Source organism: Reinekea thalattae (assembly GCF_008041945.1).
Taxonomy (GTDB): Bacteria; Pseudomonadota; Gammaproteobacteria; order Pseudomonadales; family Natronospirillaceae; genus Reinekea; species Reinekea thalattae.
In genome coordinates, this window is the sequence record NZ_VKAD01000001.1 from 1038086 (window position 1) to 1095756 (window position 57671).

At 44.9% G+C, this 57671-nt stretch carries 59 protein-coding genes, 1 tRNA gene and 1 riboswitch (1 of these 61 cut by a window edge); of the genes, 22 read left to right on the plus strand and 38 right to left on the minus strand.

Features of this window, described 5'->3' with window-relative positions:
• The 9 genes from FME95_RS04700 to FME95_RS04740 all read right to left on the minus strand — a co-directional run.
• Positions 1 to 321: the 5' portion of a hypothetical protein gene (locus FME95_RS04700; RefSeq protein ID WP_147713259.1), read on the minus strand. The gene continues 66 nt to the left of window position 1, outside the view; only the first 321 of its 387 coding nucleotides appear in the window; its start codon is at positions 319 to 321; its stop codon lies beyond the left edge, outside the window.
• Positions 318 to 1067, minus strand: a complete 750-nt coding sequence (locus FME95_RS04705) for a 2-phosphosulfolactate phosphatase (RefSeq protein ID WP_147713260.1) — start codon at positions 1065 to 1067, stop codon at positions 318 to 320. Before FME95_RS04705 ends, FME95_RS04700 begins: the two co-directional genes overlap by 4 nt.
• Before the next feature lie 78 nt (positions 1068 to 1145).
• Positions 1146 to 1655: a GNAT family N-acetyltransferase gene (locus tag FME95_RS04710; protein WP_147713261.1), complete on the minus strand. Its 510-nt coding sequence runs from the start codon at positions 1653 to 1655 to the stop codon at positions 1146 to 1148.
• A gap of 82 nt (positions 1656 to 1737) precedes the next feature.
• A complete protein-coding gene (locus FME95_RS04715; protein WP_147713262.1) occupies positions 1738 to 2541 on the minus strand; it encodes a DUF5677 domain-containing protein in 804 nt (267 codons plus the stop codon).
• Positions 2542 to 2619: 78 nt separating this feature from the next.
• The gene (locus tag FME95_RS04720; RefSeq protein ID WP_147713263.1) at positions 2620 to 3339 is read right to left on the minus strand and encodes a hypothetical protein; all 720 of its coding nucleotides are present in this window, start codon (positions 3337 to 3339) and stop codon (positions 2620 to 2622) included.
• Between the two features lie 140 nt (positions 3340 to 3479).
• Positions 3480 to 3902 (minus strand): hypothetical protein, encoded by a 423-nt coding sequence (locus tag FME95_RS04725; RefSeq protein ID WP_147713264.1) that lies wholly within the window; start codon positions 3900 to 3902, stop codon positions 3480 to 3482.
• A gap of 295 nt (positions 3903 to 4197) precedes the next feature.
• A tRNA-Val gene (locus FME95_RS04730) sits at positions 4198 to 4274 on the minus strand.
• 170 nt (positions 4275 to 4444) lie between these two features.
• The gene (locus FME95_RS04735; protein ID WP_147713265.1) at positions 4445 to 4756 is read right to left on the minus strand and encodes an AzlD domain-containing protein; all 312 of its coding nucleotides are present in this window, start codon (positions 4754 to 4756) and stop codon (positions 4445 to 4447) included.
• A complete protein-coding gene (locus FME95_RS04740; RefSeq protein ID WP_187265442.1) occupies positions 4753 to 5538 on the minus strand; it encodes an AzlC family ABC transporter permease in 786 nt (261 codons plus the stop codon). Before FME95_RS04740 ends, FME95_RS04735 begins: the two co-directional genes overlap by 4 nt.
• Positions 5539 to 5713: 175 nt before the next feature.
• Here FME95_RS04740 and FME95_RS04745 point away from each other — a divergent pair, with 175 nt between their 5' ends.
• Both FME95_RS04745 and FME95_RS04750 read left to right on the plus strand, forming a co-directional pair.
• Positions 5714 to 6973: an SO_0444 family Cu/Zn efflux transporter gene (locus FME95_RS04745; RefSeq protein WP_147713266.1), complete on the plus strand. Its 1260-nt coding sequence runs from the start codon at positions 5714 to 5716 to the stop codon at positions 6971 to 6973.
• A gap of 210 nt (positions 6974 to 7183) precedes the next feature.
• Positions 7184 to 8050, plus strand: a complete 867-nt coding sequence (locus FME95_RS04750) for a sterol desaturase family protein (RefSeq protein WP_147713267.1) — start codon at positions 7184 to 7186, stop codon at positions 8048 to 8050.
• Between the two features lie 255 nt (positions 8051 to 8305).
• Here FME95_RS04750 and acuI read toward each other — a convergent pair whose 3' ends face one another.
• On the minus strand, positions 8306 to 9283 hold the full coding sequence (gene acuI / locus FME95_RS04755; protein WP_147713268.1) for an acrylyl-CoA reductase (NADPH): 978 nt from the start codon (positions 9281 to 9283) through the stop codon (positions 8306 to 8308).
• 339 nt (positions 9284 to 9622) lie between these two features.
• Between acuI and rimO the strand changes: the two genes are divergently transcribed.
• Positions 9623 to 10990 carry a 30S ribosomal protein S12 methylthiotransferase RimO gene (gene rimO / locus FME95_RS04760; RefSeq protein WP_147713269.1) on the plus strand — a complete coding sequence of 456 codons (1368 nt, stop codon included), beginning with the start codon at positions 9623 to 9625 and terminating at the stop codon, positions 10988 to 10990.
• 87 nt (positions 10991 to 11077) lie between these two features.
• Here the strand turns inward: rimO and FME95_RS13620 are convergent, their stop codons facing one another.
• Complete coding sequence (locus tag FME95_RS13620) at positions 11078 to 13321, minus strand: methyl-accepting chemotaxis protein (protein ID WP_187265443.1); 2244 nt, start codon at positions 13319 to 13321, stop codon at positions 11078 to 11080.
• A 223-nt stretch (positions 13322 to 13544) separates the two neighbouring features.
• The gene (locus FME95_RS04770; protein ID WP_147713270.1) at positions 13545 to 14033 is read right to left on the minus strand and encodes an Lrp/AsnC family transcriptional regulator; all 489 of its coding nucleotides are present in this window, start codon (positions 14031 to 14033) and stop codon (positions 13545 to 13547) included.
• A 134-nt stretch (positions 14034 to 14167) separates the two neighbouring features.
• Between FME95_RS04770 and FME95_RS04775 the strand changes: the two genes are divergently transcribed.
• The 4 genes from FME95_RS04775 (at position 14168) to FME95_RS04790 (ending at position 18096) form a co-directional block, all read left to right on the plus strand.
• On the plus strand, positions 14168 to 15112 hold the full coding sequence (locus tag FME95_RS04775) for a DMT family transporter (RefSeq protein ID WP_147713271.1): 945 nt from the start codon (positions 14168 to 14170) through the stop codon (positions 15110 to 15112).
• A 185-nt stretch (positions 15113 to 15297) separates the two neighbouring features.
• Positions 15298 to 16314 (plus strand): 1-aminocyclopropane-1-carboxylate deaminase, encoded by a 1017-nt coding sequence (locus tag FME95_RS04780; RefSeq protein WP_147713272.1) that lies wholly within the window; start codon positions 15298 to 15300, stop codon positions 16312 to 16314.
• 124 nt (positions 16315 to 16438) lie between these two features.
• Positions 16439 to 16891, plus strand: a complete 453-nt coding sequence (locus FME95_RS04785) for an Lrp/AsnC family transcriptional regulator (protein ID WP_147713273.1) — start codon at positions 16439 to 16441, stop codon at positions 16889 to 16891.
• A gap of 23 nt (positions 16892 to 16914) precedes the next feature.
• Positions 16915 to 18096, plus strand: a complete 1182-nt coding sequence (locus tag FME95_RS04790; protein WP_222709905.1) for an MFS transporter — start codon at positions 16915 to 16917, stop codon at positions 18094 to 18096.
• Between the two features lie 40 nt (positions 18097 to 18136).
• Here FME95_RS04790 and pepN read toward each other — a convergent pair whose 3' ends face one another.
• From pepN to FME95_RS04815, 5 genes are all read right to left on the minus strand, one after another.
• The gene (gene pepN, locus FME95_RS04795) at positions 18137 to 20758 is read right to left on the minus strand and encodes an aminopeptidase N (RefSeq protein WP_147713274.1); all 2622 of its coding nucleotides are present in this window, start codon (positions 20756 to 20758) and stop codon (positions 18137 to 18139) included.
• A gap of 36 nt (positions 20759 to 20794) precedes the next feature.
• Entirely contained in the window at positions 20795 to 21730 is a 936-nt protein-coding gene (locus tag FME95_RS04800; RefSeq protein ID WP_342783514.1) for a DUF2797 domain-containing protein, read from the minus strand.
• On the minus strand, positions 21727 to 21993 hold the full coding sequence (locus tag FME95_RS04805; protein ID WP_147713275.1) for a DUF1315 family protein: 267 nt from the start codon (positions 21991 to 21993) through the stop codon (positions 21727 to 21729). Before FME95_RS04805 ends, FME95_RS04800 begins: the two co-directional genes overlap by 4 nt.
• Positions 21990 to 22910, minus strand: coding sequence for an NAD(+) kinase (locus FME95_RS04810; RefSeq protein ID WP_147713276.1), 921 nt, complete (start codon positions 22908 to 22910; stop codon positions 21990 to 21992). Before FME95_RS04810 ends, FME95_RS04805 begins: the two co-directional genes overlap by 4 nt.
• A gap of 91 nt (positions 22911 to 23001) precedes the next feature.
• On the minus strand, positions 23002 to 23496 hold the full coding sequence (locus FME95_RS04815) for an acyloxyacyl hydrolase (protein ID WP_187265444.1): 495 nt from the start codon (positions 23494 to 23496) through the stop codon (positions 23002 to 23004).
• A gap of 373 nt (positions 23497 to 23869) precedes the next feature.
• Here FME95_RS04815 and FME95_RS04820 point away from each other — a divergent pair, with 373 nt between their 5' ends.
• The 4 genes from FME95_RS04820 to FME95_RS04835 all read left to right on the plus strand — a co-directional run bounded on the left by FME95_RS04820 (position 23870) and on the right by FME95_RS04835 (position 28254).
• The gene (locus tag FME95_RS04820; RefSeq protein WP_147713278.1) at positions 23870 to 24763 is read left to right on the plus strand and encodes a D-hexose-6-phosphate mutarotase; all 894 of its coding nucleotides are present in this window, start codon (positions 23870 to 23872) and stop codon (positions 24761 to 24763) included.
• Positions 24763 to 25347, plus strand: a complete 585-nt coding sequence (locus tag FME95_RS04825; RefSeq protein WP_147713279.1) for a DNA-J related domain-containing protein — start codon at positions 24763 to 24765, stop codon at positions 25345 to 25347. Before FME95_RS04820 ends, FME95_RS04825 begins: the two co-directional genes overlap by 1 nt.
• 425 nt (positions 25348 to 25772) lie before the next feature.
• Positions 25773 to 27608: an NAD nucleotidase gene (nadN, locus tag FME95_RS04830; RefSeq protein ID WP_147713280.1), complete on the plus strand. Its 1836-nt coding sequence runs from the start codon at positions 25773 to 25775 to the stop codon at positions 27606 to 27608.
• A 220-nt stretch (positions 27609 to 27828) separates the two neighbouring features.
• A complete protein-coding gene (locus tag FME95_RS04835) occupies positions 27829 to 28254 on the plus strand; it encodes a YHS domain-containing (seleno)protein (RefSeq protein ID WP_147713281.1) in 426 nt (141 codons plus the stop codon).
• Positions 28255 to 28433: 179 nt separating this feature from the next.
• On the opposite strand, the gene FME95_RS04840 is transcribed toward FME95_RS04835, so the two are convergent.
• Positions 28434 to 29609 (minus strand): right-handed parallel beta-helix repeat-containing protein, encoded by a 1176-nt coding sequence (locus tag FME95_RS04840; protein ID WP_147713282.1) that lies wholly within the window; start codon positions 29607 to 29609, stop codon positions 28434 to 28436.
• Positions 29610 to 29914: 305 nt separating this feature from the next.
• Between FME95_RS04840 and FME95_RS04845 the strand changes: the two genes are divergently transcribed.
• From FME95_RS04845 to FME95_RS04870, 6 genes are all read left to right on the plus strand, one after another.
• Positions 29915 to 30991, plus strand: coding sequence for an MBL fold metallo-hydrolase (locus FME95_RS04845; RefSeq protein WP_147713283.1), 1077 nt, complete (start codon positions 29915 to 29917; stop codon positions 30989 to 30991).
• 262 nt (positions 30992 to 31253) lie between these two features.
• Entirely contained in the window at positions 31254 to 31664 is a 411-nt protein-coding gene (locus tag FME95_RS04850; RefSeq protein ID WP_147713284.1) for a hypothetical protein, read from the plus strand.
• Positions 31665 to 31781: 117 nt separating this feature from the next.
• Positions 31782 to 32363 carry a HupE/UreJ family protein gene (locus tag FME95_RS04855; RefSeq protein WP_147713285.1) on the plus strand — a complete coding sequence of 194 codons (582 nt, stop codon included), beginning with the start codon at positions 31782 to 31784 and terminating at the stop codon, positions 32361 to 32363.
• Positions 32364 to 32752: 389 nt separating this feature from the next.
• Positions 32753 to 33586, plus strand: a complete 834-nt coding sequence (locus FME95_RS04860) for a hypothetical protein (protein ID WP_222709906.1) — start codon at positions 32753 to 32755, stop codon at positions 33584 to 33586.
• A 162-nt stretch (positions 33587 to 33748) separates the two neighbouring features.
• A complete protein-coding gene (locus FME95_RS04865; protein ID WP_147713287.1) occupies positions 33749 to 34129 on the plus strand; it encodes a VOC family protein in 381 nt (126 codons plus the stop codon).
• A 132-nt stretch (positions 34130 to 34261) separates the two neighbouring features.
• Entirely contained in the window at positions 34262 to 34657 is a 396-nt protein-coding gene (locus FME95_RS04870) for a phosphate-starvation-inducible protein PsiE (RefSeq protein WP_147713288.1), read from the plus strand.
• Positions 34658 to 34824: 167 nt separating this feature from the next.
• On the opposite strand, the gene FME95_RS04875 is transcribed toward FME95_RS04870, so the two are convergent.
• Both FME95_RS04875 and FME95_RS04880 read right to left on the minus strand, forming a co-directional pair.
• The gene (locus tag FME95_RS04875) at positions 34825 to 35373 is read right to left on the minus strand and encodes a ricin-type beta-trefoil lectin domain protein (RefSeq protein WP_147713289.1); all 549 of its coding nucleotides are present in this window, start codon (positions 35371 to 35373) and stop codon (positions 34825 to 34827) included.
• A gap of 238 nt (positions 35374 to 35611) precedes the next feature.
• Positions 35612 to 36823: an Lcl C-terminal domain-containing protein gene (locus tag FME95_RS04880; RefSeq protein WP_147713290.1), complete on the minus strand. Its 1212-nt coding sequence runs from the start codon at positions 36821 to 36823 to the stop codon at positions 35612 to 35614.
• 305 nt (positions 36824 to 37128) lie between these two features.
• On the opposite strand from FME95_RS04880, the gene FME95_RS04885 reads away from it, so the two are divergent.
• Together FME95_RS04885 and FME95_RS04890 are read left to right on the plus strand one after the other, a co-directional pair.
• Positions 37129 to 37821: a DUF805 domain-containing protein gene (locus FME95_RS04885; protein ID WP_147713291.1), complete on the plus strand. Its 693-nt coding sequence runs from the start codon at positions 37129 to 37131 to the stop codon at positions 37819 to 37821.
• 168 nt (positions 37822 to 37989) lie between these two features.
• Positions 37990 to 39177, plus strand: coding sequence for an AraC family transcriptional regulator (locus FME95_RS04890; protein WP_147713292.1), 1188 nt, complete (start codon positions 37990 to 37992; stop codon positions 39175 to 39177).
• Positions 39178 to 39226: 49 nt separating this feature from the next.
• Here FME95_RS04890 and FME95_RS04895 read toward each other — a convergent pair whose 3' ends face one another.
• Complete coding sequence (locus FME95_RS04895; RefSeq protein ID WP_147713293.1) at positions 39227 to 39556, minus strand: hypothetical protein; 330 nt, start codon at positions 39554 to 39556, stop codon at positions 39227 to 39229.
• Between the two features lie 298 nt (positions 39557 to 39854).
• Positions 39855 to 40751: an acyltransferase gene (locus FME95_RS04900; RefSeq protein ID WP_246109320.1), complete on the minus strand. Its 897-nt coding sequence runs from the start codon at positions 40749 to 40751 to the stop codon at positions 39855 to 39857.
• Between the two features lie 144 nt (positions 40752 to 40895).
• On the opposite strand from FME95_RS04900, the gene FME95_RS04905 reads away from it, so the two are divergent.
• Both FME95_RS04905 and FME95_RS04910 read left to right on the plus strand, forming a co-directional pair.
• A complete protein-coding gene (locus FME95_RS04905) occupies positions 40896 to 41612 on the plus strand; it encodes a sulfite exporter TauE/SafE family protein (protein ID WP_147713294.1) in 717 nt (238 codons plus the stop codon).
• 75 nt (positions 41613 to 41687) lie between these two features.
• On the plus strand, positions 41688 to 42446 hold the full coding sequence (locus FME95_RS04910; RefSeq protein WP_187265446.1) for a DUF1499 domain-containing protein: 759 nt from the start codon (positions 41688 to 41690) through the stop codon (positions 42444 to 42446).
• Between the two features lie 60 nt (positions 42447 to 42506).
• On the opposite strand, the gene moaE is transcribed toward FME95_RS04910, so the two are convergent.
• The 7 genes from moaE to FME95_RS04945 all read right to left on the minus strand — a co-directional run bounded on the left by moaE (position 42507) and on the right by FME95_RS04945 (position 48287).
• Positions 42507 to 42962 (minus strand): molybdopterin synthase catalytic subunit MoaE, encoded by a 456-nt coding sequence (gene moaE / locus FME95_RS04915; RefSeq protein WP_147713296.1) that lies wholly within the window; start codon positions 42960 to 42962, stop codon positions 42507 to 42509.
• A gap of 3 nt (positions 42963 to 42965) precedes the next feature.
• Positions 42966 to 43217 carry a MoaD/ThiS family protein gene (locus FME95_RS04920; protein ID WP_187265447.1) on the minus strand — a complete coding sequence of 84 codons (252 nt, stop codon included), beginning with the start codon at positions 43215 to 43217 and terminating at the stop codon, positions 42966 to 42968.
• On the minus strand, positions 43214 to 43693 hold the full coding sequence (gene moaC / locus FME95_RS04925; protein WP_147713298.1) for a cyclic pyranopterin monophosphate synthase MoaC: 480 nt from the start codon (positions 43691 to 43693) through the stop codon (positions 43214 to 43216). Before moaC ends, FME95_RS04920 begins: the two co-directional genes overlap by 4 nt.
• Entirely contained in the window at positions 43690 to 44232 is a 543-nt protein-coding gene (gene moaB, locus FME95_RS04930) for a molybdenum cofactor biosynthesis protein B (protein ID WP_147713299.1), read from the minus strand. Before moaB ends, moaC begins: the two co-directional genes overlap by 4 nt.
• Positions 44222 to 44764, minus strand: a complete 543-nt coding sequence (locus FME95_RS04935; RefSeq protein ID WP_147713300.1) for a molybdenum cofactor guanylyltransferase — start codon at positions 44762 to 44764, stop codon at positions 44222 to 44224. The genes moaB and FME95_RS04935 overlap by 11 nt, the downstream gene beginning before the upstream one ends.
• On the minus strand, positions 44765 to 45733 hold the full coding sequence (moaA, locus tag FME95_RS04940) for a GTP 3',8-cyclase MoaA (protein ID WP_147713301.1): 969 nt from the start codon (positions 45731 to 45733) through the stop codon (positions 44765 to 44767).
• Positions 45722 to 45878: riboswitch (molybdenum cofactor riboswitch) on the minus strand. (Overlaps the previous gene by 12 nt.)
• A 234-nt stretch (positions 45879 to 46112) precedes the next feature.
• Positions 46113 to 48287 (minus strand): TonB-dependent siderophore receptor, encoded by a 2175-nt coding sequence (locus FME95_RS04945; protein WP_147713302.1) that lies wholly within the window; start codon positions 48285 to 48287, stop codon positions 46113 to 46115.
• 208 nt (positions 48288 to 48495) lie between these two features.
• On the opposite strand from FME95_RS04945, the gene FME95_RS04950 reads away from it, so the two are divergent.
• Positions 48496 to 49452, plus strand: coding sequence for a helix-turn-helix domain-containing protein (locus FME95_RS04950; RefSeq protein ID WP_187265448.1), 957 nt, complete (start codon positions 48496 to 48498; stop codon positions 49450 to 49452).
• 111 nt (positions 49453 to 49563) lie between these two features.
• Here the strand turns inward: FME95_RS04950 and ung are convergent, their stop codons facing one another.
• The 9 genes from ung to rpsF form a co-directional block, all read right to left on the minus strand.
• Positions 49564 to 50313: a uracil-DNA glycosylase gene (ung, locus tag FME95_RS04955; protein WP_147713304.1), complete on the minus strand. Its 750-nt coding sequence runs from the start codon at positions 50311 to 50313 to the stop codon at positions 49564 to 49566.
• 18 nt (positions 50314 to 50331) lie between these two features.
• On the minus strand, positions 50332 to 50862 hold the full coding sequence (locus FME95_RS04960) for an adenine phosphoribosyltransferase (RefSeq protein ID WP_147713305.1): 531 nt from the start codon (positions 50860 to 50862) through the stop codon (positions 50332 to 50334).
• A 138-nt stretch (positions 50863 to 51000) separates the two neighbouring features.
• Entirely contained in the window at positions 51001 to 52482 is a 1482-nt protein-coding gene (gene mqo / locus FME95_RS04965) for a malate dehydrogenase (quinone) (RefSeq protein ID WP_147713306.1), read from the minus strand.
• A gap of 192 nt (positions 52483 to 52674) precedes the next feature.
• Positions 52675 to 53751 carry an alanine racemase gene (gene alr / locus FME95_RS04970; RefSeq protein WP_147713307.1) on the minus strand — a complete coding sequence of 359 codons (1077 nt, stop codon included), beginning with the start codon at positions 53749 to 53751 and terminating at the stop codon, positions 52675 to 52677.
• Between the two features lie 126 nt (positions 53752 to 53877).
• Positions 53878 to 55281 carry a replicative DNA helicase gene (dnaB, locus tag FME95_RS04975; protein WP_147713308.1) on the minus strand — a complete coding sequence of 468 codons (1404 nt, stop codon included), beginning with the start codon at positions 55279 to 55281 and terminating at the stop codon, positions 53878 to 53880.
• 249 nt (positions 55282 to 55530) lie between these two features.
• Entirely contained in the window at positions 55531 to 55980 is a 450-nt protein-coding gene (gene rplI, locus FME95_RS04980) for a 50S ribosomal protein L9 (protein WP_147713309.1), read from the minus strand.
• A 10-nt stretch (positions 55981 to 55990) separates the two neighbouring features.
• Positions 55991 to 56845 (minus strand): hypothetical protein, encoded by an 855-nt coding sequence (locus FME95_RS04985; protein ID WP_147713310.1) that lies wholly within the window; start codon positions 56843 to 56845, stop codon positions 55991 to 55993.
• Positions 56846 to 56890: 45 nt separating this feature from the next.
• On the minus strand, positions 56891 to 57118 hold the full coding sequence (gene rpsR, locus FME95_RS04990; protein ID WP_147713311.1) for a 30S ribosomal protein S18: 228 nt from the start codon (positions 57116 to 57118) through the stop codon (positions 56891 to 56893).
• A gap of 14 nt (positions 57119 to 57132) precedes the next feature.
• Positions 57133 to 57558 carry a 30S ribosomal protein S6 gene (rpsF, locus tag FME95_RS04995; RefSeq protein WP_147713312.1) on the minus strand — a complete coding sequence of 142 codons (426 nt, stop codon included), beginning with the start codon at positions 57556 to 57558 and terminating at the stop codon, positions 57133 to 57135.
• Between the last annotated feature and the right edge of the window lie 113 nt (positions 57559 to 57671).

Below are 57671 nucleotides of genomic sequence, written 5' to 3' on the forward strand. Positions count from 1 at the left end.
CATCGCTTCACTACTAATCCCTACTGGATTCTGACCAACTCTCTCGTAAACAGCTTCGTAACTATTTCCATTCACCTGAAAGTTTATTTTGTTCTTGTCGCAGCTCCAGATACCAAAATATTCAAGCAGTTCTGCTTCGTTTGCATTGCCAGGTTTCCAGCGCTCATGGTGAAAGATGAGGGAGCTATCTGAATTTAGAAATAGAGTGTATGTGTATTCACTTCCGCGCTCATAACTAAATATAGATTCTTCAATTACACAATTCCCAAACGAATAGGTGGGAATAATTGCCAATAGAAGTGATAGTAGTACTTTACTCATAATTGATGCATAACGTCTTTAGCTTTTTCCTCTTCACCAAAAGGAATCGTAACTTGGACATTTACTTTTTCAAGATTCAAGTTCCCTGTCTCATCACGAACAGATCGCAATGCAAAGCTGAACCTATTAACATCTAAACATAAATCAAAATCTGATGATGGGCACCACGGTTTATCAGGGTCGAAAAATCTTTGTGAGTAAGGAGATTTACGTAAAGTTTCAACGATAGTGGTCTCATCGAACGGCTGGTTTTTTAACAACATCTTAAAGTATTCAGCACACAGGTCATCTTCATCAGATTGGCTTTTAGCCTCAAGCCCCATTTTAACCAGCGTTACCTTATCAGGGCTTCTATCTTTAATGTATTTAGCCGTAGCTTTTGCGTTTACAAATGCTCCGGTGAGAACTTCATCCGCATTTACTGCATTAACTATTCCTTGGGTACCTGCGTGCGTGGTATGGACAACTTTCTTACCTAATAGATTCGCAGCCATAATTTCTGTGGGAGAGTTTCCATAGTCAAAGTCAGGTAACATCTTACCTTTCCTTTCACCAATCAGAATCCCATCATCAATATTTTTCACCAAATCATATGCGTCATCGACATCACCTACAGGGTATATTTTAGAAACACCCTTACTAAAGCAATAACAGGCTACAGAAAAAGCCCGAAAGACATCAATAACAACCGCTATACCTTCAGCACCCCTAGCCCCATCTACAAAATTTACTATTTCTATTTTCATGCTTTCTCTCAGGGTAATTTGAGTATCTAACGCTTGCAGCAGTTATGCGTGATTTTTCGCGTCGGCTGTCCGGATTCGTTACGCATAGGGTGATTCCAAAGAAAAGTTTTCTAGCCCTTCACAGTTGTATAGGTCTACATTTTCAGCTGGCATCATACCTACTTTGCGCAATACAGCTTTGGAGCCTTCATTTTCAACCATTGAAACTCCGTAAAGTACCTTATTCTCGGTATTTTGGAAAAACCAATTGATAAGGGCTTCTGTTGCTTCAGTTATGTAGCCTTTGCCTTCATGTTCACTGACAATACCAAATCGTACGTCTATAAAACTAGGGTTTGGAGCAAACTCAGCACCAACGAAACCCAACTTAATTTCTGGATTCTGTTTTAAAACAATAATAAATGTACCGAAGTTATACTTTTCCCAATGCGAAATTCTTTTTTGGAGATAGTCCAGTTGCTGCTTTGTTGAGTAAGGAGCTTCATTCGGCAAATATTTAGTTTGCTTGGGGCTAGATAGGATGTTCGAAATTACATCTAAGTCAGCCTTTGCTGGTTTTAACAAAAGCAAACGTTCAGTTTTAACCATTTAGTATTTCCAATGTGTAACGCCGCAATAAAGGGCGGCCAACACTCCGGCGTGTTTATACCGGCGATCTTTCATTGCCTTGTTAGGTGATTTCGCACAAACCTTTCGAGTATAAGCTTATTATTTCTTCAGACTCTTCTTTGGCGAATTCTAAGCACCATATTTCACCTATTGTTCTCACCATGTCCGCAATAAATGAAGCCACATATGAAAGAACTAGGCCTGCAAGTGCCTCATGCAACTCTTTTCCGTGAATTCTAGAATGGACTATGGCGCTTATCGCCGACGGTGTAGAGTGAGTATTAGTAGATAGAATTTTGTAAATACCATTGAACGTATCTAAATCCAGCCCTCTACAATCGGATATTTCGGTTTGATTCATATCTGAGCACTTACGACCTTTGAAAATCTGCCTTTGAACCTCAGGCAAAAGGGATTTAAATTTTGCGTTTTCCTTAATTATACTTTTCAGCCTATCGCATTCTTCTTGGAGCAAATCTATACCTTTTTCTTCGGCACCTATAAACTTCGCGATCTGTATTGTAGATTTCTCATCATGAAAATCATAAAGATAGAGTCGAAAGTCTGACACTTCTGTATCAATGCTCTCTATACAGTAATACCAATGCAGGTTAGCAGCTTCAATAAGACTTCTAGAAATCGAGCAGAAAGATGGAAAATCGAATAGTTCTCCTGAATCGGTAAACCTTGAACCAGGAAGCACTCTCAATAGCGATATGCATTCCGGAACAACTTTAGCCAAATAGTGCGTTGATATTTTTTTCCTTCTGTCTTCTGTTTGAATACCATCAAATTGCTGAGACAAGTCGTATGCAATCTCAGTTATAGAATCGAAATCATCTATTAATTCTTGAAGGTTACTCATAATTTAGATGACACCTAACGCCAAGCTAAGGGGCGAAGTGCGCAGCACTTTGTCCCGCTTGAGCGCCTTGTTAAGTGTTTATGGTTCATAAAGAGAGCCATCCGAAACCAAGTTCTCGTAAAACTGGCGATATATTAAAATCTCTTTTTGATATTGCTCGGCTATATTACTTGGCTCCTCCAGTAGCCATAGGCAATATTCGTAGCAGAACCTCATTTTCTTATCTTGTTCTTGTATTAATGACTGTGAGAAATGAGACCACTCATTTCGTGGAAAATTTTGTTTGGCCAGATCAACCTTATCTTTGTGCAGATGAGTATACCATTGAACCCCATCAACGAGATCCTCGAAGAGACGGCATAAACGCAGGACTTCTAGAGCCAGATATTTGGACTTTATTTGACGCTCTTTCAGGTAAGCTCTGTTTATTGAATAGAATGGCTCTTCTTCCCAGTCCATCTGGTTGACTCTGCTGATTGTTTTCCATCTCTTTTCGATCATGCTCTGAAGGAGCTTTAGATGATTCAAATAGTTGGCTATTTGCTCATTGAGCGAGGATTCTCGTCTTGCTTCCTTCAGTTGATGTGTAAGGGAGAAAAATGCAATGGCAGCAGCAATTGCTGCCAAGATGGGGCTAAGCATGTTATTAAAGTAACCGGAAAAACCATGCCATGAAGATGATTCAAAGGAAAATTTACCCCCGCCAATAACACCTATTCCGATTGCGTATGAACCTACAACAATTGCAATCAGTATCACGCTAGCAAGAATTATTATTTTAGGGCTTAGTCTTTCCATAGAATTTCATACTCAAATCGAAGTGGACACTTAACGCTAAGCTCACCTGCACATATTACGGAGAGCATTTTTTTGTAAAATGGAGCTACGCGACATACACAAAAACGAGCGCAACAATATTTGTCAGGCAGGGCTATTTGTTAAGGCTTTGACTCCACAAGTAGAACAAAGGCTCCTTTCCATACTCCATAGGTAACATTATTATTTTGAATAAGATGGGAGTAAATGTACTCCACTTTATTGTTACAACTAATCGTTATGGCTGACACAGGGCCACGACTAAAACCCAATTCTTTGAATGTAGCTCTATAGCTGAATTCAAAATCTTTCTTATCTATTGTGCTCTCTCTAAACACGGGATTGGTACACAAAGATTCTCTTAGTGTAACGGTAGAGCTGGATATAACACCGGATGTACCGATAAGAGGCGTAATATCCTCCATACCTACCGTACTAATTCCCGGAAATTTTGCGTCAGAGACAACCCAACTACCCTCATACCATTTTTCCGCATGAGCAGCAGCTACCGAAAACACCAGAATGATAAGAAGTAGATATTTCATAGTGAACCTTAACAGTTTAATTTACCGCTTAAGCGGCATTGTATGGAGCGGCTTTTCAGGATACTGAACTCTACCTGCTCCTTGAAACAACCTAATATGCTACCCCGTAGGTTAGCCTGTCAATTTGAAACTCCATAAAATACACATAACTGGATTAGTATCCATGCTTTACGAGGCAGTGCAGTAGAACCAAATATGGGGTTTATTGAATGAGCAGCTGAACGCTTGTTTAAGCTGTCTTTTTGGCGGGCGAAAAAAAACGGCGACCTGTAATAGGTCGCCGTTTTTTAGAATTTGGTAGGACTAAGCAGATTTGAACTGCTGACCTCTGCCATGTCAAGGCAGCGCTCTAACCAACTGAGCTATAGTCCTAAAGTGTGGCGTATGATACTTATCTAATTTGTTCTGGCAAGGCTTTTGTTAAAATAATCTTGTTTTTCAGTGTGTTAGCTGGCTTTTAATTGGCTGTCTTATTTACCTGTTCCCCATTTACCTTCAGCGGCGATGTGATGAGCCGCGCTATTGCTTCTTGGCTTGCTCGGCTAAAGTAAATACCTCGCGACACCAAACACTAGGGTGCCAATAAATACCGCTAACAGGACGTTTTTGCTTTTTGCGACCACCAGCGCGGTGGCTATTGCGCCCAGTAAGTAAGGGTTTGTCCATGAAAGTGAAAGCTCACCTTCGGGCAAAAACACAATCGGCGTTAGAATGGCGGTAAGTACCGCGGGCGCTGAATAACTAAGCAAGCGTTTGACTGATTTGTTCAGTTTTAATGGCAGTGCCGGTTCTATAAAAATATAACGGCTGCCAAATACGATAAGCGACATGGCGAGTATGGTTAGTGTGATCACTGCTCGGCTCCTTCTATTATTGGCTTGCTCCCAGTGGATATAGGCTGGCTCTCAGCTGGCTCGGCCGAGGCTTGTTGTTTGTGCTGTAAGCGCGTTTGAAGAGTTTCTGTTAAATATCCCACCAGCATGGCAACTAAGGCAGAAATAAGTAAAGCACTTGGAACGCCAAACCAATGCAGCAGCATAGAAAGCACCAGCGCGGTTAGCACGCAGGCAACAATGGGCGAGCTTTTAATACTCGGCACTACAATGGCGATAAAGGTTGCGGCAACAGCGAAGTCGAGTCCAAGTTGGTCGAGGCCGGTGAATCGGCTGCCTAAGAAGATGCCTACTGAGCTTGCTAAATTCCAAACCAAATAAAACGAAGCGCCTACGCCAAAGGCATACCAACGGTCGAATGCTTCTGGCTTTTGGCTGCCACAAACCGAGAACAGTTCATCGGTGAGTAAAAAGCCGAGCAACAAGCGCCAACGTGTCGGTAAACGGCTTAGCCTATCGCGCATAGCAAGGCTGTATAAAAAGTGTCGTGTCGTAATGATTAATACCGCTAATAGCATGGCGATCATCGCGGTTTGGTTTTTAAACATCTCGGCGGCAACCAGTTGCGCTGAACCGGCAAATAAAACGGCAGACATCATCTGCGCCTGAATAATATTTAAACCGGCATCTACCGCATAAGAGCCAGCAATAACGCCCCACGGAATGACAGCAATAGAAAGCGGCATCGCCGCAGCAGCACCTTTAAACCAACGGCGGCGGCGACTTAGATTAGAACTCGACAATGAAGACCTCGGCTATAAAAATCGACTATAAAATACGTTAACTGCTCGAACAGCTCATGGTTATAACACAAAGTTAGCTTAAATTAGCGAATGCTTATCAGCACCTATTGACTTTAGAGTGGACTCAAAGGTTTAAACTGGTGGTCATTATTATTCCGTATTGAGGGATGAACTTATGATTGCTTCTTATTTTTCAGATTTTATTGCCAGCTTTGTATTCTTGTTTACCGAGTCGGCACCCTTTTTATTGCTCGGTTTGTTCATTGCTGGGGTAATCCACATTTTAATCCCCAGTGCTTGGGTACAAAAAACGCTCGGCAAGCGTAATTCTATGGTCACCGCGGCCTTTATTGGCGCGCCTGTGCCGTTGTGTTCTTGCTCGGTTATCCCAACTGCCATAGGCATTCGCCGTTCGGGTGCTTCTAAAGCTTCTACCGCCAGCTTTATGGTTGCCACGCCAGAAACCGGTGTCGACTCTGTTGGCGTAACTTATGCGTTATTAGGGCCAATCATGGCGATTATTCGCCCCGTTAGCGCCATCATTGCAGCTATTTTTACCGGCCTGTTAGTGCAGTGGTGGGATAAAGAAACGCCTGCTAAAAAAGGCGATGCTTCGGCCAGCTGTTGTTCTAGTGAGCCAGCTAAAACCGAAAGCTCTAGTTGCTGTTCTAGCAAGTCTGTTAACGAATCAACTAAAGCTGAAAGTTCTAGTTGCTGCTCTAGTAAGCCCAGTGAGTCTGTTAACGAATCAGCTAAAGCCGTAAGTTCTAGTTGCTGTTCTAGTAAGCCCAGTGAGTCTGTTAACGAGCCAGCTAAAACCGAAAGCTCTAGTTGCTGTTCTAGCAAAGCGAACAGCAGCAGCCAAACAACTCAATACCCTTGGCTGACTAAATTAAAAAACTGTATTAAATACAGCTACGGCAAACTGCTGGGCGACTTTATGCAATGGCTATTAATTGGCTTGGTGTTTGCCGCGCTGATCCGTGCCTTTGTGCCAGAGAGCTTTTTAGCCGAACACGGCTCTGGCTTAATTTCTATGATGATCATGGTGCTGATTTCGATCCCCATGTACATTTGCGCCACGGCTTCCACACCCATTGCGGCAGGGTTGATGCTTTCAGGCATTTCACCCGGTGCTGCCTTGGTGTTTATGATGGCAGGGCCAGCTACCAACGTGGCAACCATTATGGTGGTTAAAAACGAACTCGGCACACGTTCTATGTATGCTTATCTTGCTGGTGTCATCAGCAGTGCTTTAGCGTTAGGTGCGCTAACCGATTGGGCCTTTGCTGTGTTTGATCTGCACATTGAGGTTACCTCGGGCCATCATGGCGACATGACTTCACTGCTCTACTCGCTCAGTGCTGTTGTACTTGCAGTGTTAATGCTCTGGAACGGTTACAACAAATACAAACCAGCAGCGAGCGCACACTAACTGGCCTAATCGCTGTTGAGCCGTACTGTCTTTGATTAGATCTTTTATTGGGGCGCTTATAGTGTCTTTTATAGGGTTTGTTATATGTTTTCTATCTTAGCCTGATGTGAAACTATCAGGCTAATTAAGAGTCTACTAATATTAAGCAACATTAAGTAAGCATTTAGAAAGTAGAAAGCATTCAACACTGCTCAACCACAAGGCCCGAACATGAACCTAACCGATTACTTACTCGCGCACGAAGCCAGCATTCGCCTGGGCTTCTTTTTTAGTCTGTTTTTCATCATGGCTTTATGGGAATGGCGCAGGCCAGCGCGGCCACGCTTAGTGTCGCGTTCTATCCGCTGGCTAAACAACATTGGTTTGGTATTTTTAAACACCCTAATTTTACGGTTGTTGTTTCCGCTTGCGGCCGTGGGCATCGCCAGCTTTGTTGAGGCCAACCAATGGGGGCTGCTGAATTACTACGCTGTTCCTACCGGCTGGGCCATTTTGATTGCCATCGTCTGTTTGGACTTTGCTATTTATATGCAACATGTGATGTTCCATGCGGTTCCGAGCTTATGGCGTTTGCACCGTGTTCACCATGCCGACCTAGATTACGACATGACCACCGGCGCGCGCTTTCATAGCTTAGAGATCGTGTTTTCGATGCTGATTAAATTTGCGGTTATTGCCGTATTGGGCGCTTCGGCGGCGGCGGTGATTATGTTTGAGGTCATTCTCAGCTCTATGGCGATGTTCAACCACGGCAATGTTCGCCTACCATTAGGTTTAGACCGCTGGCTGCGGCTGTTGGTGGTAACGCCAGACATGCACCGCGTGCATCACTCTATTATTGTGAACGAAACCAACAGTAACTTTGGTTTTAATATTTCGCTTTGGGATCGCCTGTTTGGTACTTATCAAGCACAGCCTGCCAAAGGCCATCAGGGTATGGAAATTGGGATTAAAAACATCCGTGAGGCAAAAACCGCCGTTTGGTTGCCTGGAATGTTAGCACTGCCATTCACCCACAAAGTGAGTGGTTATGCGATTAATTATCGTGGTCGGGATGATAAAACAGCTTCAAAATGAGAACTATTACATGAGAATGTAAATAATTACCGAATGAAAACAGTTATCATTTGCATTCGGTAATTAAATAGGCTTTACTACAGAGGTAGTCCTGAACTGGGTACCGAATCTCTTCCCGGCACTCAGAATTTGTAGCCCGTCAAAGCCTGTTTTCAGTGCTTTGACGGGTCTTTTTTTGCCTGTGGTTTTTGGCTCAGTTTTTATATCAACCGGCCTTTATTAACCAACCTTGATCTATTAACCAGTCTTGATCGATTAAATAGCCACCACAATACGGCCACGCACCTCACCTGCCAGTAACTTCTCAGCATAGGGTAACGCTTCATTCAGAGTGATTTGCTCAGCAACATCGTCCAGCATGTCATCGCTGATAAGCTCAGCCAAACGCTGCCAAGCTTCGAGACGATCTTCAGTTGGCCGCATCACACTGTCGACACCCGCCAACGTAACGCCACGCAAAATAAACGGCATCACCGTTGCCGGTAGATCAAAGCCACCCGCTAGACCACAAGCAGCAACCGCACCGCCGTATTGAATCATCGAACAAACGTTCGCCAAGGTTTGGCTGCCTACGCTATCAATCGCACCGGCCCACTGCTCTTTACCCAGAGGTCGGCCTTTTTCTGACAAGCTCGCACGATCGATAATCTCGCTGGCACCCAACTGTTTTAGATAATCAGACTCCGCCACTCGGCCAGTAGAGGCAACCACTCGATAGCCCAGCTTAGCCAGTAGATAGATCGCAAAGCTGCCAACGCCGCCGTTTGCACCGGTGACTAAAATATCGCCTTTGTCTGGGGTTACGCCCTGTTTTTCTAACGCCATGACACACAACATGGCGGTATAGCCAGCGGTGCCAATTTTCATAGCTTGTTCGGGTGCAAAACGGCTTGGCAATGGAATCAACCAGTCACTTTTAAGTCTTGCTCGTTCAGCCAAACCGCCACAGTGGGTTTCGCCAACGCCAAAGCCATTGAGCAATACTGCATCGCCAACACTGAATTTATCGCTTTGGCTTTCGAGTACCGTACCGACCAGATCAATACCGGGGATCATCGGGAATTGCCGCACGACAGGGCTTTTACCGGTAATCGCCAAAGCATCCTTATAATTTAAGGTGCTGTGCGAAACCTCAACCAAGACATCGCCTTCGGGCAACACCGCCTCATCAACTGGCTTAAGCTCAGCGCGGTAACCGTTATCATCCTTTTCGATCAGAATGGCATTAAACATATCCCCTCCTCGTTCACAGATAAAAATGTCGCGCTATTATGCCTAACACTGAGCACAGCTGACATTAACATCGATCAGTTTTAACGCGAGCTTATGTAAAACTCGGCAAAAGACTATTTTCGCATTGAGCTAGGCTTAAGAATCGCTACAATGGCCGACCGTTTTGGCGGTTACAAACAGCGGCTACCGACGAATGGTTATCATTAGCAAATAACGGCTAACTAATTAAGCAGCTGTGAAATAAGCACCATGAAAAACAATCACCACTAATAAACGAAGCTTGCAGGCATAACGCACTGTCGCTCGGCGAATTCATCAGAAGTACAGGCTACCGAATTTATGGATAACATCATCAATACCTTTAACGTCTCTGACGGCCAAACGCTCGATGCACCGGGCAACGTCGGCTTTATTAGTTTAGGTTGCCCAAAAAACACGGTGGACTCAGAGCGCATCATCACTCAGTTACGCTCTGAGGGTTACAACATTGTACCCAGCTACAACAACGCCGATGTGGTTATCGTAAACACCTGTGGCTTTATTGATTCTGCAGTGCAAGAGTCGCTCGACACCATTGGCGAAGCGCTGAACAAAAATGGCAAGGTATTGGTTACCGGCTGTTTAGGTGCCAAAGAAGATGAAATCCGTGAAGTTCACCCCAGCGTTTTGGCGGTTACTGGACCACATGCTTATGAGTCTGTAGTGAAGCAAGTGCACGAAGTGGTACCGCCAAGCCACGACCCATTCACCTCGTTGGTGCCAAACGCCGGTATCAAATTAACGCCGAAGCATTACGCCTACTTAAAAATATCCGAAGGCTGTAACCACCGCTGTTCATTTTGCATTATCCCTAGCTTCCGTGGCGATCTGGTTTCGCGGCCAATTAACCAGGTATTGAACGAAGCAGAAAGCTTGGTAAACGGCGGCACTAAAGAGTTGCTGGTAATTTCGCAAGACACCAGTGCTTACGGTGTCGACACCAAATACCGCAGTGACCGCTGGAAAGGTCGCGACATTGAAACACGCATGAAAACCCTGTGTGAAGAACTTGGCCAAATGGACGCTTGGGTGCGCATGCATTACGTTTACCCTTACCCGCACGTGGACGACATTATTCCATTGATGGCAGAAAATAAAATTTTGCCGTACTTAGATATTCCGTTCCAACACGCCAGTCACTCGGTACTTAAAAACATGAAGCGCCCAGCACATTCTGAAAAAGTACTTAACCGCATTCACAAATGGCGTGAGCTGTGCCCAGACATTACTTTGCGCTCTACCTTTATTGTTGGCTTTCCGGGTGAAACCGAAGCGGACTTCCAAGAGCTGCTCGACTTTTTAGAAGAAGCACAACTCGACCGCGTTGGTGCGTTCCAATATTCCAATGTCGATGGTGCAGCGGCGGCGAGCTTACCAAACCATGTTGAAGAAGCCGTAAAGCAAGAACGCTATGATCGCTTTATGGAAGTGCAACAACGCATCAGCGCTGCCAAGCTACAAGCCAAGGTCGGTAAAACCATTGAAGTGATTGTTGACGAAGTGGTAGAACAGGGTGCCGTAGCTCGCTCTAAAGCCGATGCACCAGATATTGACGGTCAGGTTTTCTTAGATGATCAAACCCATTTAAAACCGGGCGATCGTTTATGGGTACAGGTTGAAGAAGCCGATGAATATGATTTATGGGCGCACCCAGTTAAAACCAATTAATCTGACACGGTGATTTAATTTTATAAAAAAACGCGGATCTCTTCCGCGTTTTTTATGGCAGTCAACAATAGAGTCGAGCCAAACCAGCTACAACTTAAACTGATTAACAATCTCCCCTAATTGATAAGACGAGCCAGCTACTTTTTTGCTGGAGTCGGTAATGTTTTGCATTTCTTCATGCACTTCGTTGGCGATGCTGGTGATCGAAATTACGTTGGCGTCGACTTCGCTAGCCACTACCGTTTGCTCTTCTGTCGCGGTCGCAATTTGCGCAGCCATTTCACTGATTTGATTCACCGAATGTTTAATATCGGCAAAGGCGCGCTTGGCTTGTTCGGTATTTTCGGATGTCTGATCGACATGACGCTGGTTTTCTGACATGGTTTCTAACGCACGAGCCGTACCCTGCTGGATGGATTCAACCATATTTTGAATGTCTGACGCGGAGCCTTGGGTTTTTTGCGCCAGTGAACGTACCTCGTCTGCCACTACCGCAAAGCCTCGACCATGCTCACCAGCTCGTGCCGCCTCAATAGCCGCATTCAATGCCAGTAAATTGGTTTGTTCGGCAATGTTCTGGATGACATCCAACACGCTGCCGATGTCCTGACTTTTTTCGCTTAATGAATTAATAACCTGAGAGGTTTCTTCAACCTGTGCTACTAGATTAATAACCGTTTGGCTGGTTTGCTCAATTTTATTTGTGCCTTCATCCACTAAACTTTGCGCCGAATCCGAATGCTTTGAAGCATCTACCGCACTGGATGCAATTTCTTGCACCGTGGCCGCCATTTCGGTAATGGCCGTGGCAACTAAATCGGTCTCGCCCTTTTGCCTATCTACCGCTTCTAATGTTTGCGCAGAAGCCGTTGCGGTTCTTTCAGAATAAGAAGAAAGCTGCAAACTGTTTTTTGCTATCTGCTCAATAATATCTTTTAAACTTAACGCCATTTCACGGACGGCGCCATAAACACTGTCTGCCGGTGCCGAATTATTAAAGCTTAGAGTTAAATCTTTACTGGCAACCGCCTTAACAATAGCCACCAACTCTTTCGGTTCTGCGCCTAACGGCCGAGTTACGCTGCGACTAATCAGCATGGCAACAGGCACTACCAAGACAACGCACAGTAAGATCAAACCTACCACAACCTTTTGCAAATGATGAACATCGGCCATGGCTTCATCAATACTAATCTCCGCCAAAATAGCCCAATTGAACCCCTGTACCTGGACCGGTGAATAGGCTGACAAAACCTGTTTACCCAAATAGTCGTTATCTTCCATGCTGGCGGTTTCACCATTTAATGCCGCTTCACTGGCTGCTGTTGAAACACGACCTTTATCTGGATAACCAAAGGACGCCGCCACCGAATGAGTTTCTGGGCTTAAAAATGAGTCGGAGCGCATCAATTTATCGCTGCCAATTAAATAGGTTTCGCCCGTCTCACCAAGGCCTGAGCGCTCAAGCATAATGGTATTGAGTGCATCGAGCGGGAACTGAAAAATCAGCACGCCAAGCAGCTCACCATCTTCAGCAACCACTGGCGTAGAAACAAAACCTGCTGGTGCGTTAAAAGAAGGCTCGTACGGCGCAAGGTCGATAAATTTTGTTTCTTTGTGTGGCGTTAAATTTAAGCCCTGCTGAAACGCCTGAGCGATACCGCTTTGATTATAAGATCCGGTTTTTAACGAGGTGGCATAATCCACTTCTTTAAATACCGAATAGACAACATCGCCAGTTTTGGCATCGACTAAAAAAATATCGTAGTAACCAAAGCGAATTAAAAAATCTCTAAAAAAGGTATGGTAATGTTTATGCTGCTTATTGTATTCGTAAAGGCTTTTACCGTAATCGAGCAAATGTTTATTGCCCGGCGTATTGCTGTTTTGCGAAATATATTCGCTTTGCAATAACACTCCGGTATCAGACAACGCATTAATTAGCTGTTGGCTAGAGTGTTGCGCTGGGTGGTCCGTGTCGAATTTAGTCATCACAGACGCATCGTAATATTTTTTTAGTTCGCCTTTTAAATCATTAACTTCTGTGCCAGCAAACGCAGCCTCTGCAGATACCGCCTGATAGGCTTGGTTAAAATCTTTAAGTGCATAAATCACTTCATCGCTATAGGCGAGCGATAATATTTGATCATGTATTTGATTAAAATAACGCTCAACGCCCGATTTTTTAACTTCTCTTAGTGATTCGAGCTGGTCTACAACCTGCCGACTCATTGAATTACCTGCCGATATCACCGACAGCGTCGCAACAACAATGCCGGTACCTATCGATACGGCAACTAGGTTCAACAGCAGTTTTATTTTTAATGTCATCTTGGCAACCACAGCTTTGTGAATTTGTTTTTATAAACACAAAGCCTAGTTGAAAAAAAACGAGCGATTAAAAAACCACCAAAAAAATATAAGCAATTGCATTATCAATTGGCATGATGGTCATAATTACAAGCATTTAGTTAAGCTGGTCACATAATAAATGTGACGCTCTGTTCAGAGGAAATCCGAGTAACCAGCTGGCAAAAAAATCAGCCTAAAAAATTTATGACGAAAGCGACAAGCCCTGCTCTGGTAATGGCAATGCCGTTTTGTAACGCACCTGTTTTAAAGCAAAACTGGAACGAATATTTTCTACACCCGGTATTTTTGTCAGCCGAATAAGAATGAGTTCTTCTAACGCCTGAATATCTGGCACCAGCACACGCAGTAAATAATCTTCTTCGCCGGTCATTAAATAACATTCCATCACTTCAGGGCATTGCTCAACGGCAGACTCAAATTGTTCTAACGAGGCTTCGTCCTGTTTTTTTAATCGCACATGAATAAACACATTAAGGTTTAAGCCTAATTTTTTGGCAGAAACCAAGGCGACCTTGCCGTTTAAAATGCCCATTTCTTGCAATCGCTTAACCCGATTAAAACAAGGCGTTGGCGATAGATTAACCAAGCTGGCCAGCTCAGCGTTGGTAATGTCGGCATTGGCCTGCAACCTATTTAAGATCGATATATCTTTGCTATCCAGCTTAACCATGCAAATTATCCTTTAAATATCCAATTAAAAGACAATATATACTGCCGCAGCAGAAAATCACAAAAACTTGAGAAACTTTTTCTCTGAACGCTTGGTTATTCTAAGGGCACTTAAAAATGCACAGGTAAAGCCCCATGAGCGTTTTCAGCAACACCGCCATTGCAACACATCCGCCTAAATTGATTTCGGTGAGCCCTAAAACGAAGGCGCTGCTGATTTTGTTTTTCGCCATCCTCATTTGGGGAGGCAATTGGCCGGTGATGAAAACAGGGCTAAACCACATCACACCGATTTGGTTTTCAATGTTGCGCTTTGCCTTAGGTGGCTTAAGCCTATTTATTTACCAGCTGGTGACTAAAAGCCTGTATCGACCTAAAAAGCAGGATATCGCGTTGATCTTAAGTATTGGCCTAATCCAGATGATGCTCTTTACCGTGCTCGGTTCCATTGCCATGACACAAGTCGATGCGGGCCGCTCTGCGGTACTGGCTTACACGACAACGCTTTGGGTATTGCCAATCTCAGTATTGGTATTCCGTGAAGCACTCAGTAAAAGCCAGCTCATTGGCAGTCTATTTGGCGTTGTTGGTGTGCTTGTGCTGTTTAACCCCTTTAGTTTTAGCTGGCATGATCCAGTTTTATTGATGGCAAATGGCTTGTTGCTACTGGCAGCATTGTGTTGGAGCTTGTGCATTCTGCACTTGCGGCACTCTAGATCGAACGCTTCGGCTTACCAACTTGCACCTTGGCAAATGCTGACCGCCACGCTGCCACTCATTGCGCTGGGTTACTGGATTGAAGGCCCGTTCACTGGTGACGGCAGCACTGAGCTATGGCAAATCAGCCTGTATTTAGGCCCACTGGCTACGGCCTTTTGTTTTTGCGCTGTGAATGGCGCCAGCCGTTTATTGCCCGGCCCTTTCGTTGCTACCGCTATGCTCGGCGTGCCGGTGACTGGGTTATTGTTATCCTGCTTATTTTTAGGTGAACAGCTCACCGCCTCGCTAATATGCGGCACAGCACTGATTTGCGGCGGGATTTTCATTGTCATAGTGCGAGCACGACAAGCTAAGCACTGATCAGCCAAGGCTAGCCATAGAAACATATGAAAGAATCTTTCAACTAATCATTAATTTTTAAAATATTAATCACCATAAAACAAACATATAAAGACAATCACTTATTAAACAATAGAATTTAAAGAGCACCTTTCATTGGTAAAGCACTAGCATAAAGGCTTTCTAACCCGCCTTAAGGATAACCAATGAAGCTCGAAAAATTTGAACGCTACCCACTGACCTTTGGTGAAACGCCGATTGAACACCTACCTCGCTTAAGTGAAGCACTGGGCGGCCAAGTAGAAATTTACGCCAAGCGTGAAGACTGTAACTCTGGCCTTGCCATGGGTGGCAACAAGTTGCGCAAGCTGGAATACATTATCCCTGATGCCATTGCCTCAGGAGCCGACACTCTGGTTTCCATTGGCGGCGTACAATCCAACCACACCCGCATGGTTGCCGCGACTGCCGCTAAAATTGGTATGAAGTGTCGCCTAGTTCAAGAAAGCTGGGTACCGCATGAAGATGCCGTGTACGACCGTGTTGGTAATATTTTAATGACTCGCCTTATGGGTGCAGACAGCCGCATTGTCGACGACGGTTTCGATATTGGCATTCGCTCCTCTTATGAAAAGGCGATCGAAGACGTTAAAGCGGAAGGCGGCAAGCCTTACGGCATTCCAGCTGGCGGCTCAGTGAACAAATACGGCGCCATTGGTTATGTAGCCTTTGCCGAAGAAGTTAAAAAGCAAGAAGAAGAACTAGGCTTTAAGTTCGATTATATTGTCGTTTGCGTAGTCACCGGTTCCACTCAAGCAGGCATGATTGTTGGCTTTGCAGACCAAGGCCGCGCTGATCGAGTCATCGGTATTGATGCTTCTGGTACCGTTGAGCAAACTCGCTCTCAGGTTCGCCAAATTGTCGATAATGCTGCTGAATTGGTAGAACTGGGCCGTAAAGTGACTGACGAAGAAATCGTCATCAACCCTGACTACGCCTACCCTGCTTACGGTGTACCAAGCCATGAAACTAACGAAGCGATTCGTTTAGCGGCTAAAACCGAAGCCATGATGACCGACCCTGTTTACGAAGGTAAGTCGATGCAAGGCATGATCGACCTGATCAAAAAAGGCGACATTCCTGCCGGTTCAAAAGTGCTGTATGTGCATTTGGGTGGCGCACCGGCGTTAAATGGTTACAGCTATACCTACCGTAACGGCTAGCCAAAGCATCAAAACCCAAGAGAAGCTCTCAGTTATAAACACAAAAATGAGAGCTTCTTTCACCCCTCTTTTAGCTTTATCATAGCGACTCTTCTCGCCACGACAAACGCCTAAAAACTCTGCTATGGATAAAACAGACAAAAAAATCCTAAAACAGCTACAGCAAGATGGCCGTCTCACGAATGCCGAATTGGCTGAGCGCATTAATGTTAGCCCTGCCACTTGCCACCGTAGAACCCAACAGCTGTTTAAAGAGGGCTATATCAAAGATGTTCGCGCTCTGATAAATGCCGAAAAAGTAGAGCGTGGTTCGCTGGTGCTTGTCGGTATTGTGCTCGACCGCTCAACACAACAAAGCTTTGCCGATTTTGAAGCCGCGATAAAGCCACTCAGCTTTATTTTAGATTGCCACCTTGTCGCCGGTGACTTTGATTATTTTTTAAAAATCCGTGTTAAAGACATAGCCGACTTTAACAAATTGCACAGCGACCAATTACTCGCCTTACCGAACGTGCGTCAACTGAGAACTTTTTTTGTCATGAAAGAAGTTCAAGACAACGCACCGTTAGACTTTTAAACCTGACTAGTGAGATTTTAACAGTGACTACCCAAACCAATACCACACTAAGCCGACCACTGTTGCTTTTAATGGCGGTTGTCGTATCTGCAACCGCGGCAAACCTTTATTACAATCAACCTCTATTGCCCTCTATTGGTCTTGCGCTCAATATTAGCGAGCATTATTTAGGCTTCATTCCTTCTGCCACTCAAATTGGTTACGCCGCAGCGATCTTTTTTATTTCACCGCTAGGCGATCGTTATGAACGAAAAAGCATTATTCGTTACCTTACGGTAATTTTATTTCTTGGCTTGGTAGCAACTTATTTTTCCACCAGTTTACTGCCTCTCGTCTTTTTTAGTTTTGTTGTCGGCCTTGGCGCAAACATTACGCAGCAGTTAATTCCGTTGGCTTCGTCATTGGCAACTTCTGAAAACAGAGGCAAGGTTATTTCAACTATTATGACTGGCTTAACCATCGGAATTTTAATTTCACGTGTTATTAGCGGCAGCATCAGCGAGCATTTTGGCTGGCGATCGGTCTATCTTTTTGCGGCCGTATTGGCTGCATTTTTTGGTCTACTGTTAATGCGTTACCTGCCTAAAAACAAACCGACCTCGAGCTTACCTTACCCCCAACTGCTTGGCTCTATGCTAATGCTGTTAAAAAAACATCGCACTCTAAGAGATGCAGCTATCGTCGGTGGGTTGTGGTTTGCTGCTTTTAATGCACTCTGGGCAACCTTAGCCATTCATGTCGGTGAATCCCCCTTTCATTACAACGCGCAGCAAGCTGGTTTATTTGGAGTGATTGCCTTAGCCGGCGTCATTGGCGCAAAGGTTTCTGGCCACTTGGTAGATAAATATGGCTCCGTTCGTTTAATTAGCTTTGGTCTCTTATTGATTTTAACTGGCTTTGTAATATTTGCTCTGTGGCGAGACTCATTAGCGGGTTTAATTGTAGGTATTATTTTGGTCGACCTCGGCGTGTTTGGCTGCCAAATTCCAAACCAAGTTCGAATATTTTCGATCGACCCTAAAGCCCAGAGCCGTATCAATGCTATTTACATGCTTTGTTATTACATAGGAGCTGCTGCTGGCTCTGCCATTGGCGTGCATTTTATGGGTATTTCAGGTTGGAGCGGGCTAAGTTTATTTGGTTTATCTCTGACGCTGATCGCTCTTATATATCATCTGGTGAGAAGCAAACGCCCGATAGCATAATCAGGCGTCTCCCCCTTGATTAAGGGGGAGATTTTATTTATCAGTGAGCTAACGCCTTTTCAACTTTCTCACTCACATCTGGCGAGCGGCCTTGGCTGTCGGCAATCGATTGCAACGCCTGCTTCATTGCTTCGGCACGTTGACCAGAAAACACTTTCCAGTTTTCTAACGCTGTTACAAATCGTGCCGCGACCTGAGGGTTAATGGCGTCGAGTTGAATGATACGCTGCGCGATAAAGTCGTAACCGGAAAAATCTTTTTGATGATACGAGGTAAAGTTATTCATAAAGCCAGCCAACACTGAACGTACTTTATTCGGGTTGGTGATATCGAAAGCTTCGTGTTGCATCAAGGCTTTAATGGTGTCGATTGTCACGCCTTTAGCACTGGCTTGCAGTAACAACCAGGTTTCAACCATTTGCGTATCTTCGTGCCAACGCTGATAAAAATCATCCAGCAGATCACTCACTAACGCATCGCTACCATTATCCAACACGGCTTTTAAGCCATTTAAACGATCTGTCTGGTTATTGGCTTGCTGATACAGCGCCTTGGCAAAATCTAACGCCGCGGCGTCGCCGGTCTCGGCCCAATAACTCAACGTCAAGGCTTGTAACTCTCTTCGACCTGCTTGCTCGGCGTTAAACTGATAAGCCTGTTCACTTTGCAGCGACAGAGTTAACTCGGCCCATTCGGCTTTAAAGCTGTTAGCAATGCTTTGCTTCATTGCTTGGCGCGCGGCAACGAGCGCATCGGCATCAACCTTTTGTTGCAGGCTATCGACCAACAACTGGTAAGACGGCAAGGCTAACATTAAAGATTTAATCGCTGGCGATAACGCATTATCGGCGAGACTCGCACGAACAACATCCAACACCAAGCTTGGTGTTTGGTTATCGCCGTTTTTGATCATCGCAATCAGAGTATCGAGATAAATTTTTTGTACCGCATCAAAACGGTTATAGGCGTTTTTATCTTTGCTGGCGAGCAACAATAGTTCGGCTTCGGATAATTCAAACTCAACACGAACTGGCGCTGAAAAATCGCGGAATAAACTTGCATATGGCTGCTCGGATACGCCACTAAAGGTGACAGTGGTTTGCGCTTCGGTCAGCGTTAATACTTGCGTTTGTTGGTTAAAGTCAGCATCGCAATCAATCGCCAACTCGTCACCCTGAGCGTTGAGTAATGCCATTTTAACCGGAATAACCATAGGCAATTTTTCACTTTGCCCCGGTGTTGGTTTTTGGCTTTGCGAGAAGCTTAACTGATACTGCTGTTGTTCGGCATCGTAATGCTGACTAACCACAACCGTCGGCGTACCGGCTTGAGTGTACCAACGCTTAAACTGCGTAAAGTCGTAACCGCTCACCTCTTGCATGCAGGCAACAAAATCATCGGTCGTGGCGGCACAACCATCGAAACGTTCAAAGTAAAGATCGCTGCCTTTACGGAATAAGTCTTCACCGATCAGGGTGTTGATCATACCAACCACTTCTGCGCCTTTTTCGTAAATGGTGACGGTATAGAAGTTATTAATCTCTTGGTATTCTTGCGGCTTAACCGGGTGCGCATTCGGGCCAGAGTCTTCTGGGAACTGAACCGTTTTTAAAAAGCGAGCATCTTTAATGCGTTTTACGGTGGCGTCGTGCATATCCGAGGTAAAGTGTGCATCGCGGTAAACGGTAAAACCTTCTTTAAGCGATAGCTGGAACCAGTCGCGGCAGGTAACGCGGTTGCCGCTCCAGTTATGAAAATATTCATGCGCTACAATCGCTTCGATGCGTTCAAAACGATCGTCTGACGATGTCTCTTGGTTCGCCAACACAGCTGCACTGTTAAAAATATTTAGGCCTTTGTTTTCCATGGCGCCCATATTGAAAAAGTCGCTAGCGACAATCATAAAAATATCTAAATCGTATTCACGGCCATAACGCTTTTCGTCCCATTTCATTGAACGCTTGAGTGAGTCGAGAGCAAAATCAGTTTTATGGGCGTTGCGTGGTTCGGCAAAAATACGCAGCGATATTTCGCGCCCAGAGCAGGTAGTAAAGCTGTCGTCCTTACGTACCAAATCACCGGCAACGGCAGCAAATAGATAAGCGGGTTTTACAAACGGATCTTGCCAAGTCGCAAAGTGGCGGCCATTTTCTAGCTCGCCTTCATCGATAGGATTACCATTTGCTAACAGAGTTGGAAAAGAGGCTTTATCGGCTTCGATACGCGTAGTGAATGTTGCCATGACATCGGGACGGTCTAGATAAAAAGTAATTTTTCGAAAGCCTTCAGCCTCGCACTGAGTACAATACATGCTGCCGGATTTATACAGACCTTCGAGTGAAGTATTGTTTTCTGGATCGATACGAGTCACGGCTTTAAAAATAAACTCTTCGGCAACTGGCTGCACGGTGAGTTTATCGTCGCTGTATTGATACTGACTAATTTCGGTGTCGTCAAAATGCAGCTGCTTAATCGTTTGCTCAACGCCGTCTAACACCAATGTTGGTAAGCCATCAACGCGGGCGTTTTTTACCATGGTCAGTTCAGAGCTAACTTCGGTGTAGCCATCAAATATACGGATGACCAACTGAGTATTTTTAATCCAATAGTCCGGCTCTTTGTACTCTGCTAAACGAATAATACGGGCGCTGCTTTCTTTCATGTCGCTTCCAATCGATAAAATAAAATTTAAAAAATCTTAAGAAAAGTTGACGCTGTAGCCGCCAAAACGGCGAATATTAATTACGCCACTGTCTAAAATAAGGTACTGGCCTTTAATACCCATAAGCTTACCTTCAACGACATCGGTCTTATCAAGGTTAAAGCTCTTCACCTTTTCTGGATACTGCTGCACGGGGAATTCAAATTCATAGGCTTCGCCATTAGTAAGTAGCTGCACCGCCACCAAGCCGTGCTCGGCAATTAAGGCATCTAATTGCGGCTTGGCTAACTCAAATAAACGATCTCTCTCAGAAGCCATATCAAGTACCGTTGGCGCGCCTTTTAACATGGCTTGCCAATGGGTTTTATCAGCTACATGCTCTTTAAATGCGACCTCTAACAAGCCTGCTAATTGGCGAGTGGTGACGCGCGCAATGGCGATGGCTTGGGTGGCTCCCTGATCGATCCAGCGGGTTGGAATTTGGCCACCACGAGTAATGCCTACTTTTATGGCGCTGGAATTAGACAGATAGACATAGTGCGACTGCATGCAGTTACGCTCGCCCCATTCTGGCTCGCGGCAAGTACCTTCATGGTAGTGGCACTGTTCGGGTGACATGATGCAGCTGTCGTTTTGCGCCAAGGAAGTAAAATGCTTATAACAAAAACCCTGACCAAAACTTTTATTGGTGCGTTCACCACAATGCAAACAATGAATCTCGCCCTGATACTCAAGGCGAATATTTTTGCCAATGTAAGGGTTTAACGGCACATGAAATTCGCCGACCGGCAAAAAGTAGTCAACCGGCTTACCCTTGTTCGCTCGCGTAATCATTTTACGTAATGTACCGCTGACAACCTCAGGAAGTTCATCACTCTCATTTGATTGCGCACTTGAGCTTTGCTCTTGGTTTTTTGTTTCTTCGCTCGCTGCTTCTTCGTTGAGCGAGTCAAATAAATCTGGCGTGATCACTCTTCACCTCCAGTGGGTAAATTGATGGAGTCAATGGTGTCGACCTCATTGGCAGGGCCGCAGCTGTTGCTAGGCAAATAGCCAGTGCGTTGCTCTACCGGAATCTGTTGCGCGATCTCGTATTTCAATATCGCTTCCAAGCATAAGGCTTTTTGTTCTTTGCTCAGCTCGCCGCCGGTCGGCCATCGACCTAATTCAACAGACTCTTTTAAACGCTGATAAATATCCGCTGTCATGTTGCTGGCTAATTCATCAAAGTTCATTGTTCCGAGCCTCCATCATTAACCTCTAACCGATTACTCCAGCCGAGTTTGGTGCGACAAATTTCAAAATAGTTATAACCTTCTAAATGAATAAGGTTCAGCGTGTGTGGGTACTTACGCACGATCAATTCATCGCCATGTTGTAGCTCAACCAATGCCTGAGCATCGAAACTCAAGTGCGGCGGTAAATCGTTTTCGTAGCCCACTTTAATGCACAATTCCGACTCGGCAGAAACCATCAGCGGTCGGTTGGTTAAACTGTGCGGACACATTGGCACCAACACCATGGCATTCATACTTGGGTGAACCAACGGCCCGCCAGCACTTAACGCATAAGCCGTTGAGCCGGTCGGTGTAGAAATAATAAGTCCGTCAGAGCGCTGGCTATAAACAAACTGGCCATCAACATTTAGATCGAACTCGATCATGCGAATCGATTGTCCAGAATGTAAAACCACATCATTAAAAGCACAGTTTTCGGCAACCACATTACCGTCACGAATCACCTGCGCTTGCAGCAAAAAGCGTTGCTCTAACTTGAAATCACCCTGAATGACTTCACTGACGCGCTGTTCCATTTCTTGCGGCATGATGTCGGTTAAAAAGCCCAGCCGACCGCGGTTAATGCCGACCATTGGAACATCGTATTGTGCCAGCGCTCTTGCTGCGCCTAAAAAGGTGCCATCACCGCCAATCACAATAATCAGATCAGCCCATTGGCCAATGCCATCTCGGTCTTTGCCATTACATTGCAGCTCTGGCATGGCCTCTAATAAGCACTGTTCAACACAGTATTCTTTGTCTAATTGTTGCAATAGCAGAGTCAATCGCTGCACCGATAGCAATACGCTGCGACTGTTGAGACGACCAACAATCCCCACACGTCGAAAGCTACTGGCTAGGGTTTTCGTTTTCATTCTAAGGCCTGTATTGAATAAGGTTTATAGCATATCAAAGCGGCAAGGATTATCGCATCCACCAGCCGCCACGTGTCGATTCACGCTTTGCTTAAAAAGGCAGTTCGTAGGTAAAGGACACCAACTCAGTGCCGGGATTAACCTCGGTCACTGAGGCATTTGAAAGGTGCGAAAAATGCAGACCGATTCGGGTGTCATCGGCAAAATTCCATAGCAGCCCTGCGCTGGTTCGCAGTTCAAACCAGTGACCGAGATCGGTGTCACTGCCATCGCCATAAAAATAAACACCCGGCCCAAAAGCAAAGTGCACCGCTAAGCCAGTATCGCTGTTGGTAAACTTCGAGGTACGAGAAAGCCCTGTATATAAATAGTGTGATGAGGCTCGAGTGCGTAAAACGCCAGCAAATGGCTGAAATTGATAACGCGTTAAACCTTGTGAAAACTGGTACTCAAGGCCGTATTGGCTATCTTGGTTTGGTTTGCCAACATCGACCGTACCAATAAACACCTTACCAAAGGCCGGGGTTTCCGCCTGAAGCAGGCCACATAGCCCTAGGCTAACTAACATTAACGTGAACTTTTTCATTAACACCTCAAAAACGGGCCCATAAAAGTTGATGCAGGAGCATGACCTACGGATTATAAACAGAATATGCACTAACAGACTAATTACCAATAAGCTTAACCGCATAGACAGATTAAAATACAGTCATCTAATGTCCATATCTTGCCGCCATACTGGTGGCATCGTCGCCTGCGAGCCAGACCCGACAGCAACATAAAGAGTTTGGCCGCTGGCTGAGCTGGGTCACTATTTCAGCCAGCATCGGCTTAGGCAAGCCGCTATACTGCTTGGCTATGCCAAAAAACTGAATTCACAAACGTCAACACCGGTGTCACTCTAAATTCCATAGCCAGCTATTCCGCTGCAAGCCGAAAACAAAAGGAGGACAACACTCATGACCAATAATCAGCCACAACATAATGACCACCAACTGTCACAACATGTTGCTCTAAGTACTATTAATGAACTGCCAGTACTAAAAATACAAAACCAACAGGCCTCCGCCTGCATTGCTATTCAGGGCGCGCACCTTATTGAATATACGCCCACCAACAAGGCCAACGTACTGTTCGTTTCGAATGAAGAGCCCTACATTAAAGGTAAAGCGATTCGTGGCGGCATTCCCATTTGCTGGCCTTGGTTTGGCGCACACGAGACACTTAGTGATGTTCCGGCTCATGGCTTTGTGCGAGATAAAGACTGGCAATATGAGATTGTCAGTGACAGCTTGGAACGTACCGACATACGCTTCAGTTTTACCACCGAAGGCGAACAGGCAGGCTTTGCTTACCCTGCGCGCTGCGAATTATTAGTGAGCATTGGCGAAACTCTCCTAATGAGCCTGACCACTCACAACACCGGCGACAAACCCTTTGAGATTAGCCAAGCCTTACACAGCTACTTTCAGTGTGCAGACATTCAGGATGTGCGCATTAAAGGTTTAAAAAACAGCCAGTTTCTTGATCAACTCAGCGACTCGGTTTACGAACTTAAAAAGAGCTTTAAGTTTGAGCAGGAAGTCGATGGCATTGTACTGGATCGTGGCCAGCCGGTTGAGCTGAAAGGCCTCGGCCAGTCAACGGTGACTCTGATACGCGAAGGCAGCAACTCATTGGTGCTTTGGAACCCATGGATCGAAAAGTCAAAACGACTCAGCAGTTTTGATGCTCTGGACTATTTGCGCATGGTTTGCGTCGAAGTCACCAATACATCAGAAGACAGCCGACTTGTAAAACCTGGCAAATCTCATACTCTGTTTATGGAGATCGTTACAGAGCCAAACGCCTAATGAAGTCACAACAGCAGTCATTAATGCACGCCATACAACAGCTGCTCGGCGAGCACGGTGAGGGTATATCTGAATACGAGCTGATCAAACGGCTCGACTCAGATTACCCGCATCTTTACCCCAAGCCAGATCTAAGCAATCCGCTGCTGCTATTTCAACACCATTTTTATTTACGCCACTGCCTCTATTGCCTACAGCAACAATATCTAGAACAGCAGCAAGGCTATTTGGCGATTGGCCTAAGCCGCATCCAATTACTGCCTATTCAAGCTGACTCGCAAACACAGCAGTTAGGTCAACACGATGCGCTGGCTGAGTACTATCTCGATATTAATAACCTTGCTGCCGAAACCGAACACAGCGTCGAAGCACTGATCGATGGTTTTTGGCGGCAATTAAACGTTCAGCATGAGCGTCCACAAGCGCTAAAAGTGTTAGGTCTAAACGGCGATGAAAGCGCTGCTGAACAAAAGCAAATTTATCGCGCACTAAGGCAAAAGCATCATCCTGATAAGGGTGGCGACGCCGAAACCTTTAATGCCATCCAACAGGCTTGGCAGTGTGTCAGTGGCGCTCGAACCTGACGAACAGCAGTCAACTAAATAAAGTGCAAAAACGCACTGATATGAACCAGAAAAACACGCCAAGCCCTAATGCTGGGCAACTTACTAGCGGTTCAATTTGAACCGCTTTAATAATTCAAGAGATATCTGCATTTATCGACAACTTTTATTTAAAATCACCAAAAAAACTAAAAAATGCTGCTAAAATTCAGAAAAAACAGACTAAAATTGAAATTTAAGTTTTAAAATAAGCGTCGTCGATACCGTACTTTATGACTATTTTTTAACATTTTGTTCATAAATGAATGATATTTTGCGCCGCTGGAGTTATAACTAGATCGGCTAAATGTTGACTGATGAGTTATATTTTTGATCAATATTTACTCTGCAAGCGTCAACTCAATCTTGTAAAACGACCACTGATATTACGACTAAAGGATTCCGCAATGCTTAGAACAACCTTTGCAACCGCTGCTGCGGCCTCGTTGCTTGTGACGGGCTGTCAAATGTTTACAGCGACCCCTGAACCGACTCAGCCACTTGAGCTAAAAATTGTCCACATTAACGACCACCACTCACATTTAAGCGCCAGCTCTGGCGACCTAATCTTAGGCGGTGAAAGCACTCGTGTTTCAGTCGGCGGTTTCCCTGCTGTTGTGACTAAAATTAACGAGCTAACCAACACCAGCGCTCCTGTCGTGAAAATTCACGCCGGTGACGCCATTACTGGTGATCTGTTCTACACCCTATTTAAAGGCGAAGCAGACGCTGCGCTTATGAACGAAGCTTGCTTCGACATCTTCACTCTAGGTAACCACGAGTTTGATGATGGCGACGCGGGTCTTGCTCGATTCCTAGACTGGTTAAACAGCGACGCTGACTGCTCAACCGACATCATCTCAGCAAACGTACAGCCTAAAGTTGGCGTTTCACCTTTGGCTATGGAAAGCGCGGAAGACTACTTCACGCCTTACACCATTAAAGAATACAACGGTGAAAAAGTTGGCTTCATCGGTTTAGACATTGCTCTTAAAACCAAATACTCCTCTAGCCCAGACGCTGACACCAAGTTCTTGGACGAAGCTAAAACGGCTCAGAAATACATCAACAAGCTACACAAAATGGGCGTTAACAAGGTTGTTCTTGTTACCCACTACCAGTATGCAAACGACCTTGCTTTAGCCGCTAAGCTAAAAGGCGCTGACGTAATCATCGGTGGTGACTCTCATACACTTCTAGGTGACTTCGCTTCTCTAGGCCTAGATGCTGCTGGCCCGTTCCCAACTAACGTTGTTGGCGCTGACGGCAACATGGTTTGTGTTGCACAAGCATGGCAGTATTCTGCTGTTGTTGGTGAACTAGATGTGACTTGGGACGAAAACGGTGTTGTTACTAGCTGTGCTGGTACACCTCACCTACTAGTTGCTGACAGCTTCAAGCGTAAAAACGCTGATGGCGACCGTGTTGAATTAACCGGTGCTGCTCGTCAGGCGGTTTATGCTGACATCGAAAAATCAGCTGAAATCAGCATCGTTAAAGCTGATGCTTCTGCTCAAGCGACTCTAGATTCTTTCTCTGGTCAAGTTGACGCGATGAAGGGCGAAGTAATTGGTGCTTCTTCTGCCAACCTTTGTTTAGAGCGTGTTCCTGGTCAAGGTCGTTCTAAATTGTGTGATCGTGCAACCACTGCAAGCCACGGTGCTGATATTTCTAACATCGTTGCTAAAGCATTCCGCGACATGAGCAAAACATCTGACATCGCTATCCAAAACGGTGGTGGTGTTCGTGTAGACGTTGCTGAAGGCCCACTAACCATTGGCGACGCCTATACACTGCTTCCTTTCTCTAACACCATTGTTGAACTTGATATGACAGGTGCAGAAATCCACGCAGTTCTAGAAGACGCTTTAGAATTCGCAATCATGGAAGGTGGCTCTACCGGTGCTTACCCATACGCTTCTGGCCTACGCTGGAAAGTAGATGCATCTAAAGCCAAAGGTGAGCGTTTCTACGACATCGAAGTAATGAAGAAAGGCGAAAGCTGGAAAGCACTAGATGCTGACGCTTCATACAAGGTTGCAACTAACGACTACATCGCTACCGGCAAAGACGGCTACTTCACCTTTGGTGACGTCTACAACGACGGTCGTGTTGTTAACACTTACCTAGACTACGCACAAAGCTTTGTAGACTACGTACAAAAAGTTGGCACCATCGATAAACTACCAATGGATGAGTACTCAACTCAGGTATTCATCAACAAAGACGGTGTTAAACAATAAAAGCTAAGCAATAAGAGCTAAGCCATAAAAGCTAACTCTATTAGCAAAACCGAAAAAGCCGAGCAAATGCTCGGCTTTTTTTATGCCTTCGGCTTTACCATTCAGCCAAACTAAAACCAATAAGACGGAACCACTGAGCACCTATAGTGTCTGAGAAAAAATAAACAATTGAAGAGCAATCCTAATGTTACGCAAACTACTTATATCAGTAATCTGTTTGATGACTGCCAATTTTATTTTTGCCGCCCAGCCAGTCAGCACCGGCTATTGGAGCGATACTGCCATTGGTGGCCACGACACTACTGGCTACTACCAGCCTGGACTTACCGGCAGCAGTAAGGTCGCTCAGGGGACTAAACAGTTTGTCGTACAGTGGCAAGGTGCCGACTGGCAATTTGCCAGCCAAGCCTCGGCCGATAAATTTGCCGCCGACCCAGAACGCTATGTGCCGCGCTACAACGGCTTTTGCGCCAATGCGCTGAGCCTCGATGAAGGCTTAATTGCCACCAGCGGCAAAGTATGGGAGTTTTTTGGCGATGACTTACACCTGTTTTATGCCGAACGCGGCCGCCAGCGCTGGCTCAATGGCGATTGGCAAAGCTATCAAGCCACAGCAGACTTAGCCTGGCAGGCGCTTTCTCAGTAATTCAACGCTCGGAAAACGACAAAAAAAGCACAAAAAAATACCGCTGAGGTTTTCGCCTCAGCGGTATTTTTATTTGCACTGACTCAAATGGAAACGGCCGGTGCTCTTAACTCTTCAATCAATTACTAACTCATCAATCGACTACTAACTCTTCAATCAATTACTAACTCATCAATCGACTATTTAGTCACACTGCCTTTGTACATTTTCTTGCTGTCGGCAGGGATTCGAGTGTTGTTCGACACCTGAGTGGTATCTTCGGTGTTATTTTTAACCACCAAATGATCCAAGCTTTTCTCTTTCGTTTCTTCCGAAGAAACCGGCTTGCCTTTAGAGCCTAACGCCAAGGTCAGAGTAATCTTAGTCTTACCTGCGTATTCATCGTTAAAGGTTAAAACGTTGTCGTGGATGTTGTTATAAAAACCCCAACCCGGCTGTTTGGTGTTTACTTCGAATGCGTTCTCAAAGTATGGGTTACCGTTCTGGTTGCCTTCGTTGTACGCAACCTCAGCATAGTTACCCTTAAGGTCCATATAGCTCAAACCACCATTTAAGATGTCGTTCATGCCAGCGGCATCAAAGGTGTTGCCAATAACATAGGCGTAAGAAGAACCTTCTTTAATGTCGATGTGTTCAGCCGTTACATTTGGGCCAATCACATTGTTAATAATTTGCGTGTAATCCACTTTTGGATCGTATTCTGAAGAGCTGCTGCCGCCCGGCCATTTTCGATAGTCCGAACCGATGTAGATACCTTCACCGTACTTAACGTTATACAAGCCAGTGTCGTGAATGTAAGAATTTTTAACAATGTTATATGCGCTGCCGTCACGTAGGTGAATGCCCGCTTGGCCAACATTGTAAGCTTCGACACCGTCGATAGTAACGTAGTCCGCTTTATCAACCGTAATACCACCACGGGCATTGGTCACCTTAATGTTTTGTACATAGATGTAGGCAATATCAACGTCACCGCCATCAATTGCAAAGGCCGTTTTGTTGTTATAGTCGCCACCATCCAAAACAGGCATATTAGAAGCATTCGCCCCAACAACCCAAATAGGCTTGTTTTGTGTACCACTGTTCTTCAGTTTAAACAGACCTGGGTAAGTACCCGAAGCAATAACAATCTTGTCACCCGGTGATGCTTTAGAAAGTGCACTGGATAACTCTTTAGAATTACTAACATTAACGACGTTCCAAGACACGCTGTCGAAGTCTTGCGTCATTTCGTTGCCAGTTGCAGCATAGTTTTCTGCATAGCCAGTTGAGGTATCGACACCCTTTACGACTTCTGCGTGAGCAAATGAGTATGCCAATACCGAACATACCATAACTAAATTCTTAAGCTTCATATGAGCTCCTTATCATTTTGGTAACTGAGAGTGCAGCCCTTCTATAAGGACAGCAGCCTCGTTGTACTCTAGTGCATGTCATGCAAGATAACAAAGCTCGCATCAACAAAAACAGACCGCTAGATAGTGCCAATATTAGCATTCACGGCCACAAATACTGAGACTTGAGTCGGCATTTATATATATTGGAGCGAACCGAAACAAAGCTTTTATATTACGCCAATCGAGTTAAACTGAAGCTCTTTCATTCTTGAACCTTCCTGTTATAGCCTCGCGCTGCGGCGGCTAAAGGTACCACTATGTTAATGCTGAAAATTCTCTTAATCTGCATCATTCCGTTATTAACCCTTGGTTATTTAATCAACAACCAACTGATCGCCAAAGAATCGGATTACACACCAGAGCCGAGCGATCACTTTAGTAACGGTCGCTTTCATAACAGCCAGCATTATTCCGCACACTCCTTTAGAAAGGTGGTTGAAATTTGGTGGCGCTTTTTTACCGAAAAAAAACGCGACGCCCAACCAAGCCAAGAATTACCAATCAGCGCTGTAACGCCGGAAACGCTGGCGCAGCTGAGCGACGATAAAATACACATCATCAAGCTCGGCCATTCCAGCCTGTTATTAAAGGTGAAAACAGAATATTGGTTGATCGACCCAGTATTCAGCGAGCGCGCATCGCCCTTTCGCTTTTTTGGACCAAAACGTTTTCACCCCACACCGATAACATTGGAACAGCTGCCCACCATTAGCCGCGTACTAATTTCGCATAACCACTACGATCACCTAGACAAAAAAACCATCCAGTTTTTAGCCAAAAGCACCCACGAGTTTTTTGTGCCACTGGGTGTTGAGGCCGACTTAGAGTCGTGGGGTATTGCTCGAAAAAATATTGTACCGTTTGACTGGTGGCAACAGGCAGAAACCGCCAAGGGCAGTGTCACCTTTACGCCAACACAGCATTTTTCTGGTCGCGGTTTAGGCGACAGTAATTCCACTCTGTGGGGTTCGTGGGTCATTGAAGTAGGTAAACAACGAATCTTTTTTAGCTCAGACTCCGGTTACTTTGAAGGCTTTAAACAGATCGGTGAACGTTACGGCCCGTTTGATATTACCTTTATTGAAACTGGCGCTTACGACAAAGATTGGCCTAGTATTCACATGACACCAGAACAAAGCGTGCAAGCCCACATTGACGTGCAAGGAAAGCTAATGGTGCCGATCCACAACAGCACGTTTGATCTCGCCTTTCATGCTTGGTATGAACCGCTCGAACGCGTCATCAGCGCAGCCGAAAGCCAAGCGGTAGAATTAATCGCCCCTCGTTTTGGCGAAGTGATAGAAATTGGTAACATTAAAACACCAAGCCGTTGGTGGTGAGGCACTTACCTAAAAACTCGATACTAAGGACTCAATCGATATGAAGTATTTCATTACCTTTCTAGTCTGCATCAGCTTAGTCTCATGTAGTCAAAACAGCGTTAAGCCACAATCTTCGGGCAACATTAGCGTACCTCTATCGTACAATTATTATACTTTCGATAATCAAAAATCAGCTAATATCCCCAGCGACGACGTAGTTCTTATTTTCCCTATTATTCCAGGGGACGTGTTCGGAAAACCTACTCAACCGATATTACATATGGCGCCAGTTTTAAAAGGCTCCAATAAATTCACATTAGAGCTGCCCGCTAATGCCGATGACCTAGCACTGCCATTGAACAACCCTGATTTGAAGATCGAACCTTCAGATACCAAGCTCATGCGGCTAGCAACCTTTCACATCTACCCTGAGCGTGACAACTCAATAGGTGGTGGCGGATTTATAAATAACACGGATAAGAACAACATCATATTGCTGTATTTTTCACAAGCTGCAACACTGAGCGGCGCGGTTAGCAGCTCCAGCGAGGTGTATTTGTACGACATCAAGGCAACCTCACCAGGCTGGCATTGGATAAACATAGAAGAACAAACTGAAGGTGTTTATCTATTACAAACCTACAAAGATAGCATCGAAGATATAGAATTTACTGCCTTAGTTGCCGAGTGAGCCAAGGATTCGCAATACCGAACTCAAAGCGCCGCGAACCTGAGATATTCATTTATTTTCTGGTACACTAATTTTCTTTAAGCAATAACAGAACAAATATTAACCAATGGAGCCGATATGAAAAAACTATCCATCTTATCACTAAGTATCTTACCGCTATTATTCCCTAGCCTCGCGCTTGCGCACGATGTTGCTGGCGGTAATGGCTTTATGGCCGGCTTTAGCCACCCAGTATTAGGTTTTGATCACTTACTGGCCATGCTAAGCGTTGGCGTATTAAGCGCTCAACTTGGTGGCCAAGCCATGTGGAAAGTTCCAACAGCCTTTGTTGTGGTTATGCTGTTTGGTGGTGTATTGGGCATGGCAGGCATGCAGTTATTTTCTGTTGAACAGGCGATTGCCTTTTCTGTGTTCGCGTTAGGTGTTGCCATTGCCGCTGCAAAACAAGCGCCTTCTATTGTCGCCATGTTGTTTGTCGGCTTTTTTGCTCTGTTTCACGGTAACGCGCATGGCCTTGAAATGCCGCATCTTTCTTCACCAGAACTGTACGCAACTGGCTTCATCATCGGCACTGCTGCCATTCATGTTGCTGGCGTTGGCATCGGTTTAGTAGCACGTAAATTCAGCGACGGCTCTCAGCTGCTTCGTTACGTTGGTGCAGGCATTGCCGGCATCGGCTTCCATCTGTTTGTGATGTAATTAGCGCTTTTTTAGCCGTTAATTAATAGCACTCAATACACGTCACTTTCTCCAAGTGGCGTGTTTTTTTCCTTCCTTTTTACTCTAAAAAACCGTGCATGAAAATCTCACTCTTACAGTGAACTATCAGCACTTAAAATCTTAATTGCGTTATCACTAAGCTCATATTCTTACTTAGATTACTTAAAATTTTTCGGTTTAATAATTAATTATGGTCTACAGGTAAGAATTCACTATTAATTAAAAGGTGATAAGCTAAGAAAAATAGCTAATATGAAAGCACGAACAATAGTGTTTACTGGATAAATACTGACATGCAAAACCCTTTATCGGAAAAGTCATATGATATAGAGCATTCCTTGGGAATGTACGCTCTAGACTATTGCGTTATGAATGCAGATGATATTTACGATAAAGAAAAGCTACAGCCTATAAAAGATACCATAAAAAATTGCCACATTTATCTTATCGGACTCACTCCTATTATTCATTTAGTTCATGCTGAACAGCAAAGTAATATTTTATTTCTAAAATATAGAGTCGATAAAGAAATTCATAGCATTAATGTTTTACTGCCAGAGAAAGTCACTCTCAAATCAGATAACCGTAAGTTTTACATTGAACACCCTAATGGTCAGCGATCCTGGCCAAGTGATGAGTACATTCAAACAAAGCTATCAAATCAGACAAATTCAGTAAATTTCGAAGTTAAATATATCGGCCAAGCATATGGTAAAAACGGCTCAAGGAATGCTATCGACAGACTTAAGAGTCATGAAACCTTACAAAAAATCGCGCTAAAAGGAATACCAGAAGGCTATCATTTAACATTACTGTTATTATCTATACAGCCAAACAACCAACTGTATACACTTATAAATCCATTTGCTAAAAACAATAAAGATAGCAACGCTAGAATTAACTCAGGTGTTAATAAATTATATAACACAACGGAACATGAACGAATAACGCTATATGAAGCTTCTTTAATTCGCTACTTCTCTCCGGAGTTTAATAAAGAGTTTAAAGATAGTTTCCCATGTACAAATTTAAAAATTTTACAAGATTGCTACGATAAAGATTTTAGTGGGATTATTGCAGAGATATGTATTGACACTCTTCCATTTAAACTATTTACGGAAAAAGTTAAAGCCAAACTCTACCATATTGCGAAACACGACCTTCATAAAAATAAAAACCGACGTATGTTTTTTAATTTATGATAAGTAGCAAGTGAAATCTGATTTTTCTACCTAATTGAAAACCACTTAAGACTAATCTCTCGCTGTTATTATTTGCACTGCCTACACACTTTCGCCTAAGCTGAGCCACTCTTAACCACCAAAACGAATTCTTGAGGCTCCGATGAAGATCAACTGACTAGCATTCCTGTTTTAGACCAACAAAAGGCGTTGGAGTTTTACACCCAAAAATTGGGCTTTAGCGTGAAGCAAGATGAGCCGGTTGGTGAGCACCGCTGGTTAACGGTGGTTGCTGAACAGAATGCAGCAACCGTTGAACTGTTGTTGGAGCCAATGGCGTTTGAACCGGCGCGGGTTTATCAGCAGGCGCTGTTCGATGTGGGAATTCCAATTACCATGTTTGCCAGTGATGATTTAGCTGCCGAGGTGGCGTTATTACGTGAGCGTGGTGTTGAATTTAAAGGCGAGATAATGGAAATGCCGAACGTTAAGCTGATCCACTTTGAAGATACCTGTGGCAATATTCTTGCCTTGGCAGAGCAAATCGATACCGGCAACAGCTAACTTTTGTTTGCAGCTATCGGCATCGCTCAGGTAATGTTATTGAGTTGCTAAAACCTATAGGCTTTCAATGCCTACGCTTAGTAAGCTTGGTTATTTAGACAATCATTCACCGCATGATATTAGGGTTTATCTATGAGTAAGCTAAATCAGTCTAGCTACAAGGTCTTGGTCGTTGTAGAAAAAATCGGATTAATCATTATTGCCTTATCAACCATTATCGCAATGGGCGCAGAGATTTGGTCAATGATAAAATCCATGTCCGTTGAGTTGTCTGACCTGTTATTGCTCTTTATATACCTTGAAGTATTTTCAATGGTGGGGATATATCTAAAATCCGGCAGACTCCCTGTTAGGATGCCTCTTTATATTTCGATTGTCGCGATAGCGCGCTACATGATTCTTGATATGAAAAACTTAGATACGTTTAGGATGTTAGGGTTTTCTGGCGCTGTGCTTATTATCGCTATTGCCATTCTGGTCATACGCTATGGTCATTGTAAGTTTCCTTATAATGAAGGCAGCAAATAGGCAATTAGAAGGCTAAAAATTTTTTAACAAGACAATAACAACTGAGCCAACCAATCGATAACTCCCCATTTAATAGGGGAGCTACCGTGTTTTCTTATGCCTTGCTTTGCTTTGATTTGGTCTGTACTGCTCTAACTTGTACAAACTAAAATCACCGCCAATACTCGCTACAAGGAAAGCAGTTCCCATCTTTGGTAATCTTGATTTGCATCGCTGCAAGTTTGCAAGCTGACTGGACGCATGACATGCACTGGCGAACCACCACGGCCTTCGCGTTTTTCAGTACTGCTGGCGGTCACGCAAAGTTCTGGATTGGCATCTAAAACTAGATTGCCATCGGTTTGCAATGAAAATTTCTGACTGTTGCTGTTATCACAGCTGGCGAGCATGAGGTCTGCGCCCTGTTCTAATTCTGTTGCCACCATGCAAACATCAAAGTAATCGATCTTAAATTGCGATTCGCTGACTAATTCAGCATCGAAGCCTTGGTCTTCTAAAATCTCACCTCGGTAGTCATAGCAAGTATGCGCCTGCAAGCCACGCTCAACCGGTGCGTTTTTACCTTGCCCACCGGCAACATCTAAGCAATAGCCACGGCTCTCATCGATATTATCGACTAGGCGAACTTCAACCAGTTCGCTTGCATAGGATGTACTGCAGACCAGCGCTATGAATGCAGCGCTAAAAAATGTGCGGAGGCTTAAAAATATTTTCATTGGTTCTCTCTCTTTTGTGTTGTGAGCTCTAGTTATTTTTGTTCGTGCTTTTTTATTAGTGAATTTTTTATTAATGGCTGTTTTTTAATAACTATTTTTATTAATAGTGAGTGCAGCCTTGATGCTCAGACTAATAGAATCGTTATGGTTTTGCTTTCGATTTACAGATTAGTTAATCAACCTAAACAATCGCTTCACATCGAGGCTCCTCACATCACTAATTATTACTGCCTATAAATTATTGCGCGTCTCGCACTAGACGCACCCAGTTGTTAATTGAGATATAGTCGCTCGCCATTTCTGAGGCTAACTCGTAATCGCTTGGCTCACCTGTTTTTGGGTCACTACGTTGTGCGCCTGCACCGTGCCAGTCGTAATATTCGGTCGCGTCTGAGTTTTTCTTGCTCCACGCTTGGCCAAAGGCGACATAAACAGCTGTCCATTTAAAATCACCCTGTGTGGTGCTAGTCCAAAAATAGTAGGCATCTTCAACCGAATCGAATGAATCTAGACTGACGTTAAAGACATCGGTATTAATCGCAGGGAAGCTTTGCTTCTCATAATCAACCAAACTTTGTAACTCTTTTGAGTTCGGTAAACGCCAATCACTGTAGCCTGCCAATTCTGAGTTTTCGGCATACTCCAAAGCCTCGACCCAGTCCATCGTTTCGCCGCTGTCGTTCTTGGCCCACATTAAACCGGTGGATTGGTCGGTGACGGTTTCATCACCGTTATCAACGTAGTCCATATCGTAAAGTGTTGTCGTGCTGCGTACGGCTCGAACAAAGCAACCGGGCACAAAGGCGTTAGTTGGCATTTCGGTGCCGTCAAAATACAAACCAGTCTCGTAAGATTTAATGTGACCATCGGAAAAGTTAAAGCCAAAAGCACCCTGAATGCCGCCGTGCTCGGTAAGGTTTTGCACATCATTTTTCACATAAACCGTGCTGGACCAAAACTGACCAGCAAAGGCTAAGCGGTCGTACTGATAATCAAAGTAGTCGGTATCGATATAGGGCTGGCTTTCGCCTTCGTCTTCCGGCTTGATCAATTCACCATCGAAATTGGCGATGGAATACAGCTCTTTAATAGTGGGTACACGCCAATCGTCGTAACCGGCTAACTCCATATTTTCGACATGCTCAACCGTGTCGGCCAAGTTACGGCGCGTTGAGTCATATGCTTTCTGCCACATTAGGCCAGTGTTTAAATCGGTAATGGTGCCGTCGCCGTTATCGACATAACCTAGTTCGTTGCCTACAACAGAGGCATCCTGGCCGGTATAAAGGCTGGAACTCGACGCCGCCAATACTTTGCCTTCGGTATCGTACTGTTTGCTTTGCCCAGTATCGGGCAGCAAAGGGCTGTCGGTTGCGGCAAATAATGGCGCACTGATTAAACTGGAGAGCACCATGGCTGGAATTAATAAACCGGCTGCTATTTTTTTCATATGGCTTACCTCACAACGGTATCAATAAATAGACTCTTCTTTACAAGAGCCTGTTAAGTTGCTGAGTAATTTAGTGCTACGGACGCTATAAATCGTCCAATTGGCGTTATTTGGACGCTTTTATTTGTCTGTACTTAGGTTTATCTGTACTTAAACCTGTGTGTACATAGATTGGTCAATTTAAAACAACAGAAATAAAGCTCGTTGTTAATCGATATAATAAGGAAGAATGTGAAGTCACTTCGTTATAAGCCCAATAGTTTGTGTTATTTTAATCTACCCGTTGTTATGAAGCTTTAGGTTATATGGAAACAATATTTGATAGCGTCGATTCAAGGCTAATCAACCTACTTTACGAAGTGGCTTTACTCTGTGCTGCTATTATCACATTACTGCTACTGAAGCCCTTTTTAACTAAGCGCTGGATAATAACGATATTGGTGTGCTATGCCATGCAGTCGTTGGCGTATACCTATAACGAGTTTGTGGGTGACGATATTAACTATCAAATAATCTCGCTATGGTATCTCTGCTACGAACCTTTATTGAAGGGCTTAATGCTATATTCGGCTTTGATGTGCGCCTTTACACTATATGCAAACAGACACACCGCCTTAGCTCAAAAAGGCTTACTGACTTCCGCTCAAGGGCGCTTGTCTCGTAGCCAATATGGCTTATTGGTGGGCGCAACCTTTGCTCTCAATATTAAAGTCATGTTCTTAGCTTATGAGTATGCAATAGTTAGCTACTATCATTATTTCAACTCATATCATATACGCCTTCAATATGCCGTCATTACCACGCTACTCTCCCTTGCCACCATATGGCTGACAGCTATTTTTACTATTAAGCGTTGTCACGATTTAAATAAATCTGGCTGGTTTTGCCTGCTATGCTTTGTGCCTGTAATTGGGGTTCTACCATCGTTATATCTGTTATTTGTTAAGGGTGATGACTCAGCAAACAACTATGGTGAAAGCTCCTTATTAGCATCATAAAAACTGCACTAACGACAGATACAAGAACCTGAACAAAAGCAGCTCTGAGTTATAACGGTTGAAACATGAACTCAACAGCCTTAATTCTGAGCTGCCAATAGGTTTTACAAATAAAGAATTAACCTTAAATATAAACAACAAGCATTGAGTGAAGTCTAGGATTATCAATTGTTAATCAATGAAAACTTAAGTTGGGAAATCAGCTTGGTGGGCCTTGCTTTAACCGCCTTTACCCTTGCACACCTAATCACCAAACCTCGCCATTATGCAGCCGAATTTTTGTTAGCTGGTTGGTTATTTTTGCTCAATCTACCCTTTGTACACGCGGCAATGAAGCATTTTTCTATTAATGCTCAGAGCTTTATTTTTTATACCAACCCAACACTAAATTTGTTGTACGGCCCGCTGCTGTACTTTTATGTCACCTGGTTACTGCGGCCACCAAAACAGACCGCATTATCGGTTATTGTTTGGCATAGTTTGCCCACTCTTATTTTATATTTACTGTTTATTAGCTTCTCTGACTTTGTTCCAATGCTGCCATCGCCGGACCGATCAACAGCATTTTTTAACCCAGACAATCAAAGCTTTTTTGCTCTGCTGTTCAGTTATTTTGGCCTCATTAATGGCGCTGTGTTTTTAGCCTATTCAATTGCCTGCATTAGGCTTTTAAATCGGCACCAAAAAGCTATCGCCAGTATATTTTCTCAGAACCATACCTTGATCAGCTTGAAATGGGTTTATGCCTTGCCCGGCTTATTCGCGCTATTGGTGTTGCTCAATTTAGGCTATGAAGGCCTACACGAAAATGCCGACCAACTAGCGGTGCTGAATTTACAGCTGCTGTCGTTTTTGAGTTTTATCGTGCTGTTATGCTTTTTTGGCGTCAAGCAAAAGCCGCTATACAACCTAAACCCAAACACAGAAAAACCGAGCACTGCTGAACAAACAACAAACCCAGCCCAGCCTGCCGCAACAAACGATGAAGGTTTAAGCGAGCAAGCCATCGCACAAATTATTGCTGACATGCAGCACTACATGAGCCAGCAACAGCCCTATTTGGACGCTGAATTTTCGGTATACAGTTTGGCGCAAGCATTGGCACTGCCCAGAAGAACGCTGTCTTTTGTGCTCAATCAAGGCTTGGGGAAAAACTTTTATCAGTACGTTAATGAATTTCGGATAGAAGAAGTCAAACGACAGTTACAGGCTGACAAGGCAAAAAAACACACGCTATTGGATTTGGCATTTCAGTCGGGGTTTAAATCTAAGTCGAGTTTTAACAGCCTGTTCAAACAGCATTGCGGCGTGACACCTTCTCAATACCGTAAAGGCTTAGCGGAAACACAGGCTTAACAAACAGTGCGGGCTTAACGGAAAGTCATAATTTAACAGAAAATGCTAGCTAGTCGTCGGCCTGATCAGACCAAACCCAACGCACCGGCTCGCCAAAATCGTCCAAGATCCACTTTTTTTTCGGTTTGTTGTATTTGGCTTTAGGTTTTTTAGCTGTAGATTTACGCGCGTCGATTGCCGCGACAACTTCCGGCACAGGCGTGCGCGGCTGAGATTTTTCACTCTCCGTCGACTTAAACGGATTGACCCAAGGCTTTTCGCGATCCAGCCCTGTTTGGCCCCGTTCAACTTGATCGATATTGCCGCCGTGCTCAACAAAGTCGCGAACTTGCTTGTCCAGCTCAGCTTGCATTTCTTTTTTACTTCGGACGGGTTTCATCTATCTCTCAGTACGTAAAACTAACCACTCAATATAACAGATTTGGGGCGTTTTTCGAGCGATAGCACAGCAACAGCGGCGATGTTTACAGGAGATTTTAATCTTCTGCCAATAGCGAATGAAACAAACTGCGATAGCTTTTATCGCTCATAGAACATTCAGCTAAATCATTTTTTATTTTTAATTTCGCACAGGCATAAAAAAGCCCCTTGTGTTGCATGCACATACCAAAGACATGCAATGCTTTAAGGGGCTTTTTTTAAACCAAGGTTTTTTAAGTAGCGGTCAAACTCGTGGTTTAAGCCTGCTCTGCTTTGATTTTGCTGATAAGAGCATCCTTTTCTAACCACACTTCATGCAACCAGTTTTGGAAGTCTTTTTTATCATCGCGGTTATTCATGTAGTCCATTTCAACAAAGCGCTTAGGGATTTCGATATGGCGCATGTGAACGGTGACTTTACCAACACGACCACAGGCTAGATCCCAAAAGCTTGGGCGTTCGCCGTGATAAACAATGGTGGTATCGAGCATCGATGAAAAACGCTCACCTAAGGCTTGAATAGCAAAAGCAATACCACCGGCTTTAGGACGCAATAAATGCTCATAAGGCGGATCCTGCTTGTCATGCTTTTGCTGCGTATAACGAGTACCTTCTAAAAAGTTAACGATACTGGTTGGCGTATACGAAAAGCGCTTACAGGCTTTTTTGGTTGCCTCTAGGTCATCGTTTGCCTTGGCTGGGTTTTTAGCGATCTCGGCACGTGAGTGACGCTGCATAAACGGATAATCCATCGCCCACCAGGCTTGGCCAACAATAGGCACACGCAATAATTCTTTTTTAATAAAGAATTTCAAGAATGGGATGTTACCGAGCAAAACGTGGAATAAGGCAAAAATATCGACCCAGCTTTGGTGATTAGAAACAATCATGTACCACTGCTGTTTAGAAAGTTCGACTTCGTTACGTACATCCCAATCGATACGCTGGAATGTCTTTAGCCACTTAAGCACACCGCCAAGCCAAACCGTCGAAACGGCAATAATGGTTGGGCCAACAACTTTACGACCAAAGTTTTCTGGCAACAATTTGCGAGCCAAGGCGCACAGCAGCACAAAAATACTTAAAAGGATGGTATAGGCTGCCAAGGCAATCATCGAGATTACGCCCAACAGATTCTGTAATAAATTCTTCACCAACGAGCTCCGGTTAAATGAACTGGGGTTTTTAACGATTTAGCCTACAAGATGCAAGAGTTTTTATACAGATGTGCAGCTAAGAAACATTGTCTGTCCTTTAACTCAAAGATAGAATCGATTTTTACCTATAGGATTAGCCCCATGTTTGATCTGTTTTGGTTTATTACCGCTTTATTACTGCTACTGGGCTGCGCCATTCAAACCGCTTTAGGCTTCGGCATTGCTGTTATCGCCGCACCCATCATTGTGATATTCAGGCCCGACTGGATTCCTGCCATCCTAACCATAACCGCCTTTAGCCTGACTATTGGTAACGCTTGGAACTTGCGCCACGAGGTTAACTGGCAGCAAATGAGCGTGCCGATGATCAGCCGCATTCCTGGTACGTTAATTGGCACTTGGCTGCTGACACAGATGGCACATCAAACCTTACAGCTAATGGTTGCCGGCATGGTGTTTTTTGCTGTTATCGCCACCGCCTTTGCTAAACCCTTTAAAGCCAATACAGTCAATCTTTCTATTGCGGGCTTAGTTTCTGGCTTTACTGGCTCCACTACCGCTATTGGCGGCCCACCGATGGCCTTGGTAATGCAGCATGGCAGTGGCAACCAAACGCGCGCTAGCTTGTCTTTATACTTTGCCTACGCAAGCGGCTTATCACTGATTAGCCTGCAATTGATGGGCATTATGACCACAGAACTCTGGCTGATAGGCTTATCGTTTATCCCCTTTGTTATCGTGGGCTACTTTTTAGGTGTACGCTTACGCGGCTGGGTTGACTCTAAATTCCGATCACTGCTACTTATTATGTGCTCGGTTTCTGCAGTCATCGCCATTTATGGCGCTATTAGCCCGTAAAACTCAATGCCGCGTGGCGTCACCAGTGAACAGACTTTATTTATTCATCACACCACACACGGCAGAGGCCATAATATGAAACTATTAAAAAGACCCAACTGGTTAGCAAACCTTATTTTACTGGTGAGTATGGGCTGTATTGCTGCCATTATTGCCGCTGTTTTTGGCGTTCGTGATGGCAGTATGGATTTCCGCTCTGCAACGGGCATTATTCGCCACGCGCTAGAAGTCGGCGCTGTCGTATTAATCTGCTCAGTTTTAATGTTGGTTTTTGTCCGCGAAACTCGGCTAAAGATGTTAACGGCTAGCTTACTTATCGCTATACCGATGCTGGGCGCTTACTTACTGCAACCAGCCCCAACACCTAATGCAACTCCGGGTGAGCGACCTGCGCCGTTAAACGATATTTCTACCGACACAAGTAACCCGCCGATCTTTGAAGCGGTTGCAGCAATCCGACCAGAAGGCAGCAACACCCTAACCTACCCGGGCGAAAAAGCAGCAATATTGCAGGCTGAGCGCTTCCCAAGCATTGCGCCAATGGCGACACACCTTTCTGCCGAACAAGCCTACGATGTGGTATTAGAATTGATCGAAAAAAACGGCTGGCAATTAATCGAAGCGAACCTGCCAGAAGGTAAAATAGAAGCCGTAGCGGCGACGATAATTTTTAACTTTAAGGACGACATAGTGTTTCGTGTTGTGCCAACCAACACCGGCAGCATTGTCGATATGCGTTCACACTCACGCGTTGGTCGCGGCGATATGAATGTAAACGGTAATCGCGTCATTGCCTTTATCGAGAACTTTAACAAGATGGCGGCCAACCGCTAAAAACCAGCTACCGAATGACAAAACAAACGCACATGAACTTAGTGTGCGTTTTGGTTACAACTACTTCCAGCGCTGTTTCTGATCAATGTCTTTTTGCTGCGCTTCAACCCAGCGGCTTTCGCCTGTTTCCGATTGTTCTTTTTTCCAAAACGGTGCGTCCGTTTTTAAATAATCCATAATAAACTCGGCCGCCTCGAACGCACTTTTGCGATGAGCGCTCGTTGTACCAACAAATACTATTTGGTCACTCGCACCAAGCTTACCAACGCGATGAATAATACGAATACGATTGATTGGCCATTGCTGACGTGCTTTGTTGGCAATGTCAGTTAAACACTTTTCTGCCATGCCTGGGTAATGCTGCAACTCTAACTGCACTACCGATTCATTGGCATTAAAATCTCGAACTCGACCAACAAACATTACCACGGCACCGTCGTCAGTATTTTGCTCAGCTAATAAATCGTATTCATGCTGAACATTAAAGTCGTCCTCTTGAACCTGAATGACATCCATCGACTAACCACCTGTTACCGGCGGGAACAAGGCTATTTCATCGTCAGCATGAAGCTCACAATCCTCTTGCACCATAGTCTGATTTACCGCGGCCATTAAGTTAGCCTGCTGTAATACCGAGCTGTTTGGGTGTTGTTTTTGCAATGTTGAAATAACTGCAGACAATCGCACCGGCTCGTTAAGCTCTAAGAATAATTCGTCAACGCCTAGCTGTTCGCGCAGTTGAGCAAAGACCTTAACCGTTATTTTGATCATAACGGATGACTCCATGCACCCGTTTTGCCACCCGTTTTGGTAAGCACTCGCGTGCCTTCAATTCGCATACTGGGGTCTACGGCTTTGCACATATCAAACAGCGTCAGCGCAGCAACCGAAGCGGCTGTCAGTGCTTCCATCTCGACGCCGGTTTTACCATCGAGCTTGCAACGCGTTTCAATCCGAACACGCTGCTGCTCTGGCTGTAATTCTAATTCAACCGCCACCTTAGTTAACATCAATGGATGGCACAGAGGGATTAGCTCTGGCGTTTTTTTTGCGCCCTGAATACCGGCGATGCGAGCGGTGCCAAAAATATCACCCTTGTGATGATTGCCTGCTTGAATCAATGCAATGGCTTCAGCGTTCATAACAACATAAGACTCAGCGACCGCTTCGCGAGTGGTGACTGATTTTTCGGTAACATCGACCATGTTAGCTTTGCCATTACTGGCAACATGACTAAAACCACTCATGAACGCGACTCACAAAGTTCAGTGTTGGTTTTTTTAAGGTGCATAACAAAATTACAAGGGCTGTGGGTTGAGTCAAGTTGCTCTTTAAGAATACCTTCCCAGCCAGTGCGACAAGCACCACTAGAGCCCGGTAAACAGACGATCAATGTACCGTTAGCTAAACCGGCAAGAGCACGAGACTGTACCGTAGAGGTACCAATTTCTTGGTAAGAAATATGACGAAACAGTTCGCCAAAACCATCGACGTGTTTTTCGAACAACACCGATACCGCCTCGGGTGTTGAGTCACGTTCGGTAAAGCCGGTACCGCCAGTTAGGATCACAACCTGCGTATCGTCGCTGGCAATCCATTTAGACACCTGATAACGCAACTGAAATTTATCGTCTTTTTCGATGCGCTTTTCGCTGATTCGATGGCCCGCTGCTGTTGCACTTTCGACCAAGTAACGACCTGAGTTGTCGGTTGCTTCGTCGCGCGTATCCGAAACCGTCAGTACCGCGATATTTAATGGCTCAAAGGTTTTTGCATTATGGCTCATTACTTTTATCCTCATCTATAAAAGAACGCCATTGCTCTGGCGTATTGATGTTTTCAAACTGTTCTAAGTCTATTTCGTTGCTGAGTTCTTCGCTGGTAAAGGCATCCATTAATGCCCGAATAGCTCGCGGCCCATCAGGGTCACTCAACCAATCAGCCAATCGCTGGCGTACCACTTCTGGCTGCTGTATGAGCAGTGGCAATGGCTGTTTTTTAAAACTTGCGACCACGCTGTTTAAACTGGCTCGACGTCTAAGCTCGGTCAAACTGCTCGGTGAAATAAGTGGCATATCGACAGCGATCACGGACCAGCGAGTTACTTCTGGATGCTTACTTAACGCTGCTTCAATACCTGCCAGCGGCCCCAAAAATCCAGCAAAATTATCTGCCACGCTATGCACAACATTAAAACCCGCCTGTTGGAAACGAGCGCTTTGCCACTCTAACAAAGTCTGGTTGTGAAACTTTAATTGCGATTTATCGCGCCCCATTCGTGAACTGCGACCACCAGACAGTATTAATAGCGCGTCCATCTAACCACCTATCTGGCTTAGGTTTGCCATCGCACCACTGTTGTGATCTTTCAAATGATGACCGACTTCTTTGCTCGCTAAGTGCTCGCTAACAACCTTGACCAACTCTTCTGTTGCGACGCCCGTTTGCAAGTATGGCCGAATGTCGATGCCCTGTTCGGCAAATAAACACAGATGTAACTTGCCTAAACTGGAAATTCTTAAACGGTTGCAACTGGCACAAAAATCTTTGCTGTACGGCATAATTAAACCAATGCGACCAGCGTAATCTGGATGATAAAACTCTTGCGCAGGCCCTGCGGCAACACCACGAATGACTGGCAGCCAACCTTCGGCTAGCAGACGTGAGCGAATGGTCTCACCCCGCTGATGGTACTGTCGGAAGAATACCTGCTGATCAGAAGTTTCCATCACTTCAATAAATCGCATGGTCAGTGGATTGGTTTTTAGCCACTGAAAAACAGGCGTTAAATTGTCATTAACGCCACGCATCAACACAGCATTAACCTTCACTTTTAAACCGCTGTTTTGAGCAACGGTTAGCCCAGCCATAATTTCATTGAGGCGATCATGGCCGGTAATTCGGTGGAATTCTTCAGTGTCGAGAGAGTCGATAGACACATTAAGTTGTTTCAAGCCTGCACGCGCCCAGTCTGCCGCGCGCTTGTGCAGCTTGTAGCCATTGGTCGTCATGGCTAACTGGTCGATGCCGTCGATATGGCTGAGCCGAGTGATAATGTCGTCGATATCTGGGCGCAACGAAGGCTCGCCTCCGGTGAGACGAATTTTCTGCGTGCCCATCGCAGCAAAGCCTCGACTGGCAGCTTCCAATTCGCTCAGCGATAAAAAGCTGTCTTCAGGCTTACCTTGGTAACCATTCGGCAGGCAGTAGCTGCAACGAAAGTTACAGACATCAGTCACCGACAGGCGCAAGTAATAGAACCTACGCCCGAGAGAGTCTTGTAGCATTATTCACCTTTCCAAATTCGGGAGGCCTAACCGTTTCCAGCCAAACCCTGTCGCATAAGTGCGAGGTGGATCGTTCCTATCTACCCACTAGCTTTAAAGCCATTAGGCAAACGTAGAGCCGAAACACTCGGTGTTGTCGCATTTAAATTAAATGCAGGCTAGATCATACGAGGTTTTCACCCCGCTATCCAATCCGTCATAGGACCTATGACACCGATTCGCCGGAAAGGTTTATTGAAACAGTGGTTGCTAGAAATAAGAAATGGCGAGATTGAAAACAAAAAGCCCCGAACGGTGTCGGGGCTTTAGATGTTGGCTACTTTCACTTTTTTAAGAAACACGCCCTATCAAGCGTGGCCTTAAAAACCTTTGGGAAGACTTAAAATGAGTAAGTTGCATTCGCCATATAGCTTCTCGATTCACCGTAGAAGTTAAATAATAGAGTTGAACCAACGCGTGCATAATATTTTTCATCAAGAATATTATTCACTCGGAACGACATTTTTAAGTTCTCACCAATGCTTTTAGATAGTGAAGCATCAACTGTAGCATAAGCAGGTGCAGTAATATCTGTACCGTATACTGAGAACTCGCTAACCGCAGTAACACCCGCACCAACGCTGGCATCACGTAACACGGCATTCTCAGAAGTAAAGTTATATTTAGACCAAATGTTTACGCTATGCTCAGGCATAAGAGTAAATCGACTGTTATCACTTCCACTAATCGTTTCTGTAGTCATGTAAGTGTAACCGGCTAATATATCCAAAGGACCGTATTGACCACTTACTTCAGCCTCAAAACCACGAACTTGCAACTCGCCTGATGCTTCATAAGCATCATCATCATCTTCGTCATAAGCTCGGTTTTTATCAGTTAATTGGAAAACGGTTAAACGACTATTTAACAAGCCATTAGCGTAACTACCTTTGATACCCGCTTCATACTGCTGACCAACTCGAGGATCAATAAAATCGCCGTTGTCATCTACTTCAGTTTGCGGATTAAAAACTTGAGAGTAGCTTGCATACAGCGCTTGCGAGTCCGTTAGGTCGTAAACCAAGCCTGCATAAGGCGTAAAGGCAAAACCATCGGCTTCGTCGGTGCCGGTACTGATTTCGTAGCGACTCATACGCGCACCGGTAATAACAGCTAAATCAGCCACTGGCCGTAAGGTTAATTTACCGTACACAGCTTGCTCACTTTCTGTAGATTCAGAATCTGACGTATTAGAAAAATCAAACAAACTATTGCTGATTGCTGAAGAATCAAAATCAAAAACATTAAAAGACCCTGCGACAACCGCTGCAGCACTCGTCTGATCGGTATCTTCTTGTTTATGGTCTATACCAACAACAAACTCACTTACATGGCCAAAGGCTTCAAATGGCTGGCTGTAGCTAGCGTCAATAGCTAAGGCTAGCTGCTCTGCTTCAGCATAGGCGCCGCGTAGCGAATCGAAATCACCATTAGCATCTGCAGAATCGAATGAATAGGCATACTCATAATCAGCTTCACGACTTGAAGCTCTTGCAGCAACCCGGCCACGACCACCATTGCTAAATTGATGCGTTAGATCTGCAAAAACATCAAGACTTGATGAAGTAAATTCATTCCAATCAGCACCAATAAAAGTAGATGTATCAACATCAATTAACGAGCCGTCGTCGTAGGTTGGCAAGCCATTATTTGGCGTTAAATCTTTTGTTTGATAAAGCAACCCGACCGATAGCTCAGTACGATCCGTTAGATCGATCTCTACCGTGCTATATAGGCTCTGGTTAATATTGTCGTTACCTTCAGTTTGACTAGAGTTATCAACTTGAGAAGCGACGACACGACCTCGCACACTACCACTGTTGTTTAATGCTCCAGATACATCAGCTTCTGCTTGGTAACGGCCATAACTGCCATAGCCCGCTGTAACTGAGGCTTGGGTTTCTTCTGTTGCACGTTTACGCACTAAGTTCATAATACCGCCTAACTCACTGGTACTACTAAACAGGCCCGATGGACCACGCATAATTTCAATACGGTCAATTGCAGAAAGCGACGGTAATGAACCCAAAATACTGCTGATCGGTGCAGGAAGGCCATCAATCAATAAATCATCGTATTCATAACCACGTGAAAAAATCGAAGAACGACCACTATCATTTGTTAGGGTTCGCAAACCTGGTGTAGCCTTGGTTGCATCATCTAAGTATACAAAGCCGCGATCTTCAATCAGCTCGTTAGTCAGTACAGTAATCGACTGTGGAATATCCTTTAACGATGCCGGTGTTTTAGTACCAACTGTTGCAGCGTCAACGTTATAACCAGTCAACTCTTCACTAGAGGGGACATCGTAAAGCGCATTACCTTTAATGGTTAGCGTCTCGATAGACTCATCACTGCTGGCTTCTTCTGCAAAGCCAATACTGGATAACGGCGCCAATACCAGCGCCATCGATATCGCTTTAATTGACTTACTTAACTTGGTTTTGCCTGCTACTGGCTGCAATGCTCTGGCTTGAAACGCATTTCCCGTAGAAAAACTTCTGTAATCGGACATATGGACCTCTATCACATTGTAAGAAAGATTCTCATTACCTTAGGTTAATGAGAATTATTTGCATTTGTAAAGAATGGCGCCTATTATCCACGAAGGTTTTGCAAACTTCTTATGCAGGTTATTCAAATTGCTATGCAAAACCCTCATATATTTTCAATTATCTGCGCTTTGCAAAAGCAGTTTAAGTTTTCTTGAAGGTGCCGAAGTGATGAATCAAAAATACGTTGATAGCCATAACGCTTACTCAGCTACAACAAAACCACTCAATCTTTTTTTAAAAAACGCACCGAAAAAAACAACAATTGAACCGAATCTTCCTTCCTTAATGGAAGGCAATTTCATGCTGGAAAAACAACCTTCCGGTATGGCCTTCCATATGATCAATGCACGTGCGCTCGAAGACTTTGGTTTTAATGACCAGATTGCACCTAACTTTAAGATTGCGATATTTTTTGATGAAGATCGCAGCCAATTTAAATTTGGTGAGCACGAAATACCGAGTAAAAGGCCGAATAAATCCGCAACCGTCATGCATTTTAACGAAGCAACATCTTGCGCTATGCGCGTTAAAACAGGCGCCCAACGTAGCGCCCTATACCTTTCTACTGATCTGGATTGGTTTGAACGAAATCAACTCGACACTAACCTGATGAAACGCCGGTTAAGTCAGCCTGTTAGCTTTGAGAACTGGACACTGCCTGATAACTTATGGCTGCAAGCCAAACAGATGATTCACCTTCAGGATCAAAGTTACATCAGCAAGATGGCCAGAGAAGGTTTTACGCTCTCGTTAATGTCGTCTTGGCTGCAGTTTGTCGGACAAGAAGAGCAAAACATAACAAAACCTGAAAGCCGAAGAGTGGCGCAATTTAAAGAACTGCTAAATAGCAATGAAGTGTTGGGTATGAGTTTAAATGCCATATGCCATCATCTCGGTATGAGTTCGGCAACCTTACAGCGCTATGCAAATGAGCATTTAAAAATGAGTGTTAGCCAATACTTACGTAAACGAAAATTACATTTGGCGAAAACAGCCTTAACTACAAATGGCTTATCTATAATGGAAGCAGCATTAGTTGCTGGCTATAACCACCCAAGCAACTTCACCACCGCTTTTAAACGAGAGTTTGGTGTCTGCCCAGCGGACGCTTACCGACTACTTTAAGCTATGAAAAATCTCACTACCAAAAACCTGCCTAGTTACCACGAACCTTGTGAGTAAAAATAAATATATTCATAGGTAAGTTTGAATAGTACGGAATATTGGCTAGAAATCTTAAAGAAGGCTTTGCTGTTGTGGTGTCGGTTTAGCAGGCTTAGAAATTAATTCAGAACTTGGCAATTGCCATTCAATAGCGTCCAGCCCCCGTTCAAGTAAAAACCGATTCGCTTTAGAAAAGTGAGCGCTACCAAACCAGCCGCGGTAAGCCGATAGCGGCGAGGGATGAACCGACTCCAAGACTAAATGGTTTTGGTTGCTAATCAGCTGCTTTTTAGACTTGGCATAACTGCCCCAAAGCATGAAAACCACGGGTGAGGTTTGCTCGTTACAGCAGCGAATAACCGCGTCGGTAATTTGCTCCCAACCTTTATCGGCATGACTACCAGCTTGGCCGGCCTCGACAGTGAGTACAGAATTCAATAACAGAACACCTTGCTGCGCCCAAGGGGATAGATCGCCTGATTGATTTTCTATGTTTAAATCCTGCTGCTGTTCTTTAAAGATGTTTTTTAAGCTGGGCGGAATGGTGACGCCATCCGGTACAGAAAACGCCAGTCCATTAGCTTGGCCTGCCCCATGATATGGATCTTGCCCCAGAACCACCACTCGCACCTGTTCTGACGCGACACTGTTTAATGCCCGAAACCAATGAGATGGTTGCGGATACAGGGTTTTATTAGCTTGCTGCTCTGCTTGTAAAAATTGCGCTAACTGCGTCAACACTGGCAGCGCCACCCGTTGGCTAAGCTGTTGCTGCCAGGCATCACTTTTTAAGCTTGCAAACAGATAACTGAGTTCAGACAAAGCGGCACCAATTCTCGATTATAAACCGCTATACGAACACAGACTAAAGACATCAAAGCCTTGGTCTTTTAGCGATTGGCTACCGCCAAGGTCTGGCAAATCAACAATGGCTGCACATTCAACCACTTCGGCACCTAATCGCTTCACCAATTTACATGAGGCGTTCAAGGTACCGCCAGTCGCGATTAGATCATCAATAACTAAGACTTTATCGCCGGGCTTTAACGCATCAGAATGGATTTGTATTTCCGCCTGACCGTACTCTAGATTGTATGCTTCTTCGATGGTTTCAAACGGTAACTTGCCCTTTTTGCGTACCGGAATAAAGGCTTTATTAAGCTCGTAAGCGATCGGTGCACCCAAAATAAAGCCGCGCGCATCCAACCCTATAACGCAATCGATTTCGGTATTGATATAACGCTGTACAAAGGCGTCGATCAACTGGCGAAAGGCCTGATTATTAGAAAACAGCGTGGTGATATCACGAAATTGCACGCCTGCTTCTGGCCAGTCGGGAACGGTACGAATATAGGGTTTAGGGTCAAACATTTACTTTCCTGTTGTTAGTATCAAAAAAGAGCCAAAAAAAGAACCAAAGAAAAAGGAGCGCAAGGCTCCTTTTGGCATGTGATTATGTAAGTTACTCGACTTTTTGCAACCTTACAGCGGCAATTAGCGCATTAATTATTACGCCTTTTCAGCCAAATTCAGCGTTTTCAGCGTGTGTTGCCTTACTTTTTGCAACAACGCCTTATCTTCAATTAAAGATTGGCCATAAGAAGGGATCATCTGCTGTAACTTATCTTGCCAAGCTTTGCTGGCCATTTTCTCTGGAAAACAGCGTTCGAGCACATCCAACATGGCTGCAGCCGACGTTGACGCACCCGGTGACGCGCCGAGCAACGCAGCTAAGCTTTGATCTTCAGCGACAATAACTTCGGTACCGAACTCTAGCTTACCGCCCAACTGAGCATCTTTTTTGATGATCTGCACGCGTTGACCTGCAATCGCTAAGCTCCAATCACCGTCCTGCGCGGTCGGCATATAATTACGCAATGAGGCCATTCGTTTACGATGGCTCTGCACGGTTTCGCTGATCAGATAACGGGTGAGATCTGAATGCCGCAAACCGACGCGAATCAGTGGCCAAAGATTCCCTGGGCGAATCGATTTAATCAGATCTAAAAATGAACCACGCTTTAAAAATTTAGTGGTAAAGCCTGCAAACGGGCCAAACAGCAAGGCCGGTTCACCATCGATAATCCGCGTATCCAAATGCGGTACCGACATCGGTGGCGCGCCAATCGCTGCCTTACCATAGACTTTGGCATGATGCTGCTGGACGATTTCTGGCTTTTTACAAACCAGCCATTGGCCGCTGACCGGAAAGCCTCCATAGCCAGCACCATTACCACTGGCCTGTAATAGAGTTAATGCCGCGCCGCCGCCGCCAATAAAGACAAACTTGGTGTTGATGCTTTTGCGTTCACCGTCTTTACGGTTTTTGATCGAGACTTGCCAGCCATCAGAGGATTTTTTCAAGCCGGTGACTTCACTGTTCAGCGCCAATTCAAAGCCGTCACTTTGGCTCAAGTTAGCGATTAGTTGACTTGTGACCGCACCAAAGTCGATATCCGCTCCATGAGCGATACGCGTCGCGGCAATCGGCTCATCATCATGACGCTCAGCCATGACCAGCGGCATCCATTGTTGTAGCGTTTCAGGGTCTTCGCTGTATTCCATTTCGGCAAACAGATGATGCTGAGAAAGCGCCGCATGGCGTTTTTTGAGATATTCAACGTTGTCCTTGCCCCAAACAAAGCTGATGTGTGGCGTGCGATTAATAAACTGGCTGGGTTCTGGAAACAACGATTGATCGACCAAATAGGACCACAGCTGCAACGATAGTTCGAACGAACTGTTAATTTGCAAAGCCTTGCTGATCTCTATTTCACCGCTTTTATTCTGTGGTGTGTAATTTAGCTCGCAATAGGCCGCGTGCCCGGTACCGGCATTATTCCAGCCGCCGGAGCTTTCTTGCGCGACCTGATCGGCCTGTTCAAGCATCAGTATTCGAGACGATGGATCGAGCTGTTTAAGCAACACGCCCAGCGTTGCACTCATAACACCACCACCGACTAATACGACGTCTACTGATTGATCTGACATACAGTCTGCCCCTTGTTGTTATCGCTTTGTTATTATCGTTTTAATACTGGATCGATCTCATCCTCTGTTAAGAGTATACGATTTAGGCCAGTTTGCGAGGCTCATACATTGGCACTAATAACGCCTGAAGCCAGCAATATCAGAGCTATTCGCGCCATTTCGTCACTTATGCTTACGCTACGGTATAGATATCTAATCGATATATAGCCGCTCAACTCTTGGCGACACACGGGTTAGCAGCTCATAGCCAATGGTGCCAATAACACTGGCAACTTCATCGACAGGCAATTCATCACCCCATAATTGCGCCATATCGCCAATGGCAACATCAGCAACGTCAGTAACATCAATCATCGTCATATCCATTGAGACACGCCCTGCCGTGGCAACGCGCTGGCCATTGAGCATCACTGGCGTGCCACTGGGCGCATGCCTTGGATAGCCGTCTGCGTAGCCAATCGCCAACGTAGCAATGACGGAATCGCGCTCAGCCGTCCAGATAAGGCCATAACCAACCGACTCACCCTTACTGACGCGACGCAACGCGATTATTGGCGCAGATAAGGTCATGGCAGGCTTTAATTGAATATCCTGCGCCGATAGATCCGCAAATGGCGATGCGCCATACAGCATGATTCCGGGACGCACCCAGTCAGCATGAGTTTCTGGCCACTTGATGATCGATGCCGAATTAGCAAAGCTGGCCTGTTCACCCTGCTCTTTGCATTGGCTTGCTAATGCTAGTTGTGCTTGGGTGATTTCTGGTCGTCGTAGGTCGTCGGCACAGCACATGTGAGTAACAACACCGCCTAACTGAACAGACTCTAATTCAGCGATTTGCTGACGTATTTGCGGCAATGATGACGCTAAAAAGCCTAATCGGTGCATGCCGGTATCGACTTTAAGCCAGACCTTTATCTGCTCACCCTGCGTTAATTGACTGAGATGATCTAACTGATCCTGACAATGAATCATACTTTCACAGCCCAACTGAGCCGCTTCAATTAGATGCTCGGCACAGGTAACACCTTCAAGTAATAGGATAGGTTTAGTCAGGCCCGCGGCTCTAAGCTGACGCGCTTCATCGAAGGTCGCGACTGCGTAACCATCGGCGTCGCTGAATGTATGTGCTGCCTGAACAGCGCCATGGCCATAGGCATCAGCCTTAACAACGGCCCAAATATTAGATTGCGGTGCGAGCTGTTGCACTCGCTTAAAGTTGTGTCGTAATGCGCTGTAGCTTATGACGGCTCGGGTGCCTCTACTCATCGACTTTGATCTCTCTATGTAACCGTTATAACGACCTATGAGCGGTTATAACGGCGAATTAACGGTAGTAACGGTAAATCCAATCGCTAACAAAAACGGTTCGCTTGCAACCATGCAACGCAAGCCCTATTCGGCGACATAGTCATTCATATATTCAGGCGCTAAGTCAGCAAACTTAGAATATTGGCCTTGGAAGGAGAGGTGAACGGTATCTGTCGGGCCATTTCGGTTTTTACCGATAATCACTTCGGCGGTGCCTTTATGAGGCGAATCTTCGTTATACACCTCGTCTCGATAAATAAACATAATGAGGTCGGCGTCTTGCTCAATAGCGCCGGATTCACGCAAATCGGAAGCGATTGGGCGCTTGTTTGGTCGTTGCTCAAGAGATCGGTTCAACTGCGACAAAGCAATCACTGGGCAATCGAATTCTTTGGCGATGGCCTTAAGCGTCCGCGAAATTTCAGAAATCTCATTAGTACGGCCTTCGGTATAGCCTTTAATGGTCATCAGCTGAAGGTAATCGATCATGATCATGCCAATGCTGCCATGTTCTCGTACCAAACGGCGCAAGCGCGAGCGAATCTCTGAAGGTGACAGCCCTGCGGTATCGTCGATAAACAGCTTTTTATCTTTTAGCAGATTAATGGCTTTGGCTAATTTGGGGTAATCGTCTTCGGCCAGTTTACCGGTAATCACGCGACCAAGGTCAATTTTACCTAGAGACGCAAAAGAACGATTTAGCAGCTGCTCGGAAGGCATTTCTAAACTGAACACCGCAACAACTTTGTCCTGATTCAGAATCGCCTCTTCAACCAGATTCATCGACAGTGTGGTTTTACCCATCGCAGGACGAGCTGCGACAATAATTAACTCACCACCTTTAAAGCCCTTGGTGGCTTTATCTAATTGCGAGAAACCAGAAGAAATACCAACGATATCTGAATTCTGTTTGGCCAACTCTTCAATGCGGGCTAAGGCTTTATCGGCCAGCGGATTAACATGCTCTAGGCCGCCTTGATGCGGTCGATCTTCGGCGATTTTAAATACTGCGCGTTCAGCTTGGTCAATAATTGAGGCGACTTCTTGGCCGGACGGATCAAACGCTAAACCAGAAATATCGCCAGCGACTTTGATCAGCTGTCGTAAAATGCTGCGCTCTTGAACGATTTTTGCGTACGCCACCAAATTACTGATGGAGGGAGTATTTTCTGCCAAGGTCATCAGGTAGTTCATACCACCGACGGACTCCAACAGCTTTTCTTTTTCCAGCAATTCACCCAGAGTAATCACATCCATTGGCGAATTAGCATCGGCCAGAGAAATCATGGCACGATAAATTTGGCGGTGTTCATTGCGATAAAAGTCATCAGGTAACAGGCTTTCAGAAACACTGTCCCATAAGGCATTGTCGACCATCAGCGCACCCAATAAGGATTGCTCGGCCTCCAACGAATGAGGAGGTGTTTTTATCTGCTGCAGCTCTGAGTCTTCTGCAAGAAGAATATCGTCATCGAAACTATCCGACATTCGGCCCTACCTTTACCAATAAAACGATCGTTGATTCTAACCAGTTAATCGAATGCTCGCATCTGCTTTTATACTTCAATAAACAAACTAAGCGCTAAAAGCCGACATTATCGTGGCTTGTGGCGACAAAATAAAATAGACAGCCATAAAAAAACCCAGCATAAATACTGGGTTTTATCGATCTACTTATGCACTGCAAACAGAATGCTCACAGTGCGAGTTACCTAAGGTTGCTTAAGCGATTAACGCTTAGTCTTCAGCAACAACGATTAGGTGAACAGAAGAGATCACATCAGTGTGCAGTTGCACAGCAATGTTGTATTCGCCAACGGCGCGAATTGGGCCTTCAGGCATTTTCACCTGAGACTTTTCAATTTCAACGCCAGCAGCAGTGACTAGATCGGCAACATCACGTGGGCCGATAGAACCGAACAACTTACCTTCATCACCTGCATTTGCAGCAACAGTTAGCTCTACTTCTGCTAATTGATCTGCTAATGATTGTGCTGCTGATAGTTTTTCAGCTTCTGCTTTTTCCAACTCAGCTCGGCGCTCTTCAAAGTACTTGGTGTTGTCTTCAGTTGCCAACACAGCCTTGCCGTTTGGAATTAAGTAGTTTCGTGCATAACCGTTTTTAACGTTAACGGTATCGCCTAAAACACCCATTTTACCAACTTTTTCAAGCAGGATAACTTCCATCTCGCTTACCTCATTCGTTATCTGATTTTGCCCGTTCTGGTATCCGAGATCTTAGATCGACAATCGAATCCACAATCACAACCAAAACCAGTAACGGTAATATAAATTGTATGAACAACAGTAAACACACATAAAATGCGATTAGCCATTGCACAGCCAAATCCAATTTTTTTAACACCCCATGCACGGTCACTAGGCCGATAAATGCCATGGGGACAAAAAGCAACGATGACACACCCGGATTAACAAACAGCATAATAACCACTGCTGCTAATACCAATACAATCCCTGCTTTTGAGAAACGCAACTGTTGCATTTCTCTACTTAAACCACCTGGGTTATACAACCCTGCTTGCCAGTATCTGGCCAACAACAACGACAACAGAGCTTCGGTATACTGAGTGCTCATAAAGATGAACCCCACCATACTACGAGCAACCGCGATAAACTGCTGCTCGACCGGCTCATTTGCGCCGCTCAATAAAACCTGCAACAAGCTTTCTAATAAATCGCCTAACTGCTCACCATAAAAGGTTTGCGTTAAAACCGACAATACGAAAGCGGCGACAGTGCCCAATATCAGCGTATAAGGCCAGCTGTTAGTAGCTTTTAGCACCGATGCCAAAAGCGTTACAACGACCAAGCCCAACATGGACAACGGCACTCCTGACATATACCAAGAGAACAAACCTCCAACCAAAGCCATAACAAGGACTCGAGTACCAAAGGTTATGCCGTGCCTTAACGTGGTTAAAGCAACTAATGCTGCACTGACAAAGTACAGCATCGGGATTGCAGCGAATACCGCTGCAAGAACCCCAGTATGCAAAGGGCTTTTCATCGCAAAACGTGCTAAGCCAAGCATCTCTAGAGCTCTCCTACAATCTAAAAAACTATTGCTAACAAACGCTTACTTATGAGCATCTGTGTAAGGCAATAACGCAAGGTAACGAGCGCGTTTGATAGCTGTTGCTAGCTGGCGCTGATACTTAGCACTGGTACCTGTAATACGGCTAGGTACAATCTTGCCTGTTTCAGTGATGTAGCCTTTTAATAGTTCTACATCTTTGTAATCGATCTCTGTAATGCCTTCTGCGGTGAAGCGGCAGAATTTACGACGACGGAAAAAACGTGCCATAGTTAATGCTCCTCTTATTCTTCAGACGCTGAATCATCAGCGACTTCAGTTACAGCTTCACTTTCAGCTTCTTCACGCGGTGCGAACGCGCCTTGAGCTTCGTCTTTAGCTTTTTTAGCTTCAACAGACTTCATCATTGGCGATGCTTCAGTTACTGCGGCCTTACGGCGAATAACCATGCTACGCAAGATAGCGTCGTTGAAACGGAATGTGGTTTTCAACTCATCAACAGTTTCATCGCTAACTTCAACGTTTAGCAAAATGTAGTGAGCTTTGTGTAGGTCTTGGATTGGGAATCCCAATTGACGACGGCCCCAATCTTCGTGACGGTGAATAGTACCGCCCGCTTCTGTTACAACGGTTGTATAACGCTCAACCATCGCAGGGACTTGCTCTGACTGGTCAGGATGAACCAGCAAAACGATTTCATAATGGCGCATAAATGCTCCCTTCGGGTTAACAACCTTCTGATCAAATCAGTAAGGTAAGGAGTAACGTAATTCAGCTAGGCTGATTACACTAAGAATCCACTCTTACGAGCAGGCGCGGCATT

Bases quoted from the DNA above. Each gene is read 5' to 3' on its own strand.
- FME95_RS04705 (WP_147713260.1), bottom strand. From the start codon at position 1,067: ATGAAAATAGAAATAGTAAATTTTGTAGATGGGGCTAGGGGTGCTGAA.
- FME95_RS04710 (WP_147713261.1), bottom strand. From the start codon at position 1,655: ATGGTTAAAACTGAACGTTTGCTTTTGTTAAAACCAGCAAAGGCTGAC.
- FME95_RS04715 (WP_147713262.1), bottom strand. From the start codon at position 2,541: ATGAGTAACCTTCAAGAATTAATAGATGATTTCGATTCTATAACTGAG.
- FME95_RS04720 (WP_147713263.1), bottom strand. From the start codon at position 3,339: ATGGAAAGACTAAGCCCTAAAATAATAATTCTTGCTAGCGTGATACTG.
- FME95_RS04725 (WP_147713264.1), bottom strand. From the start codon at position 3,902: ATGAAATATCTACTTCTTATCATTCTGGTGTTTTCGGTAGCTGCTGCT.
- FME95_RS04745 (WP_147713266.1), top strand. From the start codon at position 5,714: ATGATTGCTTCTTATTTTTCAGATTTTATTGCCAGCTTTGTATTCTTG.
- FME95_RS04750 (WP_147713267.1), top strand. From the start codon at position 7,184: ATGAACCTAACCGATTACTTACTCGCGCACGAAGCCAGCATTCGCCTG.
- acuI (WP_147713268.1), bottom strand. From the start codon at position 9,283: ATGTTTAATGCCATTCTGATCGAAAAGGATGATAACGGTTACCGCGCT.
- rimO (WP_147713269.1), top strand. From the start codon at position 9,623: ATGGATAACATCATCAATACCTTTAACGTCTCTGACGGCCAAACGCTC.
- FME95_RS13620 (WP_187265443.1), bottom strand. From the start codon at position 13,321: ATGACATTAAAAATAAAACTGCTGTTGAACCTAGTTGCCGTATCGATA.
- FME95_RS04770 (WP_147713270.1), bottom strand. From the start codon at position 14,033: ATGGTTAAGCTGGATAGCAAAGATATATCGATCTTAAATAGGTTGCAG.
- FME95_RS04775 (WP_147713271.1), top strand. From the start codon at position 14,168: ATGAGCGTTTTCAGCAACACCGCCATTGCAACACATCCGCCTAAATTG.
- FME95_RS04780 (WP_147713272.1), top strand. From the start codon at position 15,298: ATGAAGCTCGAAAAATTTGAACGCTACCCACTGACCTTTGGTGAAACG.
- FME95_RS04785 (WP_147713273.1), top strand. From the start codon at position 16,439: ATGGATAAAACAGACAAAAAAATCCTAAAACAGCTACAGCAAGATGGC.
- pepN (WP_147713274.1), bottom strand. From the start codon at position 20,758: ATGAAAGAAAGCAGCGCCCGTATTATTCGTTTAGCAGAGTACAAAGAG.
- FME95_RS04805 (WP_147713275.1), bottom strand. From the start codon at position 21,993: ATGAACTTTGATGAATTAGCCAGCAACATGACAGCGGATATTTATCAG.
- FME95_RS04810 (WP_147713276.1), bottom strand. From the start codon at position 22,910: ATGAAAACGAAAACCCTAGCCAGTAGCTTTCGACGTGTGGGGATTGTT.
- FME95_RS04815 (WP_187265444.1), bottom strand. From the start codon at position 23,496: ATGAAAAAGTTCACGTTAATGTTAGTTAGCCTAGGGCTATGTGGCCTG.
- FME95_RS04820 (WP_147713278.1), top strand. From the start codon at position 23,870: ATGACCAATAATCAGCCACAACATAATGACCACCAACTGTCACAACAT.
- FME95_RS04825 (WP_147713279.1), top strand. From the start codon at position 24,763: ATGAAGTCACAACAGCAGTCATTAATGCACGCCATACAACAGCTGCTC.
- nadN (WP_147713280.1), top strand. From the start codon at position 25,773: ATGCTTAGAACAACCTTTGCAACCGCTGCTGCGGCCTCGTTGCTTGTG.
- FME95_RS04835 (WP_147713281.1), top strand. From the start codon at position 27,829: ATGACTGCCAATTTTATTTTTGCCGCCCAGCCAGTCAGCACCGGCTAT.
- FME95_RS04840 (WP_147713282.1), bottom strand. From the start codon at position 29,609: ATGAAGCTTAAGAATTTAGTTATGGTATGTTCGGTATTGGCATACTCA.
- FME95_RS04845 (WP_147713283.1), top strand. From the start codon at position 29,915: ATGCTGAAAATTCTCTTAATCTGCATCATTCCGTTATTAACCCTTGGT.
- FME95_RS04850 (WP_147713284.1), top strand. From the start codon at position 31,254: ATGGCGCCAGTTTTAAAAGGCTCCAATAAATTCACATTAGAGCTGCCC.
- FME95_RS04855 (WP_147713285.1), top strand. From the start codon at position 31,782: ATGAAAAAACTATCCATCTTATCACTAAGTATCTTACCGCTATTATTC.
- FME95_RS04860 (WP_222709906.1), top strand. From the start codon at position 32,753: ATGAATGCAGATGATATTTACGATAAAGAAAAGCTACAGCCTATAAAA.
- FME95_RS04870 (WP_147713288.1), top strand. From the start codon at position 34,262: ATGAGTAAGCTAAATCAGTCTAGCTACAAGGTCTTGGTCGTTGTAGAA.
- FME95_RS04875 (WP_147713289.1), bottom strand. From the start codon at position 35,373: ATGAAAATATTTTTAAGCCTCCGCACATTTTTTAGCGCTGCATTCATA.
- FME95_RS04880 (WP_147713290.1), bottom strand. From the start codon at position 36,823: ATGAAAAAAATAGCAGCCGGTTTATTAATTCCAGCCATGGTGCTCTCC.
- FME95_RS04885 (WP_147713291.1), top strand. From the start codon at position 37,129: ATGGAAACAATATTTGATAGCGTCGATTCAAGGCTAATCAACCTACTT.
- FME95_RS04895 (WP_147713293.1), bottom strand. From the start codon at position 39,556: ATGAAACCCGTCCGAAGTAAAAAAGAAATGCAAGCTGAGCTGGACAAG.
- FME95_RS04905 (WP_147713294.1), top strand. From the start codon at position 40,896: ATGTTTGATCTGTTTTGGTTTATTACCGCTTTATTACTGCTACTGGGC.
- FME95_RS04910 (WP_187265446.1), top strand. From the start codon at position 41,688: ATGAAACTATTAAAAAGACCCAACTGGTTAGCAAACCTTATTTTACTG.
- moaE (WP_147713296.1), bottom strand. From the start codon at position 42,962: ATGGATGTCATTCAGGTTCAAGAGGACGACTTTAATGTTCAGCATGAA.
- FME95_RS04920 (WP_187265447.1), bottom strand. From the start codon at position 43,217: ATGATCAAAATAACGGTTAAGGTCTTTGCTCAACTGCGCGAACAGCTA.
- moaC (WP_147713298.1), bottom strand. From the start codon at position 43,693: ATGAGTGGTTTTAGTCATGTTGCCAGTAATGGCAAAGCTAACATGGTC.
- moaB (WP_147713299.1), bottom strand. From the start codon at position 44,232: ATGAGCCATAATGCAAAAACCTTTGAGCCATTAAATATCGCGGTACTG.
- FME95_RS04935 (WP_147713300.1), bottom strand. From the start codon at position 44,764: ATGGACGCGCTATTAATACTGTCTGGTGGTCGCAGTTCACGAATGGGG.
- moaA (WP_147713301.1), bottom strand. From the start codon at position 45,733: ATGCTACAAGACTCTCTCGGGCGTAGGTTCTATTACTTGCGCCTGTCG.
- FME95_RS04945 (WP_147713302.1), bottom strand. From the start codon at position 48,287: ATGTCCGATTACAGAAGTTTTTCTACGGGAAATGCGTTTCAAGCCAGA.
- FME95_RS04950 (WP_187265448.1), top strand. From the start codon at position 48,496: ATGAATCAAAAATACGTTGATAGCCATAACGCTTACTCAGCTACAACA.
- FME95_RS04960 (WP_147713305.1), bottom strand. From the start codon at position 50,862: ATGTTTGACCCTAAACCCTATATTCGTACCGTTCCCGACTGGCCAGAA.
- mqo (WP_147713306.1), bottom strand. From the start codon at position 52,482: ATGTCAGATCAATCAGTAGACGTCGTATTAGTCGGTGGTGGTGTTATG.
- alr (WP_147713307.1), bottom strand. From the start codon at position 53,751: ATGAGTAGAGGCACCCGAGCCGTCATAAGCTACAGCGCATTACGACAC.
- dnaB (WP_147713308.1), bottom strand. From the start codon at position 55,281: ATGTCGGATAGTTTCGATGACGATATTCTTCTTGCAGAAGACTCAGAG.
- rplI (WP_147713309.1), bottom strand. From the start codon at position 55,980: ATGGAAGTTATCCTGCTTGAAAAAGTTGGTAAAATGGGTGTTTTAGGC.
- FME95_RS04985 (WP_147713310.1), bottom strand. From the start codon at position 56,845: ATGCTTGGCTTAGCACGTTTTGCGATGAAAAGCCCTTTGCATACTGGG.
- rpsR (WP_147713311.1), bottom strand. From the start codon at position 57,118: ATGGCACGTTTTTTCCGTCGTCGTAAATTCTGCCGCTTCACCGCAGAA.
- rpsF (WP_147713312.1), bottom strand. From the start codon at position 57,558: ATGCGCCATTATGAAATCGTTTTGCTGGTTCATCCTGACCAGTCAGAG.